Source organism: Massilia oculi, assembly GCF_017582745.1.
Lineage (GTDB): Bacteria > Pseudomonadota > Gammaproteobacteria > Burkholderiales > Burkholderiaceae_D > Telluria > Telluria oculi_A.
The window spans coordinates 171,223-228,893 of sequence record NZ_JAFVIM010000003.1 but is presented as its reverse complement, the minus strand read 5'-3'; the positions used below and the strand labels follow the sequence as shown (position 1 = coordinate 228,893).

The 57,671-nt window shown below is 66.9% G+C and carries 46 protein-coding genes and 2 tRNA genes (2 of these 48 only partly in view); 28 read left to right on the top strand and 20 right to left on the bottom strand.

Annotated features, from left to right (window positions below):
* The 6 genes in view from J3U95_RS05195 to wrbA are tightly spaced (at most 13 nt apart) and all read right to left on the bottom strand, a layout consistent with a single transcriptional unit that may run on beyond the window.
* Positions 1-943 carry the 5' portion of a lipocalin-like domain-containing protein gene (locus J3U95_RS05195; RefSeq protein WP_208277572.1) on the bottom strand. Its footprint begins 125 nt before the window's first position, so 943 of the gene's 1,068 nt are visible here — the first part of the coding sequence; the start codon lies at positions 941-943; its stop codon lies off the left edge, out of view.
* Positions 943-3,492: an FtsX-like permease family protein gene (locus J3U95_RS05190; protein WP_208277571.1), complete on the bottom strand. Its 2,550-nt coding sequence runs from the start codon at positions 3,490-3,492 to the stop codon at positions 943-945. The genes J3U95_RS05195 and J3U95_RS05190 overlap by 1 nt, the downstream gene beginning before the upstream one ends.
* Entirely contained in the window at positions 3,480-3,908 is a 429-nt protein-coding gene (locus J3U95_RS05185) for a DUF4124 domain-containing protein (RefSeq protein WP_208277570.1), read from the bottom strand. Before J3U95_RS05185 ends, J3U95_RS05190 begins: the two co-directional genes overlap by 13 nt.
* 13 nt (positions 3,909-3,921) lie before the next feature.
* Positions 3,922-5,343, bottom strand: a complete 1,422-nt coding sequence (locus tag J3U95_RS05180) for an FAD-binding oxidoreductase (RefSeq protein ID WP_208277569.1) — start codon at positions 5,341-5,343, stop codon at positions 3,922-3,924.
* On the bottom strand, positions 5,336-5,737 hold the full coding sequence (locus J3U95_RS05175) for a DUF2069 domain-containing protein (RefSeq protein WP_208277568.1): 402 nt from the start codon (positions 5,735-5,737) through the stop codon (positions 5,336-5,338). The genes J3U95_RS05180 and J3U95_RS05175 overlap by 8 nt, the downstream gene beginning before the upstream one ends.
* Positions 5,737-6,348, bottom strand: a complete 612-nt coding sequence (gene wrbA, locus J3U95_RS05170; protein WP_208277567.1) for an NAD(P)H:quinone oxidoreductase — start codon at positions 6,346-6,348, stop codon at positions 5,737-5,739. The genes J3U95_RS05175 and wrbA overlap by 1 nt, the downstream gene beginning before the upstream one ends.
* A 71-nt stretch (positions 6,349-6,419) precedes the next feature.
* Between wrbA and J3U95_RS05165 the strand changes: the two genes are divergently transcribed.
* Together J3U95_RS05165 and J3U95_RS05160 are read left to right on the top strand one after the other, a co-directional pair.
* Positions 6,420-7,829, top strand: a complete 1,410-nt coding sequence (locus tag J3U95_RS05165) for a YihY family inner membrane protein (protein ID WP_208277566.1) — start codon at positions 6,420-6,422, stop codon at positions 7,827-7,829.
* A gap of 159 nt (positions 7,830-7,988) precedes the next feature.
* Positions 7,989-8,990, top strand: coding sequence for a cytochrome-c peroxidase (locus J3U95_RS05160; RefSeq protein WP_229519661.1), 1,002 nt, complete (start codon positions 7,989-7,991; stop codon positions 8,988-8,990).
* On the opposite strand, the gene J3U95_RS05155 is transcribed toward J3U95_RS05160, so the two are convergent.
* Together J3U95_RS05155 and J3U95_RS05150 are read right to left on the bottom strand one after the other, a co-directional pair.
* Positions 8,975-9,802, bottom strand: a complete 828-nt coding sequence (locus tag J3U95_RS05155) for an alpha/beta fold hydrolase (RefSeq protein WP_208277564.1) — start codon at positions 9,800-9,802, stop codon at positions 8,975-8,977. The two genes, J3U95_RS05160 and J3U95_RS05155, sit on opposite strands and share 16 nt — an antisense overlap.
* A 2-nt stretch (positions 9,803-9,804) precedes the next feature.
* A complete protein-coding gene (locus J3U95_RS05150) occupies positions 9,805-11,115 on the bottom strand; it encodes an O-acetylhomoserine aminocarboxypropyltransferase (protein WP_208277563.1) in 1,311 nt (436 codons plus the stop codon).
* Positions 11,116-11,317: 202 nt separating this feature from the next.
* Between J3U95_RS05150 and J3U95_RS05145 the strand changes: the two genes are divergently transcribed.
* Positions 11,318-11,770, top strand: a complete 453-nt coding sequence (locus J3U95_RS05145; RefSeq protein WP_109343652.1) for a CBS domain-containing protein — start codon at positions 11,318-11,320, stop codon at positions 11,768-11,770.
* A gap of 51 nt (positions 11,771-11,821) precedes the next feature.
* On the opposite strand, the gene J3U95_RS05140 is transcribed toward J3U95_RS05145, so the two are convergent.
* Positions 11,822-14,068 (bottom strand): GGDEF/EAL domain-containing response regulator, encoded by a 2,247-nt coding sequence (locus J3U95_RS05140; RefSeq protein WP_208277562.1) that lies wholly within the window; start codon positions 14,066-14,068, stop codon positions 11,822-11,824.
* A gap of 202 nt (positions 14,069-14,270) precedes the next feature.
* Here J3U95_RS05140 and aroC point away from each other — a divergent pair, with 202 nt between their 5' ends.
* Complete coding sequence (aroC, locus tag J3U95_RS05135) at positions 14,271-15,365, top strand: chorismate synthase (RefSeq protein ID WP_123071712.1); 1,095 nt, start codon at positions 14,271-14,273, stop codon at positions 15,363-15,365.
* A gap of 54 nt (positions 15,366-15,419) precedes the next feature.
* Here aroC and J3U95_RS05130 read toward each other — a convergent pair whose 3' ends face one another.
* Together J3U95_RS05130 and J3U95_RS05125 are read right to left on the bottom strand one after the other, a co-directional pair.
* Entirely contained in the window at positions 15,420-16,937 is a 1,518-nt protein-coding gene (locus J3U95_RS05130) for an HDOD domain-containing protein (RefSeq protein WP_208277561.1), read from the bottom strand.
* A complete protein-coding gene (locus J3U95_RS05125; RefSeq protein ID WP_229519648.1) occupies positions 16,934-18,688 on the bottom strand; it encodes a putative bifunctional diguanylate cyclase/phosphodiesterase in 1,755 nt (584 codons plus the stop codon). The genes J3U95_RS05130 and J3U95_RS05125 overlap by 4 nt, the downstream gene beginning before the upstream one ends.
* A 335-nt stretch (positions 18,689-19,023) precedes the next feature.
* Between J3U95_RS05125 and J3U95_RS05120 the strand changes: the two genes are divergently transcribed.
* The 4 genes from J3U95_RS05120 to J3U95_RS05105 all read left to right on the top strand — a co-directional run bounded on the left by J3U95_RS05120 (position 19,024) and on the right by J3U95_RS05105 (position 22,382).
* The gene (locus J3U95_RS05120; protein ID WP_208277559.1) at positions 19,024-20,709 is read left to right on the top strand and encodes an isovaleryl-CoA dehydrogenase; all 1,686 of its coding nucleotides are present in this window, start codon (positions 19,024-19,026) and stop codon (positions 20,707-20,709) included.
* A gap of 95 nt (positions 20,710-20,804) precedes the next feature.
* Positions 20,805-21,455 (top strand): uracil phosphoribosyltransferase, encoded by a 651-nt coding sequence (gene upp / locus J3U95_RS05115; RefSeq protein ID WP_208277558.1) that lies wholly within the window; start codon positions 20,805-20,807, stop codon positions 21,453-21,455.
* A gap of 9 nt (positions 21,456-21,464) precedes the next feature.
* Positions 21,465-21,836, top strand: a complete 372-nt coding sequence (locus J3U95_RS05110; RefSeq protein WP_208277557.1) for an Hpt domain-containing protein — start codon at positions 21,465-21,467, stop codon at positions 21,834-21,836.
* A 342-nt stretch (positions 21,837-22,178) separates the two neighbouring features.
* Positions 22,179-22,382: a cold-shock protein gene (locus tag J3U95_RS05105; protein WP_005670341.1), complete on the top strand. Its 204-nt coding sequence runs from the start codon at positions 22,179-22,181 to the stop codon at positions 22,380-22,382.
* Positions 22,383-22,482: 100 nt separating this feature from the next.
* On the opposite strand, the gene J3U95_RS05100 is transcribed toward J3U95_RS05105, so the two are convergent.
* Positions 22,483-23,388, bottom strand: coding sequence for a LysR family transcriptional regulator (locus J3U95_RS05100; RefSeq protein ID WP_208277556.1), 906 nt, complete (start codon positions 23,386-23,388; stop codon positions 22,483-22,485).
* Positions 23,389-23,560: 172 nt separating this feature from the next.
* On the opposite strand from J3U95_RS05100, the gene aceB reads away from it, so the two are divergent.
* A complete protein-coding gene (gene aceB / locus J3U95_RS05095; RefSeq protein ID WP_208277555.1) occupies positions 23,561-25,150 on the top strand; it encodes a malate synthase A in 1,590 nt (529 codons plus the stop codon).
* Positions 25,151-25,192: 42 nt separating this feature from the next.
* On the opposite strand, the gene gloB is transcribed toward aceB, so the two are convergent.
* Positions 25,193-26,005, bottom strand: coding sequence for a hydroxyacylglutathione hydrolase (gene gloB, locus J3U95_RS05090; RefSeq protein WP_208277554.1), 813 nt, complete (start codon positions 26,003-26,005; stop codon positions 25,193-25,195).
* Positions 26,006-26,043: 38 nt separating this feature from the next.
* Here gloB and J3U95_RS05085 point away from each other — a divergent pair, with 38 nt between their 5' ends.
* From J3U95_RS05085 to J3U95_RS05065, 5 genes are all read left to right on the top strand, one after another.
* Complete coding sequence (locus tag J3U95_RS05085) at positions 26,044-26,832, top strand: class I SAM-dependent methyltransferase (RefSeq protein WP_208277553.1); 789 nt, start codon at positions 26,044-26,046, stop codon at positions 26,830-26,832.
* On the top strand, positions 26,810-27,277 hold the full coding sequence (gene rnhA / locus J3U95_RS05080) for a ribonuclease HI (RefSeq protein WP_208277552.1): 468 nt from the start codon (positions 26,810-26,812) through the stop codon (positions 27,275-27,277). Before J3U95_RS05085 ends, rnhA begins: the two co-directional genes overlap by 23 nt.
* Before the next feature lie 73 nt (positions 27,278-27,350).
* Complete coding sequence (gene dnaQ / locus J3U95_RS05075) at positions 27,351-28,058, top strand: DNA polymerase III subunit epsilon (protein ID WP_208277551.1); 708 nt, start codon at positions 27,351-27,353, stop codon at positions 28,056-28,058.
* Positions 28,059-28,095: 37 nt separating this feature from the next.
* Positions 28,096-28,170, top strand: a tRNA-Val gene (locus J3U95_RS05070).
* 162 nt (positions 28,171-28,332) lie between these two features.
* Positions 28,333-28,407, top strand: a tRNA-Val gene (locus J3U95_RS05065).
* A gap of 76 nt (positions 28,408-28,483) precedes the next feature.
* Here J3U95_RS05065 and J3U95_RS05060 read toward each other — a convergent pair.
* Positions 28,484-29,113, bottom strand: coding sequence for an SAM-dependent methyltransferase (locus J3U95_RS05060; RefSeq protein ID WP_229519647.1), 630 nt, complete (start codon positions 29,111-29,113; stop codon positions 28,484-28,486).
* A 132-nt stretch (positions 29,114-29,245) separates the two neighbouring features.
* On the opposite strand from J3U95_RS05060, the gene J3U95_RS05055 reads away from it, so the two are divergent.
* Entirely contained in the window at positions 29,246-31,240 is a 1,995-nt protein-coding gene (locus J3U95_RS05055; RefSeq protein WP_208277550.1) for a hybrid sensor histidine kinase/response regulator, read from the top strand.
* Positions 31,241-31,317: 77 nt separating this feature from the next.
* On the opposite strand, the gene J3U95_RS05050 is transcribed toward J3U95_RS05055, so the two are convergent.
* The gene (locus J3U95_RS05050) at positions 31,318-33,333 is read right to left on the bottom strand and encodes a tetratricopeptide repeat-containing diguanylate cyclase (RefSeq protein ID WP_229519646.1); all 2,016 of its coding nucleotides are present in this window, start codon (positions 33,331-33,333) and stop codon (positions 31,318-31,320) included.
* Positions 33,334-33,409: 76 nt separating this feature from the next.
* Entirely contained in the window at positions 33,410-33,592 is a 183-nt protein-coding gene (locus J3U95_RS05045; RefSeq protein WP_208277549.1) for a hypothetical protein, read from the bottom strand.
* A gap of 113 nt (positions 33,593-33,705) precedes the next feature.
* Between J3U95_RS05045 and bcaP the strand changes: the two genes are divergently transcribed.
* From bcaP to cphA (J3U95_RS05020), 5 genes are all read left to right on the top strand, one after another.
* Positions 33,706-35,106: a branched-chain amino acid transporter BcaP gene (gene bcaP, locus J3U95_RS05040; RefSeq protein ID WP_370662042.1), complete on the top strand. Its 1,401-nt coding sequence runs from the start codon at positions 33,706-33,708 to the stop codon at positions 35,104-35,106.
* A 129-nt stretch (positions 35,107-35,235) separates the two neighbouring features.
* Positions 35,236-35,853, top strand: coding sequence for an isochorismatase family protein (locus J3U95_RS05035; RefSeq protein WP_208277548.1), 618 nt, complete (start codon positions 35,236-35,238; stop codon positions 35,851-35,853).
* A 96-nt stretch (positions 35,854-35,949) separates the two neighbouring features.
* The gene (locus tag J3U95_RS05030; protein ID WP_208277547.1) at positions 35,950-37,719 is read left to right on the top strand and encodes a thiamine pyrophosphate-requiring protein; all 1,770 of its coding nucleotides are present in this window, start codon (positions 35,950-35,952) and stop codon (positions 37,717-37,719) included.
* Positions 37,720-37,886: 167 nt separating this feature from the next.
* Positions 37,887-39,332: an iron-containing redox enzyme family protein gene (locus tag J3U95_RS05025; protein ID WP_229519645.1), complete on the top strand. Its 1,446-nt coding sequence runs from the start codon at positions 37,887-37,889 to the stop codon at positions 39,330-39,332.
* A gap of 89 nt (positions 39,333-39,421) precedes the next feature.
* Complete coding sequence (gene cphA / locus J3U95_RS05020) at positions 39,422-42,055, top strand: cyanophycin synthetase (protein ID WP_208277545.1); 2,634 nt, start codon at positions 39,422-39,424, stop codon at positions 42,053-42,055.
* A gap of 570 nt (positions 42,056-42,625) precedes the next feature.
* Here the strand turns inward: cphA (J3U95_RS05020) and cphA (J3U95_RS05015) are convergent.
* Genes cphA (J3U95_RS05015) through J3U95_RS05005 form a run of 3 tightly spaced genes read right to left on the bottom strand, consistent with a single transcriptional unit; the run spans position 42,626 to position 46,997 of the window.
* Entirely contained in the window at positions 42,626-45,214 is a 2,589-nt protein-coding gene (gene cphA, locus J3U95_RS05015) for a cyanophycin synthetase (protein WP_208277544.1), read from the bottom strand.
* A complete protein-coding gene (locus tag J3U95_RS05010) occupies positions 45,211-46,089 on the bottom strand; it encodes a cyanophycinase (RefSeq protein ID WP_208277543.1) in 879 nt (292 codons plus the stop codon). Before J3U95_RS05010 ends, cphA (J3U95_RS05015) begins: the two co-directional genes overlap by 4 nt.
* A complete protein-coding gene (locus J3U95_RS05005) occupies positions 46,086-46,997 on the bottom strand; it encodes an isoaspartyl peptidase/L-asparaginase (protein ID WP_208277542.1) in 912 nt (303 codons plus the stop codon). Before J3U95_RS05005 ends, J3U95_RS05010 begins: the two co-directional genes overlap by 4 nt.
* Positions 46,998-47,181: 184 nt before the next feature.
* Here J3U95_RS05005 and J3U95_RS05000 point away from each other — a divergent pair, with 184 nt between their 5' ends.
* The 5 genes from J3U95_RS05000 to J3U95_RS04980 all read left to right on the top strand — a co-directional run bounded on the left by J3U95_RS05000 (position 47,182) and on the right by J3U95_RS04980 (position 54,172).
* Positions 47,182-48,447 carry an Hsp70 family protein gene (locus tag J3U95_RS05000; RefSeq protein ID WP_208277541.1) on the top strand — a complete coding sequence of 422 codons (1,266 nt, stop codon included), beginning with the start codon at positions 47,182-47,184 and terminating at the stop codon, positions 48,445-48,447.
* A 40-nt stretch (positions 48,448-48,487) separates the two neighbouring features.
* Positions 48,488-49,165 (top strand): 3'-5' exonuclease, encoded by a 678-nt coding sequence (locus J3U95_RS04995; RefSeq protein ID WP_208277540.1) that lies wholly within the window; start codon positions 48,488-48,490, stop codon positions 49,163-49,165.
* Positions 49,166-49,303: 138 nt separating this feature from the next.
* Positions 49,304-50,728: a tetratricopeptide repeat protein gene (locus J3U95_RS04990; protein WP_208277539.1), complete on the top strand. Its 1,425-nt coding sequence runs from the start codon at positions 49,304-49,306 to the stop codon at positions 50,726-50,728.
* A 213-nt stretch (positions 50,729-50,941) separates the two neighbouring features.
* Positions 50,942-53,110, top strand: coding sequence for a prolyl oligopeptidase family serine peptidase (locus J3U95_RS04985; protein WP_208277538.1), 2,169 nt, complete (start codon positions 50,942-50,944; stop codon positions 53,108-53,110).
* A 459-nt stretch (positions 53,111-53,569) separates the two neighbouring features.
* Positions 53,570-54,172: a hypothetical protein gene (locus J3U95_RS04980; protein WP_208277537.1), complete on the top strand. Its 603-nt coding sequence runs from the start codon at positions 53,570-53,572 to the stop codon at positions 54,170-54,172.
* Between the two features lie 96 nt (positions 54,173-54,268).
* Here J3U95_RS04980 and J3U95_RS04975 read toward each other — a convergent pair whose 3' ends face one another.
* Complete coding sequence (locus tag J3U95_RS04975) at positions 54,269-54,844, bottom strand: helix-turn-helix domain-containing protein (protein ID WP_208277536.1); 576 nt, start codon at positions 54,842-54,844, stop codon at positions 54,269-54,271.
* Positions 54,845-55,066: 222 nt separating this feature from the next.
* Between J3U95_RS04975 and J3U95_RS04970 the strand changes: the two genes are divergently transcribed.
* The 3 genes from J3U95_RS04970 to J3U95_RS04960 form a co-directional block, all read left to right on the top strand.
* A complete protein-coding gene (locus J3U95_RS04970) occupies positions 55,067-56,269 on the top strand; it encodes a glycine C-acetyltransferase (protein ID WP_208277535.1) in 1,203 nt (400 codons plus the stop codon).
* Positions 56,270-56,296: 27 nt separating this feature from the next.
* Positions 56,297-57,259, top strand: coding sequence for an NAD-dependent epimerase/dehydratase family protein (locus J3U95_RS04965; protein ID WP_208277534.1), 963 nt, complete (start codon positions 56,297-56,299; stop codon positions 57,257-57,259).
* Positions 57,260-57,348: 89 nt separating this feature from the next.
* Positions 57,349-57,671 carry the start of an L-serine ammonia-lyase gene (locus J3U95_RS04960; protein WP_208277533.1) on the top strand. The gene runs 1,066 nt beyond the window's last position, so 323 of the gene's 1,389 nt are visible here — the first part of the coding sequence; its start codon is at positions 57,349-57,351; the stop codon falls past the right edge of the window.

Genomic DNA, 57,671 nt, shown 5'->3' with positions numbered 1-57,671 from the left:
GTTCCTGGTCTTGCTGCAGCGGCACCACCTGCCAGCTTTCGGTCCCCGTGGTGATCGTGGTCGCGATCGGATACGTGGCGCCGGTGCGCGGCGATTTCCAGTGCGTCTGCGGCGCGAATGCGATCTGCCCGGGCGCGTAGTGCACCACCTTGCCGGCCTTGTCGCGCCGGGTGGCGTGCGCCCATAGTTTACCACCTTGGCGGTCGCGGATCTGGAAAGCCATCAGGGCGCCGCCGTCGTCGAGGTTGGCGCCGACCCAATCCCAGCCCACGGCGTCCGGCTGCAGCGCCTCGCTCGACCATTCGTGGTCGAGCCATGCGCTGCCGCTCACCTGGGTGGCCGCCATGCCGGCGCGGCCGACCGTGCCGGATACTTCCAGGTGCGGTTCGCTGTAGTAGTAGCTCGCGTGCTGGGCGCTGGGGCCCTTGCGCGAATAGCCGCCCTGGCCCTGAACCAGCACCGGCTGCGTCGGCTTCAGGCGCAGTTCGAGCGTCAGCTGGTTGGAGCGGATGGTGACGCGGTAGACGCCGTTGGCGTCGCGGACCATGCGCCAGTCGTCCAGTTTCAGGTCGGTGTTGCCGGGCCGCGCCCAGGCCATGCTGAAGCCTTCGCGCGCGCTGCGCTCGTCGTGCACCAGGCGGCCGACCTGCGGATCGGACAGGGCCGCGTGACCGATCACCAGCTGGCGCGGCGCGAAGTGACTCGGATTGGCGTTGTCGGCGCCGGTGCGGCTGCGAAAGAAGGTCACCTGGAAGCCGAGCGGGCGCTGGTCCGGCGTCTCGACCCAGCCGGTGACGTACCACCACTCGGTGCGAAATTCCGGATGGGCGCCGTAGTCGCGCGGGAACGACAGGCCGGCGCCGGGGGTGACCGGCGCATACACGGGCGCCGCGGCATGGGCAGACAGCGACAACAACACCAGCAGGCACAAAATAAAACGCATTACCAATCCTCTCTGACCGCGCGTACCGGGCCGCCGGACAATGCCTGGCGACCCGAGACGAGCGCGGTAGCAACCGATGCAATGACCAGCACCGCGGCCACGCTGCCGAGCAGGGGCCAGGGCAGGTGCAAGCCCATGGTCCAGTGGAAGGACTGCGGGTTGATCACGTACACCAGGATCAGGCTGATCACCAGCCCGAACGCGAAACCGGCGACGACGCCGAGGCTTGTCAGCAGCCCGCCTTCGAAGGCGAGCAGCTGCAAGACCTGGCGCCGGGTGACGCCGACGTGGCGCAGCATACCGAATTCTCGCGCCCTTGCCAAAGTCTGGGCCGAAAAACTCGCCGCGATGCCCGACAGGCCGATGGCGATCGCGATCGCCTCGAGCAGATAAGTGACGGCGAAGCTGCGGTCGAAAATCTTGAGGCTCGTGGCGCGGATGTCGCCGGGCCGCAGCAGGTTCAGCGAAGCGCCGAACGGCAGCGCGCGCAGGCTGCCTGCAAGCAGAGAGGCGTCCACGCCGCGCGCGGTCCACAGGGCGGCGTCGGTGACCTCTCGCTCGCCCGTCAGCCGCCGGTAGTCCTCCAGCTGGATCACGACCGAGCCGCCCTGGTTGGCGTAGTCGCGCCAGGCGCCGGCGACGAAGAACTCCACCTGCGCGCCGCCCAGGGGCAGGGCCAGGTGCTGGCCGACGCGGGCGCCGTACAGGTCGAGCATCGCTTCCGACACCCAGGCCGGGCGGGCGCCGGAGGGGATCGGAGCGCTCTCTCCGACCAGGTACAGCAGGCGTGCCGGATCGCTGGCGTCGATGTCGCGGGCGATGACGACGATCGGCGGCCGTTCGGGCGACAGTGACACGCGCCGGGTGCGCAGGAACTGGACCTTTTCGACGCCGGGCAGGCTGGCCAGCGCGGCCTGCTGCTCGCCGCTCAGGTAGCCGGTGCCGCCGGCATCGACCGTGCGTACGTACAGGTCGGCCGGCAGGATGTGGCCCATCCAGTCGTCCACCGAGACCCGGAAGCTCGACACCATGATCCCCATCGCCACCATCAGGCTGAAGCTGGCCAGGATGCCGCCCAGGGCGATCGAGGCCTGGCCCGGCGCATTGGCCAGGCGCGCCAGCGACAGCGCGAGCACCGCCGGACTGCGCTTGCTCCGCCCGAGGACGGCTTCGAGCGTGCGGAAGGTCAGCGCCGCGAAGCGCGGCATCAGGCCGATCCCGCCGACCAGCAGCAAGGCGATCGCGAGGTAGCCGAACAGCGGCAGCTCGAACACCGGCGGCGCGAAGGAGAATGCTGCGGCCAGCGCCAGGCACACGAAGGAGGGCCAGACCCGCGCCAGGCGCGCGAGCGGCGCTTCGTCCGCGCCGGACTTGATGGCCACCGCCGGCCGTGCGCGCGCCGCTTCCCATGCCGGCGCCAGGCAACCCAGCAGCGCCACGCCCAGGCCCAGCGCGAAGAACACGATGGCGGCGCCGGGCGTGAACGCGACCTGCGGCTTGACGCCGGGGAAGTAGCCGGCGCCGAGGTCGCCGCCAAAGAAATGCAGTGCGGCGGCAGCCAGCCCGTAGCCGGCGCCGATGCCGAGCAGCGCCCCGAGCACGCCCAGGCTGCCCCCTTCGAGCAGCACCTGGCGCAGCAACTGTCCCCGTTCGAGGCCCAGCACCCGCAGCAGCGCGAACTGGCTGCGCCGGCGCATCACCGACAGCGCCTGCGTCGAAAACACGAGGAAGGCGCCGGTGAACAGCGCCACCAGCGCCAGCACCGTCAGGTTGACGCGGTAGGCGCGGCTCATGTTCGCGGTGCGGCTTTCCTGGTCCGCGTCGTTCGGCTGGCCAACCGTGAAGCGGCCCGGCCAGGTTTTATCCAGTCGGGCGGCGAGATCGCGCTGGAAGGCGGCGCGGTCGACGCCGTCGCGCAACTTGAGGTCGACCCGTGACAGCTGGCCCAGCCGGTTGAGGCGCCACTGGGCGGCGCCGATGTCCATCACCGCCAGGCGCTGGCCGGCGCGGGCGCGCAGGATCGGTCCGGCCACGCGCAGGGCGACTTCGCCGGTGCCGGCGCGCAGCACCAGGGTGTCGCCGCGCCGTTTATTCAGCCAGGCCTCGGCCGCCGGCGACAGGAACAATGCGTCGTCGGCCAGGATGTCGAGCCGGCGGCCTTCGCCCGTCACGCCGAGCAGGTCGGGCGAGATGGCGCCGGCGCGAAACGGGTCGATGCCGACGATGCGCAGTGGACCGTCGGCCCCCGGCACGCCGGCCTGGACGTCGAGGATGGGCGAGGCCAGCGCCACTTCGGGATGTTCGGCCAGGAAGGGGTAGACGGATTCGTCGAACAGCGGCTCGCGGCCTTGTACCTGGATGTCGGCCTGGCCCGACAGGCTCTTGACGGCGGCCGAGAATTCGTTGAAGGCCGCCGCGTTGATCAGGTGGATGGCAAAGCCCATCGCCACCCCGACGGCGATCGCCGCGATGGCGACCAGCGCCCGCACCGGATGCGCGCGCCATTCTCCGAGCAGGAGCCAGCGCGACAGCTGGCTCAGGCCGGGCATTCCACCGCCAGCGTCTCGATCTGGCGCCGCACCTTGATCCGGGCCGCCTCCTTGGCGTCGCCGCGCGTGCGCGCCAGGTCTTCTTCGAGCCACTGGCGCTGCAGGCGCAGCTTGTCGCAGCGCTTGCGCAGGGCCAGCGCCGCGCGGCGGGCGCGATCGCGGTCGCGCTCCTCGCGCAGGGCCTGTTCGGCGCGCTGCTTGTCGATACCCAGGACCATGTCGCGCGCGCGGTCCAGGCGCGCCAGCGTCTCGGGATCGGGCGGGGGCGCGGCGCGCACGGGCAACTCGGCGCCGGCGCCAGGGCAGGGGCGGTCGGCGTAGGTCACGCGGCCGCCCTCATGGCATTTGTAGACAGCGCCCGCGGCCTGCGCCTGGCACAGGATGCAGGCCGTGACGATCGCAAATAAACGGTGCATGCGTGGCTCCCGGTCATAGTATCTTCCCGGGATTCATGATGCCGAGCGGGTCGAGCGCGGCTTTGATGGCACGCATCATGCCAAGTTCGACCGGCGACTTGTAGCGCGCCAGTTCTTCGCGCTTGAGCATGCCGATGCCGTGTTCGGCCGAGATCGAGCCGCCGAGATCCACGACCAGGTCGTGCACGATGCGATTGACGTCCGCCTGGTGTTCCAGGAAGGCCGCATGCGATTCCCCGGCCGGCGGCGCCACGTTGTAGTGCAGGTTGCCGTCGCCAAGATGGCCGAAGGTCACCGGCTGGCAGCCGGGAAACGCCTGCTGCAGCGCGGCGTCGGCGCGCGCGATGAAGTCGGGAATGCGCGACACCGCCAGCGAAATATCGTGCTTGATGTTCTTGCCGGCCGCCGCCTGCGCCAGCGGGATGTGTTCGCGCAGCCGCCACAAGTCCAGGGCCTGCTTGTTCGAGGTCGCCACCACGGCGTCGCGCGAAAGGCCTACCTCCAGCGCCTCGCCTATGCTCGATTCCAGCAGCCCGTGTGCATGCTCATCGGACTCATTGCTCGAAAGCTCGACCAGGGCGTATTGCGGATGCCGGTCCGCGAACGGCCGCGGCAGGTCGGGAAACTGCGCCGCGACCAGATCCATGCAGAACGATGACATCAGCTCGAATCCGGTCAGCGCCGCCCCGCAGCGCGCCTGCAGCAGGCCGAGCAGCTCGACGGCCTGGCGCGGCAAGTCGAGGGCGACGAGGGCGGTGAGGGCGGCGCGCGGCGCCGGATACAGTTTCAGCACCGCCGCCGTGATCACGCCCAGCGTGCCCTCGGCGCCGATGAAGAGCTCGCGCAGCGCATAGCCGGTATTGTCCTTGCGCAGGCCCCGCAAGCCGTCCCAGACCTCGCCCTGGGCATTGACGACTTCCAGGCCCAGGCACAGCTCGCGGGTATTGCCGTAGCGCAGGACAGCGGTGCCGCCGGCATTGGTCGACAGGTTGCCGCCGATCGTGCAACTGCCTTCGGCCGCCAGCGACAGCGGATACAGCATTCCGGCCTCGCCCGCCGCGGCCTGAACGTCGGCCAGGATGCAGCCGGCCTCTACCGTCATCGTGCGGTTCAGGGGATCGATGGCGCGGATGCGGTTCAGGCGCCGCAGCGACAGCACGATGGCCGCGCCCGAGGTGTCGGGAACGCTGCCCATGACCAGGCCGGTGCGGCCGCCTTGCGGGACGATGGGGACGCGCGCCGCGGCGCAGGCGGCGACGATGGCGGCCACTTGCGCGGTATCCAGGGGTAGCACCACCGCCAGGCCGCGTCCGCTGTAGCGGCCGCGCCAGTCCGCCATGAATGGCGCCATCGTCGCTTCATCGGTGATGACGTGGGCGCCGCCGACGATCGCACGGCAGCGCGCCAGCAGGTCATCGACATGCGCGTCAGCCATGCGGTACTTTGACCTTGTCCAGTAACTCCTTGGCCAGGCGCTGTGCTTCTTTCTTGTAGGGGCGCAGGTAGAGCAGGGCGCAGAAGTAATACACCACGACCAGGGCGATCTCGCCGATGGCCATCTGGCGCGAGGCCGCGCTCTGGTCGGCCCAGGCGCGCACCACGCCTTCGGCAAAATAGATCAGGATCAGCATCGACGACCATTGCAGGGTGTACAGGTCGCGTTTGATGACGCCGCGCAGCGGCAACAACAGGGGCAAAGCCTTCAGGGCCAGCAGCCAGCTACCGGGCTGCAGGGGCGCCACGTAGGCTTCCCAGGCGACCAGCCAGCCGATCAGCCAGATCAGGCTGGCGATCGCCCCCACGTGAAAGACTTTTTTTCCTGTTCCCATCAGCGGCTTCCCTGCAGTTTCAGGGCCGCCTCTGCCAGGCGGCGACCGAGCGCAATCGCCAGCGTACGCTCTTCTTCGGTGACGGGGCGCTTGCCATCGACGCCGGCCCAGTGGGTCGCGCCGTAGGGGCTGCCGCCGCTGGCGGTGTTCATCAATTCGGGATGGGTATAGGGCAGGCCCATCACCATCATCCCGTGGTGCAGCAAGGGGATCATCATCGACAGCAGGGTTGCCTCCTGGCCGCCGTGCAGGCTGCCGGTGGAGGCGAACACCACGGCCGGCTTGCCGGACAGCGACCCATTGACCCATTCGGTCGCGGTACCGTCGAGGAAGTATTTCATGCTCGCGGCCATATTGCCGAAGCGCGTAGGCGAGCCCAGCGCCAGGCCAGCGCATTCGCGCAGGTCGTCCAGTTCGACGTAGGGCGAGCCCTGGTCGGGAATCCCGGGCGCGGTCGCTTCGGCCACCGACGAGACCGGCGGCACGGTGCGCAGCCGGGCTTCGGCCCCCGGCACGCTGTCGATGCCCTGGGCAATCAGTTCGGCCAGCTTGCGCGTGGCGCCATGGCGCGAATAGTAGAGGACGAGGATGCTCAGTGGGGTCGTGTTCATCCTTGGTATTATAGTGCGGTTTGTTGAAATGACATGCCTGTGAAGATGACGAGAACGGTGAATCCAACACCATGCTGAACAAGACGCTGAACGAGAAGGTGAGCGGCTTGTCGCGTGCCGGCGGCGAGTTCGTCAATGGAAGCGCCGAGCGCAGCCTGACCTGGCCGGAAGCGCGCGACCTGGTGCGCTTCGCCGCGCGCCGCCTGCGCGAAGAGCGCCTGCCGCAGGTGGCGGGCAGCCTCACCTTTACCACGACGCTGGCGCTGGTGCCGCTGCTCACCATCGTGTTGGCCATTTTTACGATGTTCCCGGCCTTCGGCCAGGTGCGCGAGATGATCGACGCCTGGTTCGTGCAGAACCTGATGCCCAAGGCGATCGCCAGCACCATCAGCGGCAACCTGACCCAGTTCGCCGACAAGGCCAAGGGCCTGTCGGCCCTCGGCGCGGTCGCGCTGCTGTTCACCACGGCCGCCACGATGAGCCTGATCGAGCGCGTGTTCAACCAGATCTGGAGCGTGCGCCAGCCGCGCCCGCTGCCCCAGCGCCTGCTGGTCTACTGGGCCTTGCTGACCCTGGGCCCGCTGCTGTTCGGCCTGTCGATCAGCTTCACCTCGCAACTGGTGGACGTGACCGGCGGCCTGGAGCGCGATGCCTCCCTGCTCGGCACCCTGTTCTTCACCCTGGCCTCGGTGGCGGTCACCACCGCCGGCTATACCTTGCTGTACGTCGTGGTGCCGAACCGCAAGGTGGCCTGGCGCGATGCCTTCTGGGGCGCGCTGGCGGCGGCGCTCGCCTTCGAGATCGCCAAGCGCGGCTTCGGCCTGTTCATCCGCCAGTTCCCGACCTACGCCATCATCTATGGCGCACTGGCGGCGTTGCCTTTGTTCCTGGTCTGGATCTATGTGACCTGGATGATCACGCTGGTCGGCGCGGTATTGACGGCGGCGCTGCCGGTTGTCAAGCACGAGCGCTGGTGGTACCAGCCGGCGCCAGGTGGCGCCTTCGTCGACGCGATGTCGGTGCTCAAGGTCTTGTATGGCAGCGCCAGGCTGAGCGGCAATGCGCTGGTGGCCGGCAGCACGATCCGCGATCACACACGGATCGGCTACGACGAGATGGGACGCCTGCTGGAGCGCATGGTGGCCGAGGGCTGGGTCGGCCGGGTGCAGGACGAAGCCCCGGCACGGGTGGGCTGGCATTTCCACCGCCGCGGCAGCCAGGAGAACTGGGTGTTGCTGGCCGATCCGGCAAGCTTGCGCCTGGCCGACGTCTACCGGCTGTTCGTGTTCGATTGCGCGGCGGCGGAAAGCATGCAGCGCGAAGACGGTGTTGCGGACACGCCGCTGGCGCTGGACGTCGGCGACCTCGCGCGCCAGGTCGAGGAGGCGGTCGAGGCGGGGCTGGACCAGACGCTGGCGGCGCACTTCGGCGATCCCGAAGAAGCCGTGATGGCGGACATCGAGGCGCGCGCCACCAGCTGAGCTTGCCGGTCCGGCGGGCGCTTTCTTGACTCAGGCTATGTTTTGACGCGTTGGCCGGGCCGGCGATATTGCCTCCGGCGAGACTCACGCTTAGGCTGAAAACACTGTCCGGGAATCAATACCGGGCGTGTTTTCCAGCCAGGAGCGATGATGAAAACCATGCCAATTCCTTTCCTCGCCCAGCCGTTTGGCGCAATGACGGCCGCGCTGCTGCTCGCTACCTGCGCCGCATATGCCGCCGAGCCGATCTCGCCGATCGTGGCGGTAAAAGTGACCGACCCCGCCAGGGTCGACCTGGGCAAGAAGCTGTTCTTCGATCCGCGCCTGTCGCGCTCCGGCTTCATTTCGTGCAACTCGTGCCATAACCTGAGCATGGGCGGCTCGGACAATATCACCTCGTCGATCGGCGACCGCTGGCAGAAGGGGCCGATCAATTCGCCGACGGTGCTCAACTCGCGCCTGAACCTGGCGCAGTTCTGGGACGGTCGCGCGAAAGACCTGAAGGAGCAGGCCGGCGGCCCGATCGCCAACCCCGGCGAGATGGCGTTCACGCACGACCTGGCGGTGGATATGCTGCGCTCCATTCCGCAATACGTGACCGAGTTCAAGGCCGTGTTCGGCCACGACAAGCTCACCATCGACGAAGTCACGTCCGCCATCGCCGCCTTCGAGGAAACGCTGGTCACGCCCAACGCGCGCTTCGACAAGTGGCTGCAGGGCGACAAGACGGCGATCAACCAGCAGGAACTGCGCGGCTATGAGTTGTTCAAGAGCAGCGGCTGCATCGCCTGCCACAACGGCCCCAATTTCGGCGGCGCCTCGTTCCAGAAGATGGGCCTGATCGAACCTTATAAGACGACCAACACGGCCGAAGGCCGCTTCGCCGTCACCAAACAGGACATCGACCGGTTCTACTTCAAGGTGCCGACCTTGCGCAACGTCGAGCTCACCTATCCCTACTTCCACGACGGCGCGGCCGACACCCTGGCCCAGGCGGTGGACACGATGGGCCGCCTGCAGCTGGGCCGGAAGTTCAGCGAGGCCGAGATCGCCGACGTGGTCGCCTTCCTGAAGACGCTGACCGGCGACCAGCCCCGGGTCGTGCTGCCGATCCTGCCGCCGTCGAGCGACGCGACCAGGAGGCCTCAGCCTTTCGACTGAACCTCGCGGGCATCCCTGGCGAAGCGAAGCAGGGCGTCGAGGACGGCGTCCGGCGCTTCGCTCATCATCGCGTGGCCGGCGTCCACCCCGATGACCCTGGCATGCTCGATCCGGCCGGTCAGCAACTGCGCCGAGCGCGGCGGCGTCATCATGTCCTTCTTGCCCTGCACGAACAGCGTCGGGCAGGCGACCGAGGCGGCCGCGGCTTCGCCGTTCGCATACGCATTGCAGGCCGCGAAATCCGTCAGCAACAGCTGGGGCGCGCCGCGCGCCGCCATGCGCTGCATCAGGCGCCGCGCCGTGTTGATCACCGAGGCGCCGGGGCCGGCGGTCGAGGGGCCGGGCAGCCAGGACGCATGCGACCAGGCGGCGACCATCTCGATGGCCGCGTCCTCTTCGGTACGCGCGGCTTCCAGCAGCGTGTCCGACACCCGCATCGGGTAGGTGGCGCCCAGCAGGGCCAGTCCGCCCACGCGCTGCGGCGCGAGGTGGGCCGCCTCCAGCGCGATGAGCGAGCCCATGCTGTGCCCGGCCAGCAGCGCGCGACCGGCGCCGGCCGCATCGAGCAAGGCGAGCACCCAGGCGGCCATGGCCTCGACCGTGGACAAGGGTGGGCCGCCGCTGCGGCCGTGTCCCGGCAGATCGGGCGCCAGCACGGCGTAGCCGCGGTGGGCGAGGGCGCGGCTTTGCAGGGCCCACACCGAATGGTCGTTTTGTGCGCCGTGGATCAGCACGATGACCGGCAGCGTGGGATCGAAGGCCTTGCCGCCGGTGTAGCAATACGCTTGATGCGAATGGACGGTCAGCAGCATCTTCACGCTCCCTTCGCGGCCAGCTTCAGGCCACGCTTGAGGTCGTCGATCAGGTCGTCCGGGTCTTCCAGCCCGACCGACAGGCGGAGCAGGCCCTCGGTGACGCCGCTGGCCGCCAGGTGCTCGGCCGGCACCCTGAAATGGGTGGTCGACGCGGGATGGATGACGAGCGACTTCGCGTCGCCCACGTTCGCCAGATGCGAGAACACCTGCAAACCGTCGGCGAAACGGCGGCCGGCCGCGCGGTCGCCTTTCAGCTCGAAGGTGAAGACGGCGCCGCAGCCTTTCGGCAGCAGGCGCTGCGCCAGCGCGTGGTCGGGGTGCGATTCCAGCTCCGGATAGGACACCGACGCCACCATCGGCTGGGCGGACAGGAACTCGACCACGCGCCGCGTATTGGCGACGTGGCGCTCCATGCGCAGGCCGAGCGTCTCGATGCCCTGCAGGATGGCGAAGGCATTGTGCGGGCTCATGCTTGCTCCGAAGTCGCGCAAGCCTTCGCGCCGCGCGCGCAGGGCGAAGGCGCCGACGGTCGATTCCTCGCTGAACACCATGCCATGGAAACCGTCATACGGCTCGCACAGGGTGGCGAAGCGCCCGCTGCGCTCGTGCGCCGCCTGCCAGTCGAAGGTGCCGCCGTCGACCAGCAGGCCGCCGATGGCGGTGCCGTGGCCGCACAGGAATTTGGTGGCCGAATGGAACAGCAGGTCGGCGCCCAGGTCGAAGGGGCGTTGCAGGTACGGTGTGGTGAAGGTCGCGTCGACCATCAGCGGCAGGTCGTGCGCGTGCGCGAGTCCCGCGATGGCCGGGATGTCGAGCACGTCGAGCCCCGGATTGCCCAGCGTTTCGCCGAACAGCAGCTTGGTCGATGGCGTGATCGCGGCGCGCCAGGCATCGAGGTCGCGCGGATCGACGAAAGTCGTCTCGACGCCGAACCTGCGCAGGGTATGGGCCAGCAGGTTGTGCGAGCCGCCGTACAGGGCGCGCGAGGCCACGATATGGTCGCCGGCGCCCACCAGCGTGCTCAACCCCAGGTGCATCGCCGCCTGGCCGCTGGCGGTGGCGATGCCGGCCACGCCGCCTTCGAGCGCCGCGATGCGCTCTTCCAGCACCGCATTGGTCGGATTCGAGATGCGCGAATACACATGGCCGGCCTGCTCCATATTGAACAGCGCCGCGCCGTGCCCGGAATCGCGGAAAGCGAACGAGGACGTGAAATGGATCGGCGTGGCGCGCGCGCCGGTGGTGGGATCGGGGGCGCTGCCCGCGTGCAGGGACAGGGTGTCGAAACCGGGAGGTCGGGGAGCGCTCATGCTGGACCCATGGTGAGTTAGGATGGCGCATCCTAGCAGTTATGGCTCTTTGCGCAATCTGCGCTGCACCATCGATGAACGTCGCGCGCACCATGATGCAGCGCAACGCTGGATTTTTTGGCGAGCATAGGCTACAGTCGGTGTTATGCCTTATACAAATTTATCCAGTATCAGCAATATTGACGAAGCGGGGGTGGCGAACATGAAAGTTTCGGAAATCCTGCAAGTGAAGGGCAATATCCTGTACACCGTGACGCCCGACCAGCCGCTGGTCGACGCGGTGACCACGATGTCCGAGAACGATATCGGTTCGCTGGTGGTGATGGAGTATGGCGACCTGGTTGGCATGCTGACCTTCCGCGAAGTGCTCAATGCGCTGCACGCGAACGGCGGCTCGGTCGGTTCCGGCACCGTGCGCCGCCACATGAACGACAGCCCGATCACCGTGACCCCGGACACCGAAGTCAACGAGGTGCGCCGCATCATGCTCGAGAAGCATGCGCGCTACCTGCCGGTGATGGATGCCCGCACCCTGCTGGGCGTGATCTCGTTCTACGACGTCGCGCGCGCCGTGCTGGAAGCGCAAAGCTTCGAGAATCGCATGCTCAAGGCGTATATCCGGGATTGGCCGGCCGAGCAGAACGCGCCGGACTAAGAGCCGCAAGGTTGGCGGCATCGCCGCCAACCCGACGGGGTAACGCCAGGGTCACGCCGCGCGCGTCATCGGATTCCCCGCCAGCCACTCCAGCAGCCCTTCCGGCGACAGCGGCCGCGCATACAGGAAGCCCTGCGCCAGCGGGCAGCCGAGCTGGCGCAGGATCTGCGCCTGCCGTTCGTCCTCGACCCCTTCGGCGATCACCGACAAGCCCAGGTTGCGGCCCAGCTGCACCACCATCTGCGCGATGCTGCTGCCGCGCGCCGATCCCGTGATCTCGGTGACGAAGGTGCGGTCGATCTTGAGCCGGTCCACCTGCAGGCGCTGCAGATGCGAGAGCGACGAGAAGCCGGTGCCGAAATCGTCGATCGCGATCGACACGCCGGTGCGCTTGACCTGGGCCAGCTTCTCGACCAGCAGCGCCGGTTCTTCCATCGCCATCGATTCCGTGATTTCCAGCTCGATGTAGTCGGGCGGCGCGCCAGTGTCGGCCAGCGCGCGCCGCAGCATGTCGACGAAGTGCGGATGCCGGAACTGCACCTGCGAGACGTTCACCGACATCGTGAAGTCGCGGTGGCCCGCCGCGCGCAGGCGCATCAGTTCGGCGCAAGCCTGGCGCAGTACCCATTCGCCGATCTCGACGATCAGGCCCGAGTATTCGGCGATCGGGATGAAGCGGTCGGGCGGCACCAGGCGGCCGTCGTCCAGGCGCCAGCGCAGCAGCGCCTCGGCGCCGAACGGGCGATTGGTGGCCAGGTCGACCTGCGGTTGATAGTGCAGGAACAGCTGGCCGCGCTGGAAGCCGCTGCGCAGCGCGTGCATCATGCGCACCCGCTCACGGATCTCGACGCCCATGCTGCGCGAAAAATAGAAGTGGCCGGCGCGCTGCTGCGACTTGGCGCGCTTGAGCGCAATGTCGGCATCCTTGAGGGCGTCGGCGCCGCTGCCGTCGTGCTCGAGCAGTCGCACCAGGCCGAGCGTGCTTGACACCAGCACGTCCTGGCCGTCGATGCGGAACGATTCGCGGAACAGGGCCTGGATCTGGGCCGGCTGCAGCGCGTCGGTCTCGCCCAGCAGGCAGAAGATGTCGCCGCCGATGCGGCCGATCTCCAGGCCAGGGGCCAGGCGCGATTTCAGGCGCTGGCCGACCGCCACTAGCAGCAGGTCGCCGAAATGGTGGCCGAGGGCGTCGTTGGTTTCGGCAAAGTGGTCGAGATCGACCAGGGCCAGCACCGAACCGGCGCGGCGCGGATTGGCCAGGGCGGCGTCGAGCAGTTCGATCATGCGGGTGCGGTTCGGCAGGCCGGTGAGCGGATCGTGGAAGGCCGACTTGTTCAGGCTGGTGACCAGTTCGCAGTTGTCGAGGCATACCGCGACCATGCCGCAGAACACCTTCAGCAGGCGCCGCTCCACCTCGTCGATCGGACGCTCGAGCGGGATGCAGGCCACGAAATCGCGTCCCGCCTTCCCCGGGAAGTACATATTCAGCAGGCCGTCCTCGGCGCCGCACTGGCGCTGGAGCAGGGTGCGCCCGGCGGCGACCGCGAAATGGCCGCTCAATTCACGGCCGTCGAGGTTGCGGCAGGCGCCGGCGGCGGCCACCGCGCGCAGGGTCTCGGGGCGGCCATGGCCACTGTCGCGGGTGCACAGCACGCCCTCGGGCGGCTGGCCGACCAGACGCCCGGCCTGGGCCAGGATGCCCGCCGCCACGTCGCGCACGCCGTGCAGGGCCATCAGCTCGGCGCAGGCCGCGACGATGCGCTCCATGCCGATGCGGTTGGCCTCGAGCGCGCGGATCTGCTGGTAGGAACGGATCGCGGCCGCCACCGTCGTATACAGCTTGGTGCGGGTCAGCTCGGACTTGGTGCGGTAGTCGTTGATGTCGTAGCCGCGGATGGCTTCCATCTCGGGCGCATAGCCGGGCTGGCCGGTGCGCAGGATGATGCGCACGTCGTGCAGGCCCAGCTCGTCGCGGATGCGGCGCACCAGCAGCAGGCCGGCGTCGGCGCGTTCCATCACCACGTCCAGCAGGACGACGGCGATATCCGGTTGATGCGCCAGCAGCTCGAAGGCTTCGCCGGCGGAATAAGCGTGCAGGAAGACCAGCGGGCGGCCCTGCATCTCGACGTTGCCGAGAGCGAAGGTAGTGGTCGAATGCACATCGGCATCGTCATCGACCACCAGGATCCGCCATGCTGGACTCGGGGATGCGGCGGCGGCGGCTTCGTCGGCAAAGACGAGGTCGTCAATAACGCTGTCATCCTTCAGTGGTCCCGAGGGCGTAATCGATGCTGGCATGTGCTACGTCTCCAGGTTGGCTCGGCATGGATAACTTCAGTATATATGCAATTGTAAAAAGGCAAGGGTACGATCCGGCTCGCCGGTGAAAAATATATCCTGATGGAAACATATTTGCGACAGTCGCTCGTGCGATGTTCGTTTCTGCTTGCCAGACGGCCTGTTAAAATGGTAATTCGATCAATCCGAATTCATCACTCCCATGTCCGGCAATACATTTGGCAAGCTGTTTTCCGTCACCACCTTCGGCGAATCGCATGGTCCCGCGATCGGCTGCGTCATCGACGGCTGCCCGCCCGGCATGACCCTCTCCGAGGCCGACATCCAGCCCGAGCTCGACCGCCGCAAGCCCGGCACCTCGCGCCACGTCACCCAGCGCCAGGAGGCTGACCGGGTCGAGATCCTGTCCGGGGTCTACCAGGGCGTCACCACCGGCACCCCGATCGCGCTCCTGATCCGCAACGAGGACCAGCGCAGCAAGGACTACGGCAATATCGCCGAAAGCTTCCGCCCGGGCCATGCCGACTACACCTATTGGCATAAATACGGCGTGCGCGACCCGCGCGGCGGCGGCCGTTCGTCGGCGCGCCTGACCGCGCCGGTGGTCGGCGCCGGCGCCGTCGCCAAGAAGTGGCTGCGCGAGAAGTACGGCACCGAGCTCATGGGTTATATGAGCGCGCTGGGCGATATCGCCGTGCCGTTCGAGGGCTGGGAACACGTGCACGCCAATCCCTTCTTCGCCGCCACCGGCGACGCGGCCCTGCTGCAGCGCATGGAGGAGGCGATGGACCAGCTGCGCCGCGACGGCGACTCGATCGGCGCGCGCATCGACGTGGTGGCGCGCGGCGTGCCGGTCGGCCTGGGCCAGCCGATCTACGACAAGCTCGACGCCGACATCGCCTACGCGATGATGGGGATCAACGCGGTCAAGGGCGTGGAAATCGGCGCCGGCTTCGCCTCGGTAGCGCAGCGCGGCTCGGAGCATGGCGACGAGCTGACCCTCGAAGGCTTCGTCGGCAACCATGCGGGCGGGGTGCTGGGCGGGATCTCGACCGGCCAGGACATCACGGTGTCGCTCGCGATCAAGCCGACGTCCTCGATCCGCGTGCCGCGCCGCTCGATCGACAAGGCCGGCAATCCGGCCACGGTCGAGACCTTCGGCCGCCACGATCCCTGCGTGGGCATCCGCGCGACGCCGATCGCGGAAGCGATGCTGGCGCTGGTGCTGATCGATCATGCCCTGATGAACCGGGCGCAGTGCGGCGACGTGCAGGTCGCCACGCCAAAATTGAAATGAGTTGGGGGTGGGTTGGTCGGCTTCGCAGTCCAACCCCGCCATGTCGCGGCCGCGTCAGACGCGCGTCACGATCGCTTCCATCTGATGCCGCCGCTCGACCGTGCGCACCACCAGCGCGCGCAGGTCGTTCAGCAGCGAGAACTCGGTCTGGCTCAGGATCACCTGCGGGAAGCTGTCGTCCCAGTCGCCATAGATGAAGCCCGCCGGCTGCCCGTGGGCGCACAGCGGAATGATCACGAAGCAGCGCGCCTCGGCCAGCGTGCCTTTCCACCAGCCCGGCAGCTTGGTCGCGAACTTGGTGTCGTGCGCGTTCTCGATGAAGATCACGCGGTCGCTTCCCAGCGCCGCGTGGAACACGTCCGGCTCGTAGACGTCGTCGAACGCCAGGTTCGGCAGCATCGCCTTGACGTCCTCGCCCAGTCCCAGGCGCGCCGAATAGCGGCCTTCGCGCCGATTGCGAAGAAAAGCGAACGAGCGCGTGAACGACAGGCCCTTGTGCATGGTCTCGAGCGCCATCGAGATCATCTGGCCGGCGGTGGCGCTGGCGCCGGCGTCGCGCATGTCGGCCACGCCGCTCATCAGGATCTTGTTGCCGGCAATACGCTTCCTGGTGGCCGCGGCCTGTTGCGCACGTTTTTCGGCCGGCTTGGACAGCGGCGCGATCGACAGGTCGGACGCGGCTTCCACCTTGGCCTTGTCGATCGAGGCCAGGATGCCGCTCGCCGGCAGGCCCAGCATCGGCGCGAAGCTTTCGGCCAGTTGCGCGACCTTCTCGGCGCCGGCCGCGTCGTCGGCCCACAGGGCGTCGGCGGCCTGGGTCGACATGCTGCCCAGCGCGGCCAGCCAGTCCTCGTGGGCGAAGCCCTCGAAGCGCTCGCCCGGCTCGACCCGGCGCATGCCGGCCACCAGGTTGCGCGGCAGGCCCCAGTGGGAGGCGGTGGCGCGGCCGACTTCTTCCAGCGACAGGCCGAGCACCTCGTGGGCCGCGCTTTCTTCGCGGCCTTCGCCGGCGGCCTCGCGCATCCTGGCCCAGCGCTCCGGCATGTAGAATGTCAGCATCATGCGGCCCAGCGAGTGCAGGATCGAGCACACCACGGCTTCTTCCGGGTCGCGCGAGCGGGCGTCGGCCGCCAGCTGCTGCGCCACCATCCCGGCCAGCACCGCCTTTTCCATCTCGACGTGGGCGGCCTCGGTATCCGGGCTGCTGCGGTTCAGTTCCTCGATCAGCTTGAGGCCCAGCGCCAGGTGGCCGATCGACTCGGTGCCCAGCACCAGCACCGCCTTGGAGATGGTGTTGACGTGCTGGCCGAAGGCCGCATACATGCTGCTGTTGGCCAGGCGCAGCACCTTCTGCGTCAGCACCGGATCGGACAGCACCGTCTGCGTCATCGAGAAGTCGCGCTCGTCCTCGCCGCGCATCGAAGCCAGGATGGCGTTGATGGCCTTGGTGAAGCCCGGCATGTCGCCCTGGCGCCGGATGCGCTCCCACAGCAGGGCGAGGGTGGCTTGCGACTTCGCCGAGTATGGGATGGCGGCCGGCGCAGTGGCCGTGATGCTGGCTTGTGTGGTCATGATTTTCCTGTCCGGTGGTCGACCGGCAGAAGCGCGGTATAGAGATTTTCCTTGAGCGCCGTGACGGCCACGTTGGCCGGCATCGGCTTGCCCGTCAGGTAGCCCTGGACGTAATGGCAGCCCTGGTCGTCCAGCCAGGCCAGCTGCTCCTCGGTCTCGACGCCTTCGGCCACCACCGACAGGGAGAGGTGGCCGGCCAGGTCGAGTATCGCGCTGCAGATGGCCGCGTCCTTGGTCGACGCCGGCAAGTCCTTCACGAAGGCGCGGTCGATCTTGAGCACCGAGATCGGGAATCGCTTGAGGTAGGCCAGCGACGAGTAGCCGGTGCCGAAATCGTCGATCGCGATGCGCGCATGGCGCTCCACCATGCGGGCCAGGATGTCTTCGGCATGCGCCGGGTCGATCATCAGAGTGCCCTCGGTGATCTCGAGCACCAGCTGGCGGCCGTCGAGGCCGGACAGCGCCAGCGCGTCGTCCAGCACGGTCAGGAAACGGTCGCTGCGGAACTGGCGCGGGCTGATGTTCACCGAGATGTAGAGCTCGCGCCCCGCCACTTCCTGGAACTGGCGAACCTGCATGCAGGCCGCCTTCAGGGCCCAGGCCCCGAGCAGGTTGATCAGGCCGTTGTTCTCGGCGATCGGGATGAAGCGCACCGGCGGCACCATGCCCAGGGTCGGATGCTTCCAGCGCATCAGGGTCTCGAAGCCCTCGATGACGCGGCTGCGGGCGTTCATGATCGGCTGGTAGTAGAGCAGGAATTCGCCCTCGCGCACCGCATTGAACATGGCCGCTTCGAGCGAGATGTCGTGTTGCGGCGGGCCCTGGTCGCCGGGGCTGTAGACCACGGCGCGGCCCTTGCCGGTTTCCTTGGCGCGCGACAGGGCGGCGTCGGCCAGCGTCACCAGGCGCACTTCGTCTTCGGCGTGGTCCGGATAGACCGCCACGCCGATCGAGGCGCCCAGGTAGATCGTGTGGCCGCCGGCCTCGAAGGGCGACTGCAGGGTGGCCATCAGGCGGCCCGTGACGAGCTTGATCTGCGGCTCGGTGAAGGTCCCCGGCAGCACCGCCACGAACTCGTCGCCGCCCACCCGGGCCAGGGTGTCGCTGTCGCGCAGGGTGCGGCGCAGGCGCACGGCGGCCATCTGCAGGACGGTGTCGCCCAGCGGGTGGCCCAGGCCGTCGTTGACCTTCTTGAAGCCGTCCAGGCCGATGGCGGCGACCGAGAAGCCGTGGCCCGAGCGGCGCGCATTGGCGATCACCATCCGGATCCGGTCCGACAGCAGCACCCGGTTGGGCAGCTCGGTCAGGGCGTCGTGGGTCGCCATGTGGCGCAGGCGTTCTTCGGTCGCATGCTGGACCGACATGTCGCGGCCGATCACCAGCAGCGGCGCCTCGTCGCCGGTGGCCAGGCGCGCAATGCGTAACTCGAACCAGATGTCGCGCTCGCCGGAGCGGAACCGGGTCTCGACCAGCACCGCCTCGTGGCCGGCGGCGGCGCCGGCCAGCGCGTTGCGCAGTGCAGTCTGGTCGATCTCGTGCACCAGCGACACCAGCGAGCACCCGGCCTCGAATCCCGACAAGCGCCGTGCGCGCGTGCCGGCCGCATGGATCGCGCCGTCGGGCGCGACGCGGAACACGGCGTCGCCGGCCGTCTCCAGCAAGCCGTCGAGCAGCGCCGCGGGCAGCACCGCCGCCTGCACGGGAGCGGCGGCCGGCTGGGGCGGGGGCACGGCGGAGGAACTGGTGTGCATGTTGTCCAGGAGCTTTCTTGCTTTATTGTTGCGGCACGTGCACGTCATGCCAATGTCACATGTGAATCCGTGCAAGTCTACCAAACCAGAGATGACTCTATCACTGAAAAATTCCGCAAAGCATTAGAAAGCACAAGTCATGCGTGATTTCATCCTTTGTTGAAGCTGAGCAGCCTGCTTGCCCGGTAAGCATGTTGGCGCTACCCTTCTTGTCGGACGGTCAAGATTGTCACGCTATATTGTCGCTTATTCTTGATTGTAACGACATAATTAACTGCAATTATGATGCCGCAATGCAACATTTTACCATGGCAGAGGGGCATGGAGGAGACACGATGGACAGATTCGCCACCCACGAGGTCTTGAACCAGGCGCCGGCATTCACCGGCATCAACCTGTACGCCTGCGATCCGGCGCTGCAGGAAGCGTTGGCGCGCGAGGGCGGCGGCTGGGCGGCGGCGCAGCTCGAGGCGCTCGGAGAGCAGCTCGGCAGCGCCGAGGTGCAGGAGCTGGCGCGCCTGGCCAACGTCCATGGCCCGCTGCTCGCGAGCTTCGACCGCGCCGGCCGCCGCATCGACGAGCCCGAATTCCATCCCGCCTGGCATGCCCTGATGACCATGATGATCGGCGCCGGCGCCCATAGCGCGCCCTGGAGCGATCCGCGCCCCGGCGCCCAGGTGGCGCGGGCGGCGCAATACCTGCTGTTCGGCCAGGCCGAGAACGGCGCCCAATGCCCGGTGACGATGACCTATGCCGCGGTTCCGGCCTTGCGCCGCGCGCCTGGACTGGCGGAGATATGGCTGCCCAGGATCCTGTCGCGCGACTACGATCCCCGGCCCTTGCCGGTGGCGCACAAGCGCGGCGCCCTGGTCGGCATGGGCATGACCGAGAAGCAGGGCGGTTCCGACGTGCGCGCCAATACCACGCGCGCCACGCCGCTGGGAGCGGACGAGTTGCGGCAAGAGGGCGCGGCGGGCGAGGGCGCCTGGCGCATCGTCGGCCACAAATGGTTTTATTCGGTGCCGCAGGCCGATGCCCACCTGGTGCTGGCGCAGTGCGACGAGTCGGGCGAGGGCGCGGGCGGCCTCGGTTGCTTCCTGGTGCCGCGTTTCCTCGCCGATGGCCGGCGCAACGCGGTGCGGGTGCAGCGCCTGAAGGACAAGCTGGGCAACCGCTCGAACGCCTCGTCCGAGGTCGAATTTTGCGGCGCGCTCGGCTGGCTGATCGGCGAGCCGGGGCGCGGCATCCCGACCATCCTCGAGATGGGCAGCCATACCCGCCTCGATTGCGTGCTGGGCAGCGCCGGCATCATGCGCGCCGCGCTGTGCCATGCGCTGCACCACGCGCGCGGGCGCATGGCCTTCGGCCGTCCGCTGGCCGAGCAACCCCTGATGCGCAACGTGCTGGCCGACCTGGCGCTGGAATCCGAGGCCGCCACCGCCTTCGCCCTGCGCCTGGCGCGCTGCTTCGACGAGGGGCAAGACCCGGCCCAGGCGCTGCTGGGGCGCATCCTGACGGCGGCCGGCAAGTACTGGATCTGCAAGCGCGGTCCCGGCTTCGGGGCCGAGGCGATGGAAGTCATGGGCGGCAACGGCTATGTCGAGGACGGCCCCTTGGCGCGCCTGTACCGCGAGCTGCCGGTCAATTCGATCTGGGAAGGATCGGGCAATGTGATGTGCCTGGACCTGCTGCGCGCGCTCGGCAAATCGCCGGAAGACGCGCGCGCGGCGCTGGCGGCCGAGCTGGCGCCCGCGGCGGGGCTGGACGAGCGCTTCGCCGACCACGTGGCGGTGCTGCTGGACGGCCTGGCGGCGCGCATGCACGACGAAGCCGGCGCGCGGGTACTGGCCGAGCAGGTCGTGGTGGCGGTGCAGGCCGCGCTCCTGCTGCGCCATTCCCCGCCTTACGTTGGCGAGGCATTCTTGCTAACGCGCATAGTGCAGCCGGTGGGCGGGGCCTACGGACGGTTGCCCGCCGCTGTCGACCTGGAAGCGATCCTGGCGCGCGCCCTCGTGTCATGAAGTGCATTTTTTTCACGTGCAGACCGGGACAAACGGACGCGTGGCTGGGATAATGCGCGCTTGCATGCTTCATACAGAATCTTTTGAATCCCGCCATGAAACAAGACCCGCGCTTCCCGAACCTCTACATCCTGAACCACCCGCTGATCCAGCACAAGCTGTCGCATATGCGCGAGCACGATACGTCGACCCGCACCTTCCGCGAACTGCTGCGCGAGATCACGCTGCTGATGGGATACGAGATCACGCGCGACCTGCCGCTGACGACGCGCTCGATCAAGACCCCGCTGGTGACCATCGATGCGCCGGTGATCGCAGGCAAGAAGCTGGCCGTGGTCCCGATCCTGCGCGCCGGCATCGGGATGAGCGACGGCCTGCTGGAGCTGGTGCCGTCGGCGCGCGTCGGCCACATCGGCGTGTTCCGCGACCCGGAAACCCACGAGCCGGTCGAGTACATGGTGCGCCTGCCGGATACCGTCGACCGCACCTTCATCCTGTGCGACCCGATGGTTGCCACCGGTAACTCGGCGGTGCATGCGATCGACGTGCTCAAGAAGCGCGGCGTGCCGGACGAGCAGATCCTGTTCCTGGCCCTGGTGGCGGCGCCGGAAGGCGTGCAGGTATTCCAGGACGCGCATCCGAACGTCAAGCTGTATGTCGCCTCGCTCGACTCGCACCTGGACGATCATGCCTACATCATCCCGGGCCTAGGCGATGCGGGCGACCGCATCTTCGGCACCAAGTAAGGGGCGCCGATGGCAACCGTGCAGCCGGCCGACCAGCAGTTCTTCGCGCGCCTCGCCGAACTCAACGAGAAGTTCGCGGCGCGCCTGCCATCGACCCTGGAGCGCTTGGCGGCGCTGTCGCAACAACTCGAGCGCGCCGGCGAGCCGGCCTTCGACGTCGCGCCGGCGGCCGGCGACGTGCAGGCCATGCTGCACACGCTGGCCGGCTCGGCTGCCACCTTCGGCTTTCGCGGACTGGGCCACCATGCGCGCCTGCTGGAGCAGCGGCTACGGGTGCTGCGTGCCTTCGATGTGGTGGCCGCCACGGAGTGGCAAGCCTGGCGCGCGGAACTCGACGAATACATCCGCGTCGCGCATCGCGATCCAAAGTCTCTTGCCTGAGCCCTCCCCAGGGCGCCCACTCGCGCGTGGCGCTACGCAAGCGGCATGCGCAAACTCGCGGCAGAGCGGAATTTGATTCATCGCAAACATTTGGCCGGGTCTTACGCCTATATTTTCCCTCGTACGGGATAAAAACGCGCGCCGTCCTATTTATTGAATTTGAGAATCGTTGCGGCCAGGCGGTTTTTTTATTTAACGAAGAGGGTGCGCGTCGGTTTTATTCGGTATAATACGGGATCGTTGGGTTCGAGGTAGTAGTGCAGTCTGTCTGTCATTTCTTTCTTGCTTCTTCAAACGATCTGAAACGGGCGCAAGCCCAACTAACCGAAATAGGAAATTGTAATGGCAACTGGCATCGTTAAATGGTTCAATGACTCGAAGGGCTTCGGCTTCATCACCCCTGATGAAGGCGGCGAAGATCTGTTCGCGCACTTCTCGGCTATCCAGAGCACCGGCTTCAAGTCGCTGCAGGAAAACCAGCGCGTTTCGTTCGACGTGACCACCGGCCCTAAGGGCAAGCAAGCCTCGAACATCCAGCCTCTGTAATAGCCTAAGGGCTTTACGAGACGAAAATCCCCGGAATTGCCGGGGATTTTTTTTGCCTGTACATCTCCGGCTTGCGCCCCGCCCGGACCGCGCGGCGGCGTCAGGAATGCCGCCAGTAATCCGGCGCGGCGTAGCTGCGGCGCAGGAAATCCACGAAGGCGCGGATGCGCAGCGGCAGGTGGCGGCGCTGGGCGAACACGGCGTGGACGTCGTTGCCGGGCGCCGCGAAGTCGTCCAGTACGGTCACCAGTTCGCCGCTCGCGATCTGGCCTCCTACTTCCCACATCGAGCGCCAGGCCAGGCCCTTGCCGGCCAGCGCCCAGGCATGCAGCACGGCGCCGTCGTTGCAGACCATATTGCCGCCCACTTTCAGGGTCACCTGCTTGCCGTCGTCCATGAAGGTCCAGCCGCGCTGGCTGCCTTCGCTGCTGATTGGCAGGCAGTTGTGGCGCGCCAGATCGGCCAGCTGGCGCGGCCGGCCGTGGCGCTTGAGATAGGCGGGCGAGGCCACCACCACGCGCCGGTTGTCGGCCAGCTTGACGCCGACCAGGTTCGAGTCGTCGAGGCTGGCGATGCGGATGGCCACGTCCACGCCTTCGGCCACCAGGTCGATGATGCGGTCGGACAGGTTCAGGTTGATGGTCACGTCGCGGTGCTCGGCCAGGAAGGAGGGCAGCAGCGGCGCCACGTGCTGGCGGCCGAAGCCGGCCGGCGCCGACACCGTCAGGTGGCCCGAGGCGCGCATGCTGTGTTCGGAAATGGCCGACTCGGCATCGCCCACCTCGGCCAGGATGCGCTGGCAATCCTCGAGGAAGGCGCTGCCCTCGTCGGTCAGCACCAGGCGCCGCGTCGTGCGCTGCAGCAGCTTGACCCCGAGCCGTGCCTCGAGCGCGTCGAGGCGGCGGCCGATCATGGCCGGCGCGATGCCTTCGGCGCGCGCCGCGGCGGACAGGCTGCCGCGCGCGACGACCTCGACGAAGGTCGCCATCTGGGTGAATTTGCCCATATTGTTTACCCGTTCCCGCCCTTTATTTGATACAAAAACGCACGGATGCTGTGAGATTTTGTATGGTTTAGCGCTATTGAAGTGAATATACTTGATGCAAAGACAAACGCCAAGAAGCGCCCGGATCGGGCGCCGGCGTCGCACGCATTCTTCATTCACTTCAGGAGGCAATATGTCCCTCACCATCCCTGCCGGCATGCAGATCACGGGCGAGATCAAGCCCGGCTACGAGAACATCCTGGTCCCGGAGGCGCTCGCGCTCGTGGCGCAACTGGCGCGCGCTGTTGCCCCGCGGCGCCAGGAATTGCTGGCCGCGCGCGCGGAGCGGGCGCGGCGCCTGGACGCCGGCGAACGTCCGGACTTCCTGCCCCAGACCGCCCACATCCGCGACGGCGACTGGCGGATCGCGCCGATCCCGCCGGCGCTGGCCTGCCGGCGCGTGGAAATCACCGGTCCGGTCGAGCGCAAGATGGTCATCAACGCGCTCAATTCGGGCGCCGACAGCTATATGACCGACTTCGAGGATTCGAACACGCCGAACTGGGACAACCAGATCCAGGGCCAGGTCAACCTGTTCGATGCGGTCCGCAAGACTATTTCGCTGGAGCAGAACGGCAAGTCTTATCAGCTGGGTGACAAGGTGGCGACCCTGATCGTGCGTCCGCGCGGCTGGCACCTGGACGAAAAACACGTGCTGGTCGACGGCCAGCGCGTCTCGGGCGGCATCGTCGATTTCGCGCTGTTCATGTTCCATAACGCGAAGGAATTGCTGGCGCGCGGCGCCGGCCCGTATTTCTACCTGCCGAAGCTGGAATCGCATCTGGAAGCGCGCCTGTGGAACGACGTGTTCGTGATGACCCAGGACGCGCTTGGACTGCCGCAGGGCACGATCAAGGCCACGGTGCTGATTGAGACCATTCTCGCCGCCTTCGAGATGGACGAGATCCTGTACGAGCTGCGAGAGCACAGCGCCGGCCTGAACGCCGGCCGCTGGGACTACATCTTCTCGTGCATCAAGAAGTTCAAGCATGACCGCGACTTCTGCCTGGCCGACCGCGCCAAGGTGACGATGACGGCGCCGTTCATGCGCGCCTATGCGCTGCTGCTGCTCAAGACCTGCCACCGGCGCGGCGCGCCGGCCATTGGCGGCATGTCGGCCCTCATTCCGATCAAGAACGATCCCGAGAAAAACGAGATCGCGATGGGCGGCGTGCGCACCGACAAGGCGCGCGATGCCACGGACGGCTATGACGGCGGCTGGGTCGCGCACCCCGGCCTGGTCGGGCTGGCGATGGAAGAGTTCACCAAGGTGCTGGGCGACAAGCCCAACCAGTTCGAGAAGCAGCGTCCCGACGTCGAGGTGACGGCCGCGCAATTGCTTGACTTCCAGCCCGAGACGCCGATCACCGAGGCGGGCCTGCGCTACAACATCAATGTCGGCATCCACTACCTGGGCGCCTGGCTGGCCGGAAATGGCTGCGTGCCGATCCACAACCTGATGGAAGACGCGGCGACGGCCGAGATCAGCCGCTCGCAGGTGTGGCAGTGGATCCGCTCACCGAAGGGTGTGCTGGAGGACGGCCGCAAGGTCACGGCGGACATGGTTCGGGAGATGATTCCCGAGGAACTGGAAAAGGTGAAGGTGGTGGCGGCGGACGGAACGCATGCGAGCTACGAACGCGCCGCCGTCATCTTCGAGGAGATGTCGACGTCGGATGACTTCGCCGAATTCCTGACCCTGCCGTTGTACGAGGAGATTTGATGGACATGCGGTTGGCGGCATGGCCGCCAACCTTGCGATCAATCAGAACGTATTCTTCCACTCGCGCAGCGCCGCGAAGGCGTCGACCGGCGCTGCGCCCGGCGCCAGGCGTCCGGCCTCGACCAGGCTTTGCACGATGCGCGCCTCGCCATGGCGCAGGAAGGGATTGGTGGCCCGCTCGAGGCCGATCGTCGACGGAATGGTCGGCTGCCCGGCCTCGCGTTTTGCGCCATCGTCCCGCACGCGCGCATCCAGCGCGGCATTGCCCGGTTCCACCGCCCCGGCGAAACGCAGATTCGACAGCGTGTACTCGTGCGCGCAATACACCAGTGTGTCGTCCGGCAGCGCAGTGAACTTCCCGAGCGACTCCATCATCTGCTGCGGCGTGCCTTCGAACAGCCGCCCGCAGCCGGCGCCGAACAGCGTGTCGCCGCAAAACAGCCAGCTGGCGCCCGGGCTCCGCAGCACGTAGGCAATGTGTCCCAGCGTGTGCCCCGGCACGTCCAGCACGTCCAGCGCGAGATCCAGCCCCGGTACGTCGATGCGCTCGCCCTCCCCGAGCGGATGCGTGACCAGCGCGATGCCGTCGTTGCGCGGCCCGAACACGGGCACGTCCCAGTCCTGGAGCAAGCCCGGCACACCCCCGATATGGTCAGCATGATGATGGGTGAGTAGAATGGCGGTCAGGCGCAGCTTGTGCGCGGCGAGGGCGGCCTTGACCGGCGCGGCGTCGCCCGGGTCCACGATGGCTGCGTTGCTGCCGTCGTGAATGAGCCAAAGATAATTGTCTTTAAAGGCTGGAACCGTCAATACGGAGAGATTCGCGGAGAGGTTCGTGCGCAGCGGAGTCGTCATGATAGAAATAACCTTCCAAAGAAGGTCAACGAGGTGGCATGGATAGCGTATCCGAAAAATCCATTATAGCGCTCGACAACTGGCTGCAATCGCCGGCGGGCGCCTACGTGCGCGCGTTCGAGCAAGCCTGCCTGGACGAGCTCACGGTGGACATCTTCGGCTTCAATGCGCTGCAGATCGGCGTGCCCCAGCTCGATGCGCTGGCGGCCAGCCGCATGCCCAATAAATGGCAGGCGGCCACGCGCACCTCGCATGCGGACGAACTGGCGTTTGCCGCGGGCGGCAAGCAGATCGCGGTCGCGGTCGACTTCGAGGAACTGCCGTTCGCCACCGGCAGCATCGACCTCGTGGTGCTGCCGCACGTGCTGGAATTCGCGGCGGAGCCGCACCAGGTCTTGCGCGAAGTCGAGCGGGTCTTGATTCCGGAAGGGCAGGTGATCATCTGCGGCTTCAATCCAGCCAGCCTGTGGGGCATGCGCCAGGGCTTCCGGCGCGTCACGCGCAGCGACTACCTGCCCGAGTCCGGCGAATTCATTTCTTTGCCGCGTCTGAAAGACTGGCTAAAATTGCTGAACCTGGGCGTGACACGCAGCCATTTCGGCTGCTACGCCCCACCGTGCCGGACGGCCCACTGGCTCAGCCGCTTCTCGATGATGGAATCGGCGGGCGCGCGCTGGTGGCCGTATCTCGGCGCGGTCTACGTGGTGCATGCGATCAAGCGGGTCAAGGGCATGCACATCATCGGTCCCGCATGGAACAAGAAAGCGAGCAAGCGGCCGGCGGCAGTGCCGGCAGCGAACAGGAATGAGCGAACAACAAGCGAATGAAGCAAGCGCGACGCAGGTCGAGATTTATACCGACGGCGCGTGCAAGGGCAATCCAGGCACGGGCGGCTGGGGGGCGCTCTTGGTCTCGAATGGCCACGAGAAAGAAATCTTCGGCGGCGAGCCGAACACCACCAATAACCGCATGGAATTGCGCGCCGTGATCGAGGCGCTCGGCGTCCTGAACCGTCCCTGCAAGGTCGTGCTGCACACCGATAGCCAGTACGTGCAGAAGGGGATCTCGGAATGGATCCACGGCTGGAAGGCGCGCGGCTGGAAGACGGCAGCGAAGGAGCCGGTCAAGAACGACGACCTGTGGAAGGCGCTCGACCAGGCGCAGCAGCAGCACGCTGTCGAATGGCGCTGGGTACGCGGCCACAACGGCCATCCTGGCAACGAGCGGGCCGACGTGCTGGCCAATCGCGGCGCCGCCTCGGTGCGGCGCTGAACGCTTGACCGCCGGAAGGCGAGGGCGGGCTTTGCTATACTTTGGTCCGCTTTAATTTATCTTGTAGAACACCATGCGCCAGATCGTCCTCGATACCGAAACCACCGGCCTGAATCCTCGCACGGGCGACCGCGTCATCGAGGTTGGCTGCGTTGAAATCTTCAATCGGAAGCTCACAGGGAATAACTTCCACCGCTATATCAATCCCGAACGCGAATCGGATGAAGCGGCGCTCGCGGTCCACGGCCTGACCACGGAGTTCTTGAGCGACAAGCCGAAGTTCCACGAGATCGCCGAGGAGTTGCGCGAGTTCGTGCAGGGCGCCGAGGTCATCATCCATAACGCGCCGTTCGACCTGGGCTTCCTGAACCACGAATTCACCCGCATCGGCCTGCCGCCTTTCGTCGAGCACTGCAGCGGCGTGATCGACACCCTGGTCCACGCCAAGGAACTTCATCCGGGCAAACGCAATTCGCTGGACGCGCTGTGCGACCGCTACGAGATCTCGAACGCGCACCGCAAGCTGCACGGCGCGCTGCTCGACTCGGAACTGCTGGCCGACGTCTACCTGGCCATGACGCGCGGCCAGAACTCGCTGACGATGGACGTCGAAGTCGAGAGCGCAAACCTGGGCGAGGCGCTCGAGGTGGTGCCGCTGGGCGAGATCATCGTGGTAGCGGCAAGCGGCGACGAACTCGCGGCGCACGACGAGGTGCTGGCCGGCCTCGACAAGAACGTGAAAGGCAGCTGCGTGTGGAGGAATTATTCCCCGCAGGGGTGACGGATGAGTGATTCTGTGCCATAATACTCCTCGCTTCGGGAGGTTAGCTCAGGGGTAGAGCACTGCATTCACACTGCAGGGGTCGCAAGTTCGAAACTTGCACTTCCCACCAGAATTCACAAGGCCAGCAGCAATGCTGGCCTTTTGTTTTCGGCAAGCGCGGCAGGTATCGCCGCCCGGCCGTGTTTCTTTCGAGATCACGGCACCGGTACAAATAAGTTGGTCAATTGCCATTTGGAATAATCAAGACTCTATGGCATAATACGGCCTCGTTGGGAGGTTAGCTCAGGGGTAGAGCACTGCATTCACACTGCAGGGGTCGCAAGTTCGAAACTTGCACTTCCCACCAACAGGATTTCTTCGAAACGCCCGCATATTGCGGGCGTTTTGCTTTCAGGCGCCGTCTTCACTGCCGGTGGGACATATCAAGGCTGCGCTGCACGCTCCTGATTGAGCTCCTGCTTGAGTTCCTCCGTGATCGTCCACGCATACAGGGTCTTGTCGCGCACCCGCACGATTCTCTCCGGCGGCCACTGGGCGCCCATGTGAAAATCGTGCGACACGACCCGCGCGCCGACCCGCAACTGCCGCCACAGCTGCGGCATCAGCTGCAGGTTGACCTCGAACAACAGGTACAGCATGACCACGGTGGCCGGGCTGAAATCGCTGCGGAACAGGTCGGCCTGGCGAAAGCGCACGCGGTCCTGCACCCCGGCCGCGCGCGCGTTGGCAGTCGCTTCCCGGATCCGTTCCGGATCGAGATCGATGCCCACGCCGCGCGCACCATGCTTGCGGGCGGCCGAGATCACGATGCGGCCGTCGCCGCAGCCGAGGTCGTACACGACGTCATTGCGTCCGACCTGCGCCATCGACAGCATGCGGTCGACGATGTCCTGCGGCGTCGTCACATACGGCACCTTGGGCAAGGGCTGCTGCGCGAGCGCGGACGGGATCGTCGCCGGGGCCAGCGCCAGGCCGGCCAGCGCGGCGGCGCCGTGCAGCAGGGCGCGGCGCTCAGGCACGATGGATGGGGCGGTCGTTCGTTCGGCGGACAAGGTGGTTCCTTCTGCATTTTGCGTTGTACAGGCCGTGCAAGCGTACCCGATATCGCCGGTCAGGTCGTGTACACTGGCCCCGAGCGGCATGCCGCATGCCGACGAGAACACAATAAGAACGGAACAACACCGATGGCGAACGGGTATTACGAACCTCTGCTGGTCTTCGTGTCGATCCTGGTGGCCATCCTGGCCTCGTACACGGCGCTCAGCCTGGCGATGCGGGTGCGCCAGGCCCAGGGACGCGCGGCATACTTCTGGATCGCCGGCGGTTCGCTGGCGATGGGCAGCGGCATCTGGGCCATGCACTTCATCGGCATGCTCGCCTTCCGCCTGCCGATGCCGGTCGGCTACGATCCCCTGATCACCTTCGCCTCCTGGCTGCTGCCGGTGGTCGCGTCAAGCCTGGCGCTGTGGCATGTGCGGCACCGGGATTTCCGGCGCCGCCAGCTGGCCTGGAGCGCCGTCCTGATGGGCGCGGGCATCAACGCCATGCACTACACCGGCATGGCCGGCATGCGCATGGACCCCGCCATCAGCTACACCCCCTGGCTGTTCGCGCTGTCGGTCGCGATCGCGATTGGCGCCTCGGCGCTGGCGCTGCAGCTCGGCCTGCGCCTGCACGAGGATGGCAGGGAGGGCGGCCGCGCGCGGCGCGCCGCGCAGCTCGCAGCCAGCGTCATCATGGGCGGCGCCATCACCGGCATGCACTATACGGGCATGGCCGCCGCCCACTTCGAGGCCGGCAGCGTGTGCCGCGCGGCGCTCGGCGGCGTCGACCAGGATCAGCTGGCGGCACTGGTGACGGTGGCCACCGTGGCCCTGCTCAGCATCGCGCTGCTGGCCACCATCTTCGATGCGCGTCTGGAGGCGCGCAACCGCACGATCGCCGAATCGCTGCGGGCGGCGGCCGAGCGCCAGCAACTGTATCTCGACGAGCAGCGCGCCCGGGTCGAGGCCGAGAACGTCAGCCAGATGAAGGACGAGTTTCTCGCCACCTTGTCACACGAGCTGCGCACGCCGCTCAACGCCATGCTGGGCTGGTCGCAACTGCTGCTGCAGGGCCAGCGCGACGGCGCCATGCTGCGCCGCGGCCTGGAAACCATCGAGCGCAATGCGCGCGCCCAGTCGCAACTGATCGAAGACATGCTCGACATGAGCCGCCTGCTGGCCGGCAAGGTGCGGATCGACGCGGCCCCGATTCAGCCGCAGGACTTCGTCAACGCGGCGCTCGAGACGGCGCGTCCGGCGGCGCTTGCGCGCAGCATCGTCCTGAACGCCAGCATCGACCACGGCGCCGGCCCCGTGCGCGGCGACCTGGCGCGCATGCAGCAGGTGATGTCGAACCTGATTTCGAACGCCATCAAGTTCACCGAGCCGGGCGGCGTGGTAACGGTCACGCTGCGGATGGATGGAGAAGGAAGCGAGCGCGCGGTGGCGATCGACGTGACCGACACCGGCGCCGGCATCGCGCCGGAATTTTTGCCCTATGTGTTCGACCGCTTCCGCCAGGCCGATTCCTCGTCGGCGCGGCGCCATGGCGGCCTGGGACTGGGCCTGGCGATCGCGCGCCAGCTGGTCGAGCTGCAGGGCGGCGCGATCAGCGTCGCCAGCCGCGGCGAAGGGCAGGGCGCCACCTTTACCCTGCACCTGCCGCTGGCGGCGCCCGGCGCGGTGCCGGCGGCGCGGATCGAGCCCTTCGCCGGCCTGCCGCTGGCGCCGCCCGAGATGGCCGGCATGACGGTGCTGGTGATCGACGACGAACTCGATTCGCTGGAGCTGGTGCAGCAAGTGCTGGCGGCCAGCGACGCCACGATCCTCACCGCGACCGGCGCGCCCGAGGCGCTGCGCCTGGTCGAGGCGCGCCGGCCCGACCTCGTCATCAGCGACATCGGCATGCCGCTGGTCGATGGCTTTGAAATGATCCGCCGCATACGGTCGATGCCGGATCGCGAGACGGCGGGCGTACCGGCCATCGCCCTGACCGCCTTCTCGCGGCGCGAAGACCAGCAGCGTGCGCTGGAAGCGGGATTCGACGACTACCTGGCCAAGCCGGTGGCCCCGGCGACCCTGCTGCAGACGGTGGCGGCGATCGTCGCCCGCCGCAACCTGCTGCGTTCGCTGTAACGTCCCGCTACCTGCCGGGTTCGCCGTAGCGTGGGCGGCTATGCCGCCCACGCGTTCAACCCACGCCTGCGCCCTCGTTATCCCGCCAGGCCCGGCAACACCAGGTCGAGCTCCAGCCCGCCTTCCGGACGGCGCAGGCCGGCCACGATATAGCCGCGGTTGCGCCCCGCTTCCTTGCCCTTGTAGAGCGCGCGGTCGGCCAGCGCGATCGCCTGTTCCCAGTCGGGCTGGATCGTGGCGTCCGGCCTGGCCCCGTCGCCGTCCGGCGCGAACGGCAGCGAGACCGCGCCGGCGGTGGCGCTGACCCTGAGCGCGGTGCCGTCTTCCAGCATGATCGGCGTCGCGGCGATCGCGTCGAGGATACGGCCTACCAGCAGCGGACGCTGCTCCTGGGTCACGCCCTGGGAATACACGAGGAATTCCTCGCCGCCCCAGCGCAGCACCATGTCCGATTCGCGCATCGCCGCGCGCAGGCGCTTGCCGACCTCGACCAGCACCGCATCGCCCGCCGCGTGGCCATGTTCGTCGTTGATGCGCTTGAAGTGGTCGATGTCGAGCAGGGTGAAGCAGTCGGCCGAGCCCAGGCGCGGCGCCGCCTCGCCGGTGCGGCTGCGCATGCGGTCGAGGAAGGAGCGCCGGTTGAACAGGCCGGTGAGCGGGTCGTGGGCCGAGCGGTATGCCAGCTCGTCGTTCAGTTCGGCCAGGCGGCGGCCGGTCAGCACCGACTTGCGGTACATCCACAGCACGCCGGCGCACATGAAGAGCGCCAGCGAGGCGCCCAGCGAGGCGGCGGTCTGGAGCAGGCTGCGGTGGCGCAGCTCGGCGTCCTTGACGGCATTCTCCTGGCGCAGGGCATCGATCTGGGCCGCGCGCTCGCGCGCCTTGAATTGTTCCTGCAGCGCCGAGATCGCCTTGTTGCGGTCATTGAGCGCCAGCTCCTGCATCACGGTTTCGCGTTCGCGCGTGGTGGCCAGCGCTTCGCGGAAGCGGCCGGCGGTTTCCAGCGCCTGGCTCTTCTCGGCCAGCAAGCGGCCGACGGTCGACATGGCGCCGGCCTTGCGCATCGCGGCGATCACCGCGTCCACGTGCTGCATGCCGTCGCGCTGGCGGCCTTGGCCGAACAGGGCGAACCCGAGGTTGGCCTTCGCCATCTGCAGGCTGATCCGGTCTTCGCTGCGCTCGGCCGGCGCCAGCGCGGCGCGCGCCGCTTCCTCGGCCTCCTGGTAGCGGCCCGCCTTCAGGTGGGCGTTGGCGATATTTCCCAGCACATTCGCTTCGAGCGCGATCAGTTCGTGCGCATGGGCCAGTTCGAGCGCGCGCCCGAAGGCTTGCTGGGCTGCCACCAGCTCGCCCTGCGCCACCAGCGCCCGGCCCTCGAAGAAGTGGGCTGCCGCCTCGGTGCGCGGCGGCAGCCGGATCGGGCCGGTGCGGATCTCGCGCAGCGTCTCGAGCGCCCGGGCCGGATCGCGTGCGTTGACGTACATGCGCGCCATTGCCAGTCGGATATCGGCTTCGCGCGGGCTCCACAGGCCGGGATGGCGCCTCACCATCTCCAGCGCACGCAGGAAATGGCGCAGCGCGCGGTCGTACTGGCCGACCGCGCTGTAGGCCATGCCATGTAGCGCTTCGGCGGTGGCCATGAACTCGAGGCTGTCGAGGTTGCGGTAACGGGCGCCGAGGGTGGCGAGCTGGCCCAGGGCCTTGGCCGGATCGTTGTTCTCGATCAGGCGCAGCACACGCGCCAGGCTGGCCAGCGCGAGATTAAGCGGATCGCGTTCGGCCTTGGCCAGGCCGATGATAAGCTCGTTGGTCTCGAAGGCTTCGCGAAAGTTCCCCCCATCGGCCTGTATCCGTCGCAACAGGCGCAAGTAGTGGATGCGCACCAGATAGGGCGCGCCAGCAATCAGCTTTGGACCCTCCTGCACCAGGATGGTGCGCGCCTGCGCATTGTTTTGCTCGGCCAGGGCCGCGATCTCGTCCAGCCGCGCCTCCGGCTGCAGGGCCGCCGTCGCCGGGCCGGCAAGCGAGGCCAGCAGCGCGCCGATCGCGATCAGCGGCGTGAATCTGGTCGGGCATCCATTGGGAACAGTCATGGTGGCGGGGGCAAGGGCGGAGAAGCGGGGGAGGGCAGGGTGGTCCGGCCCATTATCGAATGTTGATTTGTGGAAATCAAGCACAGCCGCCCGGGCTGCGATGTTTACGCAACGGCGGGGTTTCAGTAGCAGAAATTGCCTGCCGGCACGTAAATTGCAGAAGATTTGTCGGATTGCTTTGATTCGCAACAGCATTCTGGTTATATTTGCACGTCTGCAAAAAGTTGACGGTTTGCAGGTGCAGCAACAGCGGTTTCATGTCAGGCATGCCGGCCCAACAGGCAGGATCTCGAGAGCGTGCCCGCACGACCTGCGGGCACGGCGCAATGACAAGACGCGAGACCACATACCTATTTGATTGGAGAACACGTAGTGAGTATTTTTAGAACCAAGAATCTGGATGCCATGCTGGCGGCCAGCGCCAAGCCGGGCGGACTCAAAAAGGTGCTCGGCCCGACCGACCTGATCCTGCTCGGTATTGGCGCCATCGTCGGCACCGGTATTTTCGTGCTCACCGGCACGGGCGCCGTCACCGCCGGACCTGCGCTGACCCTCTCCTTCATCGTGGCCGCCATGGCCTGCTGCTTCGCCGCCCTGTGCTACGCCGAGTTCGCCTCGACCGTTCCGGTTGCTGGTTCGATCTATACCTATAGCTACGCCACCCTGGGCGAATTCGTCGCCTGGATGATCGGCTGGGACCTGCTGCTCGAGTACGGCCTGGCCACCTCGACCGTCGCGGTCGGCTGGTCCGGCTATTTCCAGTCGCTGATGTCGGGCTTTGGCCTGGTGCTGCCGGACGCGCTGACCGCCGCCCCCGGCGCCCGTCCCGGCGTCGACACCCTGTTCAACCTGCCGGCCTTCCTGATCATGATCGCGCTGACCGCGATGCTGTCGCTGGGCATGCGCGAATCGGCGCGCGTCAACAACGTCATGGTCATCATCAAGACCGGCGTCGTGCTGCTGTTCATCGCCGTCGGCGTCGGCCACGTCCGTCCGGAGAACTGGGAACCGTTCATGCCATACGGCATGGGCGGCGTGATGAGCGCCGCCGCGCTGGTGTTCTTCGCCTTCATCGGCTTCGACGCCGTCACCTCGGCCGCCGAGGAAGTCAAGAATCCGAAGCGTGACCTGCCGATCGGCATCATCGGTTCGCTGGTGGTCTGCACCATCCTCTACGTCGTGGTCGCCGCGATCATGACCGGCATCGTGCCGCACCTGGACTTCAAGGGCGTCGATCACCCGGTCTCGCTGGCGCTGCAGGTGGCGGGCGAAAACTGGGTCGCCGGCTTCGTCGACCTGGCCGCGATCCTGGGCATGAGCACCGTGATCCTGGTGATGGCCTATGGCCAGACCCGCATCCTGTTCGCCATGTCGCGCGACGGCCTGCTGCCGGCCAAGCTGTCGAAGGTGCATCCGAAATACGGCACCCCGTTCTTCGCCACCTGGCTGGTGGGCATCATCTTCGGCCTGATCGCCGCCGTGGTGCCGCTGAACGTGCTGGCCGAGCTGGTCAACATCGGCACCCTGGCCGCATTCACCCTGGTCTCGATCGCCGTCATCGTGCTGCGCAAGAAGCGTCCGGACCTGCCGCGCGCCTTCCGCTGCCCTGGCGTGCCGGTGATCCCGGGCCTGGCGATCGTGTTCTGCCTGGCGCTGATGTCGTTCCTGAGCTGGCATACCTGGCTGGCGTTCGCCATCTGGCTGGCGATCGGCGCTGCCGTCTACTTCGGCTATGCACGCCAGCGTTCGCTGCTGAACAAGCCGCAGCAATAAGCAATCTTCAACTGCAGTCCTCGCGGCGGGCCCTTCGGGTCTGCCGCGCGCCCTTCGGCCGGCGACGGCGCTTCATGTTAATCTGCCATCTTTGACGCAGCGTGTGCGTCCTTGAAACGGAGATGTCTCATGAGCGCCATCGTGCTCGGCCAGGGCGATGCCCTCCTGATCGTCGACCTCCAGGTCGACTTCCTTCCCGGCGGCAACCTGGGCGTCCCTCATGGCGATCAGGTGATCGCGCCGATCAACCGCCTGATCGGCCTGTACCGTGCCCGTGCGCTGCCGATCTACGCCTCGCGCGACTGGCATCCCGAACTGCATTGCTCCTTCGCCGCCCAGGGTGGGCCGTGGCCGCCGCATTGCGTGGCCGGGACCGAAGGCGCGGGTTTTTCGTCCGAGCTGAACCTGCCGGACGACGTCATCGTCGTGTCCAAGGCCGATACCGTCGAGGTGGACGCATATTCCGCCTTCAATGGCACCGGGCTGGGGCAGGCCATGCGTGCGCGCGGCATCCGCCGCGTGGCGGTGTGCGGCCTGGCCACCGACTACTGCGTGCTCAATACGGTGCTCGACGGGCTCGAGGAAAAGATCGAGATCCTGATCGTGGCCGAGGCCGCGCGTGCGGTCGACGTCCATCCTGGCGATGGAGACCGCGCCATGACCCGCATGCTGCGTGCGGGCGCGGAGCCGGTGCGGCTGTCGGGCGATGGGCTGGTGGCCGACGTGGAGCTCGGCGCGCGCCTTTGACGCCAGCGCGATTGCGCCGCTGTGGACGCTGGCGCACGGTGTTCCCTGGAGTGTGGTCCTAGCATCGCCTTTCCATCTTTGCGAAAGGGCACCGGCATGACCAGCACCGTAGGGGATTTCCTGCTCGATCGTCTCGGGCAATGGGGCGTGCACCGCGTCTATGGCTATCCGGGCGACGGCATCAACGGCATCCTGGCCGCCTTCGGACGCCAGGACGCGATCGAATTCGTCCAGTGCCGGCACGAAGAGATGTCGGCCTTCATGGCCTGCGGCCACGCCAAGTTCACGAACGAGGTAGGGGTGTGCCTGGCGACCTCCGGTCCCGGCGCCATCCACCTGCTCAATGGCCTGTACGACGCCAAGCTCGATCACCAACCGGTGGTGGCCATCGTCGGCCAGCAGCAGCGCTCCGCGCTCGGCGCCCACTACCAGCAGGAAGTCGACCTGGTCACGCTGTTCAAGGACGTGGCCGGCGAGTTCGTGCAGATGGCGACCGACGCTTCCCAGGTGCGCCACCTGGTCGACCGCGCGCTGCGCATCGCCCAGGCGCGGCGCTGCGTCACTTGCATCATCATCCCGAACGATTTGCAGGAAGAAGAGGCGGTGCCGCATCCGCCGCGTGAACACGGCAACACCTTCTCCGGCGTCGGCGCCGCGCTCGAAGCGGCGGTGCCGCCGCTCGATGCCCTGCGCGGAGCAGCCGACATCCTCAATGCAGGGGAGAAGGTGGCGATCCTGGCCGGCGCCGGGGCCCACGGCGCGCTGGACGAGCTGGTCGAAGTCGCCGAGCTGCTCGGCGCCGGCATCGCCAAGGCCTTGCTGGGCAAGGCCGTGGTGCCGGACGACCTGCCGTTCTGCACCGGCACCATCGGCATGATCGGCACCCAGGCCAGCGACGCGATGATGAAGGAGTGCGACACGCTCCTGATGATCGGCTCCAGCTTCCCGTATGCCGAATTCCTGCCGCAGGAGGGATCGGCGAAGGCGGTGCAGATCGACGTCGACGCGACCATGCTCGGCCTGCGCTATCCGATGGACGTGAACCTGGCGGGCGACGCCCGCGCGACCCTGCGCGCCCTGGTTCCGCTGTTGCGGCGCAAGGAAGGACGCGGCTGGCGCGCGCGCATCGAGGCCAACGTGGCCGAAAGCTGGCGTGTGCTCGACGAGCGGGCGCGCCAGCCGGGTAAGCCGATCAATCCACAGCGCGCCTTCAGCGAGCTGTCGCCGCGCCTGCCGGAGGACGTCATCCTGACCGGGGACTCGGGATCGGTCTCGGCCTGGTATGCGCTGCACCTGCGCCTGCGGCGCGGAATGATGGCGTCGCTGTCGGGCGGCCTGGCGACCATGGGTTCTGCCGTGCCTTACGCGATGGCGGCCAAGATGGCGCATCCGGGACGGCCGGTGATCGCCCTGGCCGGCGACGGCGCCATGCAGATGAACGGCATGAACGGCCTGATCACGATCGCGCGCCACTGGCGCGACTGGGCCAATCCCACATTGGTGGTGCTGGTGCTGAACAACCGCGACCTCAATTTCGTGAGCTGGGAACAGCGCGGCATGCAGGGCGAGCCGAAATACGAGGCGTCGCAGCAGTTGCCGGATTTCTCGTATGCCGACTATGCCCGCATGCTGGGCCTGGACGGCGTGCGGGTCGAGGATCCGGAAGCGCTGGGCGCGGCCTGGGACCAGGCCCTGGCGGCCGGCCGGCCCTTCGTGCTCGAAGTGCTGGCCGATCCGAATATTCCGCCATTCCCGCCGCATATCGTCGATGCCCAGGAAAAGCAGATCGAAGAGGCCAGGCGCAAGGGCGACCCGGACGCTGGGGACGTCGCGCGGGGCGTGCGCCAGCAGGGCAGCGGCGCCTGAGTTAAATCGTGATCGAAGTGGCAAGCAATTGCTGCGCTGCGAGATATAATTTTGTAATCCCTCTCTTACATACTCGCAGCGCGCCTACCGATTTTCGCAACATGGTCCAGCTTGGATAATGTCGGTAATCGTCCATAGGACACTTCACGATGCGAGACATGACACCAATGTTGTTAGCCGACGCACCACGCGTCGCGGCCGCGCCCCTTGCCACCGCAGAAGGCGCGAAGGACCTGTATTTTTCGCTGTACGCCGATCCATCAGCGATGCCCGAACAGGCCAGGGATTTCGTGGCCGCGCAGATCGCGGTCGCGCGCGAGCTGCCGTCCGATCTGCCGTCGAACCTGGGCCAGTTGCAGGCCTGGATCGAACAGCGCACCGAGATCGTCGGCCAGCAGTACCGCGACTACCTCGCCGCGCGCAAGAACGGCGCGCCGCGCCGCTATTTCTCGTGCCGCGCGCACGCGCTGTACTTCATCAAGGGCGTGGCCCCGACCAAGCTGGTCGACGGCGCCTGGCTCTATGGCCTGACGCGCCAGTGGGACGACGTCGCCTTCCACCCGCTGATCAAGACCTATCTCGAAGAGCTGGGCGACGGCCTGCCGGACAAGAACCATGTGACGCTGTACCGCAAGCTGCTGGCCACCCACGGCTGCGAGAGCTGGGAAGACCTGGGCGACGACCACTTCCTGCAAGGCGCGCTGCAGCTGGCGCTGGGCCACCACGCCGAGCACTTCCTGCCCGAAGTCGTCGGCTACAACCTGGGCTACGAACAGCTGCCGCTGCACCTGTTGATCACGTCCTACGAGCTCAATGAACTGGGCATCGACCCGTATTACTTCACGCTGCACGTGACGGTCGATAACGCCGCCAGCGGTCATGCGCGCAAGGCGGTGCAGGCGGTGCAAGACCTGATGCCGAAGGTCGGCGACCGCGACGCCTTCTGGCAGCGCGTGGTCGACGGCTACCGCCTGAACGAACTGGGCGCCAGCACGACCTCGGTGATCGGCGAATTCGACCTGCAGTCGGAACTGGTCGGCATCCTGGCCGCCAAGAGCGGCGTGGGCAAGAACATGCATTCGGATTACTGCCGCGTCGCCGGCCGTTCGGTCAACGACTGGCTGACGGATCCGGCGCAGATCCCGGCCTTCCTGGCGGCGCTCGAAGGCGCCGGCTGGATCAAGCGCGGCGAGGACGTCGAGCATAGCCGCTTCTGGCGCCTGGTCGAAGGCGAGCGGGCCGAGATGTTCGGCGTGTTCAACGCCTACGAATTGCAGGTGCTGCGCGACTGGATCACCTCCACCGCCGACGGCAAGCCGGCCAGCGCCCAGCGCGTGCTCACCGCGCGCGCGCGCCAGCGTACCCTCGACCAGCTGGGGCAGGGCGCGGAACGTGGCAATGCGCATCCGGTGCGCGGCCTGATCCGCCGCCACGCCAACCTGGACGATGCCGACGCCGATAACGAGCTGCGCCTGCTGGAGCAGCAGGTGGCCGCGGCCAACGGCAAGCAGGAGGCGATGCAGCTGCTGGGCCGCCTGCTGTCGCCGGAGATCCATCATACGGCGGTGGGCCTGATGGCCACCCGCATGTACACGCAACTGTTCGACGCCTGAATCGACTGCACTGCGACAAGCGGCCGGTATGCGATAGAGAGCGCGTGCCGGCCGTGGCTACAAATAAGACTATTACAAGGGAATCACACGTGCAAATCCTCGAACAACGCTTCCTGCGCGGACCGAACGTCCACGCCGACTCGCCATGCCTGCTGTCGGTGGTCGACCTGCAAGACCTGTACGGCAAGTCCACCAAGGACCTGCCCGGCTTCAACCACGCGCTGCTCGAGCTGCTGCCGTCGCTGCATGGCGAGCGCCTGCCCGCCGGCCAGCCCGGCGGCTTCGCGCAGCGCCTGCGCGAGGGCACCTACCTGGGCCGCGTGATCGAGCACGTGATGCTGGAGCTGCAAACCCTGGCCGGCGCGCCAGCGGCCTTCGGCCGCACGCGGCCGGTGAACGGCCATCCTGGCCAATTCCGCATCGTCTGCGCCTACAGTTGCGAAAAGCTGGCCGAGCCGGCCTTCGACCTGGCGCTCGACCTCGTGACGGCACTGGCCCACGGCGAAGGTTTCGAGCTGGCGCCGCGCCTGGAAGAGCTGCGCGAGATCGCCGGACGTTATGCGATCGGCACCAGCACCGCCGCCGTGATCGCGGCGGCGCAGGAGCGCGGCATCCCGGTGCAGCGCATCACCGACGACGCCAATCTGTTCCTGCTCGGCTGGGGAGTCAGGCAAAAGCGGCTGCAGGCCACCACCACCGGCGACACCAGTTTCATCGCGGTCAAGATCGCCAGCGACAAGCAGCTGACCAAGGCCCTGCTGAAGGAAGCCGGCGTGCCGGTGCCCGAGGGCGACGTGGTCACCACCGTGGAATCGGCCCAGCGCGTGGCGCGCCGCCTGAACGGGCCGGTGACCCTGAAGCCGCTCGACGGCAACCAGGGCAAGGGCGTGACGGTCGACTGCACCACGCCGGACGACGTCGCGCGCGCCTTCGAGTTCGCGCGCCAGTACGGGCGCCGCATCATCGTCGAGCGCCATGTGAAGGGCCGCGATTATCGCGTGCTGGTCGCCGGCGGACGCGTGGCCGCGGCTTCGCGCCGCCGTCCCGCGCATGTGGTGGGCGACGGCGTCAAGACCATCCGCGAGCTGGTCGAGATCGAGAACGCCGATCCGGCGCGCGGCGCCGGCCATGCGACGATCCTGACCCGGATCGCCCTCGACGACCATGCCGCCGACATGCTGTCGCGCCAGGGGTTCGAGTTCGACAGCGTGCTGCCGGTCGGCGTGGTGGCCGAGTTGCGCGGCAACGCGAACCTGTCGACCGGCGGCACCGCCGAAGACGTGACCGACCTGCTGCCGGATTCGACGCGCCTGCTGTGCGTGCGCGCAGCAGCCAAGATCGGCCTGGACGTGGCCGGCATCGACATCGTGTGCGAAGACATTGGCCAGCCGCTGGCGGCGCAGCGCGGCGCCGTCATCGAAGTCAATGCGGCGCCCGGCATCCGCATGCACCAGTATCCGAGCGCGGGAGAAGCGCGCGACGCCGGCGAGGCGATCGTCGACGGCCTGATGGGCGCGTCGACCGGCCGCATTCCCGTGATCGCGCTGACCGGCACCAACGGCAAGACCACCACCACCTTGCTGGTCGCGCATGCGGCGCGCATGGCGGGCCGGGTGACCGGCGTGACCACCACCGAGGGCGTCTTCATCGACGGCAAGCAGGTGGTCAAGGGCGACTGCACCGGCTACTGGTCGGCGCGCACGGTGCTGCACGCGCCGGAAGTGGAGATCGCGGTGCTGGAAACGGCGCGCGGCGGCATCCTCAAGCGCGGCCTGGCCTACGACCGCTGCGACGTGGCGGTGGTGCTGAACATCGCGGCTGACCACCTGGGCCTGGACGGCGTCGACACGGTCGAGGACCTGGCGCAGGTGAAGGCGGTGGTCGCGCAATCGGCGTCGAAGGCGGTGGTGCTCAACGCCGAGGACGCGCTGTGCGTGCAGATGGCGCGCCGCGTGAAACCCGGCGCCGAAGTATTGTTCTTCTCGATGGACGCCGAGAACCCGGTGCTGCTCAAGCACCTGGAAGACGGCGGCCGCGGCGCCTACCTGCAGGATGGCGCGGTGGTGATCGCCGACGGCCATATCCAGCAGGCGGTGATCAAGGTCGAGAGCATGCCGGTGGCCTTCGGCGGCCTGGCCCGCTTCAACATCGCCAATGCGCTGGCGGCGGCAGCGGCCTTGATGGCAGCCGGCTTCAGCCACCTGCAGATCGCCGCCGGCCTGTCGACGTTCGTGTCGAACGGCCGCACCAACCCGCTGCGCACGAATATGTTCGACGTGCGCGGCGTGACGGTGATCGTCGACTACGCCCACAATCCCGCCGCCTACGCCGCCATGGCCGACATGGCGCGCGGCATGCTGCCAGGTCAACTGGTCGGCATCGTGACCGCCCCCGGCGACCGCCGCGACAGCGACCTGCGCGAGGTAGGCAAAGTATGCGGCGCCCGTTTCGACGAGCTGGTAGTCTACGAATCCCAAAGCCGCGGCCGCGCCGTTGGCGACGCGGTCGACCTGATCCTGAGCGGCGCCGAAGAAGCCGTGGGCCTGTCGGACACCCTGCACCGCGAACTCGAAGTAGGCAACGCCATCCGCCTGGGCCTGAGCCTGTGCGAGCCTGGCGACGTCCTGGTCTTCGCCTGCGGCTCGTCGCTCCAAGTCTTCGTCGACGCCATCCGCGCCACCGACCCCGAAAGCGCCGACCTGATCGCCGCCCAAACCACCTGACCCCAGCCCCCCTCAATGAGGGTCAGAGTAAAATTGTTGGGCAATTTCCCAAATTTGCCCAACAATCAATGAGGGTCAGAGTCGAATTATTGGCCAATAACCTGGCGGATAACCAGGGTCGGAGTCGAATTAACGGCTCAGCCGTAAATGTTGTCAAACAATTCGACACTGACCCTAATTATTTTTCTCAATTCGACACTGACCCTAATTATTTTTCTCAATTCGACACTGACCCTAATTATTTTTTCTTCCTCAGCATTCATTTTTTGCGCCAAGCCGATAAGTGGCTCGGAATGCGCTTATTCGTCTTCACGTCGTCCTAGCAAACGATAATCCGCAGCAAAATCGCGGTCCTGAATTAATTAGGGTCAGAGTCGAATTATCGAGCAATTGCCCAAATTCGCCGATCAATTAAATAGGGTCGGAGTCGACTTATTGCCCAATTGCTTCACGGATAATTAGGGTCAGAGTCGATTTAACGGCTCATCAGCAAAAGTTGTCAAACAATTCGACTCTGACCCTAATTGGAAGAAGGGAAGGAAAGGGAAACGGCCCGTGAGGGCCGTTGGGTTAGATCGTGGTGGCTTCGATGCGGCGGGCGAGGTCGGGGCGGGTGGGGCGGAGGGCTTCGGTCAGCTCGGAGATCGAGGAGCCGCAGCCGAAGACCAGCACGTCGCCGGGACGGCACATCGACAGGCCGAGGCGGATGGCGCGGTGGACGTCCAGTTCCACTTGCAGCTGCTCGGCGTCGATCTTGCCCAGGCGGGCGCCGCGCGCCAGTAGGGTGGCGGTCTCGCCGGCGGGGCGGCCGCGGTTCTCGGTTTCGTAGATCACCAGCTCGTCGAAGCCGGCGGCGCAGGTGCGGCCGACGTCGACCAGGTCGGCGTCGCGGCGGTCGCCCGGGGCGGCCACCACCCCGACCAGGCGCCCCGGCGTCATCGCGCGCGCCATTTCGGCCATGGCGGCGTAGGCCGCGCAGTTGTGGGCGTAGTCGACCACCACCGTCACGCCGTCCACGTCGAACAGGTTCGAACGCAGCGGATTGTGCTTGCTGTCGGAGACGAAGCCGCGCAGGCCGTCCGCGATTTCGTGGTTGGCGAAGCCGCAGGCGGTCAGGGCCGCCGCCGCAGCCATCGCGTTGGCGATGTTGTAGCGCGCGCGGCCGCCCAGCGAAGAGGGCATCTCGTGCACGTCCATCAGCGCCTCGTGGCGCAGGCCGCTCGCGATCACGATCGTCGAATCCTGCAGGTAGACCCCACGCCCGCCGTGCTCCACGTGGCGCAGCAGCACCGGATCCTCGGCGTCCAGCGCGAAATAGATGATTTCCACGCCGTCCGCCAGCTCGGCCCCCATCTGCACGCAGTACGTGTCCTCGGCGTTGAGCACCACCGCGCGCGAGGCGCGCTTGGCCACCACCGCCTTCACCTTGGCCAGGTCGTCGATGGTGTCGATGCCGTCCAGCCCCAGGTGGTCGGCCGAGACGTTCAGCACCACCGCCACGTCGCAGCGGTCATAGGCCAGGCCGCGCTTGAGGATGCCGCCGCGCGCCGTCTCCAGCACCGCGAAGTCGACGTCCGGCGCGCCCAGCACGCTGCGCGCCGAATGGTAGCCGGTGCAGTCGCCTTCATAGGCCTGTTCGCCGTTAAGGTAGACGCCGCTGGTGGTGGTCACGCCGGTGCGCAGGCCCGCCATGCGCACCGTGTGCTCGATCAAGAGGCTGGTGGTGGTCTTGCCGTTGGTGCCGGTCACCGCAACCACCGGGATGCGTCCGTTGCAACCGCCGAACAGCGCCTCGACGATGGCGTCGCCCGCGTCGCGCGGCGTGCCGCGGCTCGGGTACTGGTGCATGCGGATGCCCGGCGCCGCGTTGACCTCGATGATGCCGCCACGCTGGGCGCGCAGCGGCAGCGCGATGTCTTCGCAGATGATGTCGATGCCGGCCACGTCCAGGCCGATGGTGCGCGCGGCGCGGATGCAAATGTCGCGGGTTTCTTCCGGCAGCAGGTCGGTGACGTCTTCTGCGGTGCCGCCGGTCGACAGGTTGGCGTTGCCGCGCAGGTCGGCGCTCACGCCATCGGCCAACACGGTGTCGAGATCATGACCCTGCCGGGCCAGCGTCTCGTCGGCCAGCGCGTCTAGCGGAATCCTGGTGAGGATGTTGGTGTGGCCGTCGCCGCGCGCCGGGTTGCGGTTCTCGATCTCCACCAGTTGGCGGATGGTCGACTTGCCGTCTCCCGTCACGTGCGGGGGACGGCGCCACGAGGCAGCCGCGATCTTGCCGCCCGTGACCAGCACGCGGTAGTCGCGGCCGCGCAGGTATTCCTCGACGATCACGCGCCGACCGTGCTTGCGCGCGAACTCGAAGGCGCGAGCGACAGAGTCCGCGCCTACGCAGTCGACGGTCACGCCCTTGCCCTGGTTGGCGTCGAGCGGCTTGACCGCCACCGGCCGGCCGAGACGGCGCGCGATGCGCTGGGCCGCTTCCACGGTGGTGACGACGTCGCCTTCCGGCACCGGCACGCCGGCCCCGTCCAGCAGCGCCTTGGTCAACTGCTTGTCGCTGGCGATGCCCACCGCGATGGCGTTGGTGGCGCCGGTGATCGTCGCCTGCAGCCGTTTCTGGCGGCTGCCCCAGCCCAGCTGGAACAGGTTCGCGGATTCGGTCAGGCGCAGGGCCGGGATGCCGCGCCGCAGGGCGGCGTTGACGACGGCGCCGGTGCTGGTGCCGATCGCATGGTGCTCGGCGACGTCGCGCAATTCGGCGACGGCGGCATCGAGGTCGAAAGCCTGGTCGTGCGCCAGCGCGTCGAGCAGGGCGATCGCGGTACGCAGCGCTTCCTCGGCCACTTGTTCGATCGCATAGCCGCATACCAACCGGCGACGCTCGGGCTGCCCCGCGACCGGCAGGGTGGCGCCGTGCTCACCCGGCGCGCCGGCCAGGCGCTGCAATTCCATGACGACCGGCTCGAGCGCGTCGACCAGCAGCGCGTCGTCCGCCAGGCGCACCGCGGCCTCGAGCGGCAGCGCCGGCAGCAGTTCGAGCAGACGCGCCGAAAAGCCGCGGCCCTTGGCGCCGACATTGTCCACCAGCGCCATCAGGCAGGGATTGGCGGCGTACAGATTGGGCCCGCGCAGCAGGCGTTTTTCCTTGATTCTCATGACAATGTGGTCCGTTTGGTGACGTTTTCGAGGAAGTCCAGCAGTTGGGGCGGCACGCGCTTGCCAGTCTGCTCCTCTCCATCGGGCAGTGAATATTTGCTCCCGGCCGGCAGCAGGTGCAGGCGCACGTCGATCAGCTCGGGGGTGGCGCGGTCCTTGATCTCGGCCACGTTGGTGCTCATCGAACGGCCGTCGACCACGGTCACCGCGCCTTCGCCCAGCACCTCGATGCCGACCCCGCGCTCGATGATCAGCGCCGTGTCCTCGTCGATGCCGATCCCCTGCAGGTACGGATTCTGGGCTACCACCGACAACAGGCGCGACAGGCGCTGGCGTTCCGAGAAGTGCTGGTCGACCACCACGCGGTGCAGGAAGCCAAGGCCTGCGCCCAGGCTCACCGAGCCTTTCTCGGGCAGCAGGTCGGTGCGGCCTTGCGCCAGCATGTGGCCCGACATGGCCGAGGCCCCGGCGCTGGTGCCGCCGATGGTGGCGCCGCGCACCTTGAGGGCGTTGTGCATCTCGGCGTCCATTGCGGTGCCGCCGATCAGGGCCAGCAGGCGTTTCTGGTCGCCGCCGGTCATGAAGATGCCGGTGGCCTCGGCCACCTTGCGCACGAATTCTTCGCTGTTGGCGTCTTCGCGGCTGGTGATCTCGAGGTGCGCGCGTTCCTTCACGCCCAGCGTGCCGAACACCCCGTCGTAGATCTGCCACATCTCGTCGGCGATCTGGCTGGCCGCCGTGATCACCACGATGCGCGCGCTGGCGCCGCCGGAGAGTTCAACGAAGCGCGACAGGATTTCCATATCGTGCTTGCGGTCTTCGCCGCCGCCGATGATGACCAGGTGGCCGTTCTTCTGTTGCGTTTGTCCGCTCATCGTTGCACCATCTTCGAGTAAGGCATTTCGCCGTTGCTGCAGGCGCCGGCTTCGAGACGGCTGACGGCGATCAGCCCGACCTTGATCTCCGGCGCGAACAGATCAATGCCGCGCTGCAGGGCCTGGTCGAGCGGCATGCCGTCTTCGATCCAGCCGTAGACCGTGCGCGCCAGCAGGTGGCGCACGATGTGTTCGCCGATGCCGCTCGCCGCCACCGCGCCCGCGGGGCCGGCGTAGAAGCCGCTGCCGATGATCGGGGTGTCGCCGACGCGCCCGAGCAGCGACGGCGCCGAGCCGCCGGTGGAGCAGGCCACCGCGAAGTGGCCGTCGGCGCCGCGCACCACGGCGCCCACGGTGTCGCAGGCCACGCCCTCGGGCAGGTTCACTGGGGTGTTGTAATTCCAGAAGCGGTCGAACAGCCGGCTGTTCAGGCCCGGCATGGCCGGCACCGAGCCGGCCAGCTGCGTCATGATCTTGCGATGTTCGGCGCGCTGACGCTCTGACACCGGGGCGCTCTCCGGCATGCCGATCGCGCGCGCGAAGCGCGCGGCGCCGTCGCCGGCCAGCATCCAGTGCGGCGTGTCGGCGACCGCGCGCGCCAGCTGCACCGGGTTCCTCACCGATTGCGCGCAGGCGATCGCGCCAAGGCGGCCGCGGGTGTCCATGATCGCGGCATCCATTTCGACGGTGGCGCCGTCGAGGCCCAGCACCGAACCGCTGCCGGCGTTGAAGCGGCCATCGTCTTCGAGGGCGGTTACTGCGCCGACGGCGGCGTCCAGCGCATCGCCATTGACTTCCAGCTGCGCCAATGCGCGGCGCGCGGCGAGAACGCAGCCATCTTCGTTCTCGCGCGACGCGCCGGCGCCGCCATGTACCACGACGGCGCCAGCTTGTTGAGGCTTGCTCATCTCGTCCAATCCTTTTGCATTATTGTTATCGTCATTGGTCGCGCAGCTCTGTGTGCGACCAGCAGACATTATGCAAAAGCAACCGTCTGAACCATATCGGTAGCGCCGCCGTGTGTATGTAAGAGGCCGCTTACAGGGACATCCAAATCTGGTAACATACCGCCCCTTCGATATAAAGGTTCCTATGGCGCACGCTTGCGGCGTTGACTTCGGCACGTCAAACTCCACTGTCGGCTGGCTCCGCTCCGGCACGACCCACTCCGCCCCCACGGCGCTCCTGACGCTCGAGGATGGCAAGCCGACCTTGCCATCGGTGGTGTTCTTCAATGCCGACGACGAGCGGGTCAGCTATGGCCGCGCGGCGCTGGGCGAATACCTCGAAGGTTACGAGGGCCGCCTGATGCGCTCGCTCAAGAGCCTGCTCGGCACCAGCCTGATCGACGGCCAGACCGAGGTCGCCGGCCGCGCGCTGCCGTTCCGCACGCTGCTGTCGCAGTTCATCGGCGAAGTGAAGCGCCGCGCCGAAAGCGAGGCCGGCGTGCCGTTCGAGCGCGCGGTGTTCGGCCGTCCGGTCTTCTTCATCGACGACGACCCGCAGGCCGACCAGCTGGCGGAAGACACGCTGCGCGAAGTCGCACGCGCGGTCGGTTTCAGGGAGATCGGCTTCCAGTACGAGCCGATCGCCGCCGCCTTCGACTACGAGGCGCGGATCGACCGCGAGGAACTGGTCCTGATCGCCGACATCGGCGGCGGCACCTCGGACTTCTCGCTGCTGCGGCTCGGCCCGCAGCGCGCCGGCCGCAGCGACCGGCGCGACGACATCCTGGCCAACGGGGGCGTGCACATCGGCGGCACCGATTTCGACAAGTACCTGAGCCTGGCCAGTGTGATGCCGCTGCTCGGCTACGGCAGCAACCTGCGCTCGGGCGCGGCGATCCCGTCCAGTTATTACTTCAATCTGGCGACCTGGCACACGATCAACCAGGCCTACACGCGCAAGAGCGTGACGCAGCTGGCCGACCTGGCGCGCGATGCGGCCGAGCCGAGCAAGATCGCCCGCTTGCAGAACCTGATCGACGAGCGCGCCGGCCACTGGCTGGCGATCCAGGTGGAGGGCGCCAAGATCGCGCTGTCCGGCGCCGACATGGTGCGCCTGGAGCTCGATCGCCTGTCGCCGCCCGAGACGCTCGACGTCGCCCGCGCGCAGTTCGAGGCTGCCATTGCCGGCCTGGTCGACCAGGTGGCGACCACGGTGAGTAAACTGTTCGCGGATGCCGGCGTGAAGCCGGAAGACGTGGATACGGTATTCTTCACAGGTGGCTCGAGCGGCGTCGGCCTGCTGCGCGAGCGCATCGGCGCCATGGTGCCGGGCGCGCGCCGCGTGGAGGGCGACCTGTTCGGCAGCATCGGCACCGGCCTGGCGCTGGACGCGCTGCGCAGGTTCGGTTGAGATTCGCCGGCATCGTGCCGGCACAGTACAGGAAAGAGCGATGAGTGTTTACGATCGACCGCTGGTGATGCTCGACTTCGAGACCACCGGCCTGTCGCCCGAGATGGGCGACCGCATCACCGAAGTGGCGGCGCTGCGCATCGTCGGCGGCGAAGTGAAGGAGCGCTATGTCTCGCTGGTGAACTGCGGCGTGCGGATCCCGTCCTTCATCACCCAGCTGACCGGGATCACGCAAGCGATGGTCGACGGTGCCCCGCCGGCGCACCAGGTGGTGCCCGAACTGCTCGACTTCATCGGCGGCGACGTGCTGTCGGCCCACAATGCCAGCTTCGACGAGAAGTTTCTCAAGGCCGAAGGTGCGCGCTTCGGCCGCGCCACCTCGCATACCGGCCTGGTGTGTTCGCTGAAGCTGTCGCGCCGCCTGTTCCCGGGCCTGGCGAGCTACAAGCTGGGCCTGCTCTCGCGCCAGCTCGGCATCGAGTTCCGCGGCACCGCCCACCGGGCCGAGGCCGACGCCCAGGTGGCGGCCGACGTGCTGCTGCACGCCGCGCGCCACCTCGGCCGCGCCTGCGGCATAGAGCAGGTCGAGCCCGCGCTGCTGGTCTCGATCAACAAGGTCGCGGCCGCCAAGATTCCCGCCTTCCTCGACAAGTACGCGGCCACCGTGCGCGAACGCCGTATTGCTGCTGTCGCGGCGGCTGCCGCCATTCCGGCCTGAGGCTTCTGCGCCAACCGTGGCGGCGCGCGTGCGCCGCTGACGGTCCGATTGTGCGGTCGCAAATCCCCGATCCCTCGCTCTCCTTAAAATTTTAACAACGGGATTAAGAGCCTGACAGCGACCGCCGAGAGGATTTCGATGAGCGAGGATGCCGCCCGACAGGGCACCGCCACCTACGAGTGGTTCCACCGCGCCGCCAGCGGCGGCAATCCCTACGCCCAGTTCAACCTGGCCCAGCTGTACCTGCGGGGCGACGGCGTCGCGCGCGACGAGGCGAAAGCGGCGGCGTGGATGGCGCGCGCCGCCCAGCAGCGGCTGGCCTATGCCCAGAACCACCTGGGCGCCATGTACTACAACGGCCGCGGCGTGCGCCGCGACCACGCGCGCGCGGCCCACTGGTTCCGCTGCGCCGCCGAGCAGGGCGACCGCTCGGCCCAGCACAATCTCGGTCTCCTGTACCGCAAGGGCCGCGGCGTGCCCCACTCGCACCAGGCGGCGATCGGCTGGTTCTACCGGGCCGCCGAACAGGGCATGGCGCGCGCCCAGACCCAGCTCGCGCAAGGCTATCTGCACGGCCTGGGGGTCAACGTCAGCCACCCGTTGGCGATGGCCTGGTTCCGCAAGGCCGCGATGCAGGGCCACGTGCCGGCGCAGGTGCAGCTGGCGCAGATGTATGCGCGCGGGCAGGGCGTGGCGCCCAGTCCGGGCCAGGCCCTGTACTGGTTCCGCCACGCGGCCGGGGCGGGCGACCCCAGCGCCCAGCGCCAGCTCGGCCTGGCCTATGCCGAAGGCCGCGGCGCCAGTGCCGACCCGGCGCTGGCCATCCAGTGGCTCGAACGCGCGGCGGCCGGCGGCGAGCGCGAAGCGCTGTACGTGCTGGGCGGCCTGCTGTCCGGCGGCGGCATGGCGCGCGACAGCGCACGCGCGCTGCGCTGCTACATGCAGGCCGCCGCCCAGGGCCATGTGCAGGCCCAGTACCGGGTGGCGCGCATGCTGGCCGGCGGTTGCGGCGTGCAGCGCGATCCGGCGCGCGCCCTGGAGTTCTACCTGCAGGCCGCCGAGGGTGGCGCCGCCAATGCCCAGTTCGCGCTAGGCCTGCTCTACGCCAGGGGCCAGGGCGTGCCGCGCGATCCGGCCCAGGCCGCCGTCTGGTACCGGCGCGCCGCCCAGCAGGGCGACCCCAGTGCCCAGAACAATCTCGGCGCCATGTATGCCTGCGGAGAAGGCGTGCCGCGCGACGACATGCTGGCCGCCCACTGGTACCGCCTCGCGGCCCGGCAAGACCACGCGCCGGCCCAGCACAACCTGGGCGGGCTGTATGCGGCCGGGCGTGGCGTCGCCAAGAATCCCGTACGCGCCTGCATGTGGGCCTGGCTGGCGCGCCAGGGCCGCGGCCTCGATAAGGCGGCGCCGGCCGACGTCGCGCTGGCCGCCAGCACGGCGGCCAACGACTATACCGCGCTGTTGAGCCCGGCCGAACGGAGCCGGGCGCGGAACCTCGTGGAGCGCTGGCTGGCGTCGAAGACGAGTCCACGCCGGCTGCTGGGGCGTACCGGCGCATGAGCCTGTTCTGGTGTCGCGACGCCCTGCGCTGGCGTTCCGCCGGGTTTCAACGCGTGCTCGCCGTATCCCGGCATGCGTGTCACATGAAGTGTCAATACGGGTCCGGCCGCGGGCGGCGCAGCGGGCGGCCGCGCCATATTCAAGCATGTCATTTCGCGCTATGATGCCCTGCGGCCACAAGCCCACACCATCATTCAACAGCCCGAGAAGAATATGCACATGAGACTCGCCACGCTCGCCGCCGTCCTGGCCGCTGCTTTTGCCGCGCCAGCAATGGGGCAGAGCTGTTCGCCGGCCGGCCCTTCGCTGACCTATCCCGTGTCGAAGAAGGTCGACCAGACCGACAATTACCACGGCACCGTGGTGGCCGACCCCTATCGCTGGCTCGAGGACGCGAACAGCGCTGAAACTAAATCCTGGGTCGATGCGCAGAACAAGGTCACCCAAGCCTACCTGGCGCAGATCCCGCAGCGCGAAGCGATCCGCCAGCGGCTCACCCAGCTCTGGAATTACGAGCGCTACAGCGTGCCGGGCAAGGAAGGCGGCCGCTACTTCTACACGCGCAATGACGGCTTGCAGAACCAGGCCGTGCTGTACACCCTGAAGAACCTGAACGATCAGCCGCGCATGCTGCTCGACCCGAACACCCTGGCCGCCGACGGTACCGTCGCCCTGGCCGGCGCCGAGGTCAGCCCCGACGGCAAGCTGCTGGCCTACAGCATCGCGGCTTCGGGCTCCGACTGGAACGAGATCAAGGTGCGCGATATCGACACCGGCAAGGACCTGGCCGACCACATCAAGTGGGTTAAGTTCTCGAGCACCGCCTGGACCAAGGATGGGAAGGGCTTCTTCTACAGCCGCTACGACGAGCCGAAAGAAGCGACCAAGCTGGCCGACGTCAACTACTTCCAGAAGCTGTACTACCACCGCATCGGCACGCCGCAAAGCGCCGACACCCTGGTCTACGACCGCGCCGACCAGAAGGAATGGGGCTTCGGCGGCCAGACCACCGATGACGGCCGTTACCTGATCATCACGACCACCAAGGGCACCGCGCCAAAGTACCGCGTCTCGTATAAAGACTTGTCCAAGCCGGACGCCAAGGTGGTCGACCTGATCGACAACTTCGATGCCGGCTACGACTTCATCGACAACGTCGGCACCGTGTTCTACTTCAGCACCGACCGCAACGCGCCCAAGAAGCGCATCATCGCGATCGACGTGAGCAAGCCTGCCGAGAACAACTGGAAAGAGATCGTCGCCGAGAGCGCCGACACGCTGGCCAGCGCCGACATCATCGACAACCAGCTCGTGCTCGAATACCTGAAGGATGCGAAGAGCGTGGTGCGCGTGGTGTCGCTCGAAGGCAAGCCGGTGCGCGAGATCGCGCTGCCGGGCATCGGCACCGTCGGCGGCCTGTCGGGCAAGCGCAACGACACCGAGACCTTCTATTCGTTCGCCAGCTTTACCAATCCGACCACGATCTACCGCCTGAACCTCAAGAGCGGCGAGAGCACCGTGTTCCGCCAGCCGAAGGTCGCCTTCAACCCGGCCGACTACGAAACCCGCCAGCAGTTCTACACGAGCCGCGACGGCACCAAGGTGCCGATGTTCATCGTGTCGAAGAAGGGCCTCAAGCTGGACGGCTCGAACCCGACCTATCTGTACGGCTATGGCGGTTTCAATATCTCGCTGACCCCGAGCTTCTCGCCGGCCAACCTGGCCTGGATGGAAATGGGCGGCGTCTATGTGCTGGCCAACCTGCGCGGCGGCGGCGAATACGGCGAAGCCTGGCACCAGGCCGGCACCAAGCTGCAAAAGCAGAACGTGTTCGACGACTTCATCGGGGCAGCCGAATGGCTGATCGAGAACAAGGTCACCTCGCCGAAGAAACTGGCGATCGGCGGCGGCAGCAACGGCGGCCTGCTGGTCGGCGCGGCCACCACGCAGCGCCCGGACCTGTTCGCAGCGGCGATCCCGAGCGTGGGCGTGATGGACATGCTGCGCTTCCACAAGTTCACCATCGGCTGGGCCTGGACTTCGGACTACGGCTCGTCGGAAAATCCTGACGAGTTCAAGGCCCTGGTCAAGTACTCGCCGCTGCACAACCTGAAGGCGGGCACCTGCTATCCGGCAACCATGGTCACCACGGCCGACCACGACGACCGCGTGGTGCCGGCGCACAGCTTCAAGTATGCCGCCGCGGCCCAGGCCGCCCAGGCCGGCGCCGCGCCGATCCTGATCCGCATCGATACCAAGGCGGGACATGGCGCCGGCAAGCCGACCGGCAAGCAGATCGAGGAAGTCGCCGATCGCTGGGGCTTCCTGTCGCGCGAACTGCATATGCAGGATGCGACCAAGACCGTCGGTGGAGCGCACTGATCAGCTTGAGCGATTGAAGAACCGACGGGTTCCAATCAACGAGGCCGCTGGAGCGATCCAGCGGCCTTTTTAATTATGCGGCGGAGTTGGTATGTGTTGTATCCATTGCGGATAAGGGGATAATGGATTATCAAATGCCGCTACTTTCTTGGGCTTGACGGCATATTGCGGGTGCTCCCGGTATTATGTCGAAGGCGATTGTCCGATGCCCGGTATCAATGCAGGTATCGGCTCTGCCTTTCGACATAGATGCGGCACGTGATTGATTCTTATGGCGGTTCGCAGCTTCATGTTGCTCCTGCTTTCGATATAGGGAATTATGGAAGAGTTGAATGTAAATGTATTAAAGTTGTATTAGATTGCCTGTTGGTGTATATCGGAGAATTTTCGGTCGGCATGCGGTGATACATTCGCGGCGTACATGCGAATGTACATATTCCAACTTATAAAGGAGAAGCGATGTCTATTTCCGAGAATGTCCCCGAAGTCGTATTGAATGTCCTGGAGCTGCTTGTCTCCAAAAACCTGACCGGCATTCCACATCCGGCCGCCGGCACCGTCGACCTTTACGACGCACTGGTCCGGCCGCTGGCTGGCGGCGCAGCCTATGATGTCGACGCGCTGGTCCGCCCACTGGACGTCGCGCCAGCCTATGGCTACGATGCACTGGTCCGCCCGCTGAACCCGGTTCCGGCTTATGACTATGATGCCCTGGTCAGGCCACTGAACCCCCAGGAGGCGCCCGTCAATGGCACGCTGGCCGATGCCGGCGACATCGACGCCCTGCTCGGGAACCTGCTCGCGGCCCTGGGCGAGGCGAAGAGCCTGGAGATGGATCCAATCGAGCTGTCCGAAGCCTTTGCCACTTCGCTGTCGTCGGTGCCGGACGCGGTGTGGATCGCCCTGGTGGCGCATCTGGAATCGCTGCCGGACGCCGCCACTCCGGTGACCATGACGGAAGGATTCTTCGACGGCCTGGCGCAGTTCGCGGTGCCGCAAATCGACGTCGAAGCCGCGATCCAGCTGGTCGGCATCGGTGTTCTGGATGCCGTGGTGCTCTGAGCGCAAGCTGCAGTTCCTGCAAGGCCCCTGACTGATCCAGCGGCCTGACGGCGGGCAAGGGCGCCGCGCATGGCGGTTACCCTTGCCCCTTGGCGATCAGCGATGCACGACCACGAGCATGGCTTTCGCCTCGGTCTTGCCGATATTGCGGATCACGTGATTCTGGTCCGCCGGATAGCGCGCGGTCGCCCCGTGCCGCACCTTCCTCTTCTCATTCCCCACCTCCAGCTCGACCGTACCCGTGATCACCGTCAGGTGCTCGCCGGTCCCCGGGTCGTGGGCCTGCGAGGCCAGCTCTCCCCCAGGCGCCAGGGTCAGCTCATACCATTCATACTTGCCGGCCAGGTCCATCGGCCCCAGGATGCGCAGGGAATAGCCGGCATGGGCGCCGGGCAGGGTGGGGATCTCGTGGGCGTCGACCACCCGGATCAGGTCGCTAGTCCTCACCTCGGACGACAGCAGCTCGCCGATCTGCACACCCAGCGCATTGGCCAGGCGCCAGGTGATGGCGATGGTGGGATTGGCCTTCTCGCGCTCGATCTGGGACAGCATCGATTTCGATACCCCGGCGATGCGCGACAGGTCTTCCAGCGTCAGGCCGCGCGCCAGCCGCAGGCGTTGTAGCGTAGCGCCAACTTCTGGCGGGGCATTGTTTGTTAGAGTAGTACTCATTTTCCGTTGGGCGCCTGTTTGCGTATTGCCTAATGCGAATTGCTTATAAGTATATTGGAAGCCGCTTGCCAAGTTCATTGGCTGGGCGTAATATTCAATATATTGAATTTCTGTTCGAGATAGCGAACTAGTTCTCTACATCGAACGAACCAACGGTACAACATCCGCCGACCGCCGGTCAAGCCGCCGGTCTCGCCAATCACCAGGGAACAGGGGAACACCATGAGCGATCAAGCTTTCTACAGCAGCCTGCAGCAAAAACTCGCGACCTTGAAGGACGAGGGCCTGTTCAAGCCCGAGCGCGTGCTGGCCTCGCGCCAGGGCGCCGAAGTGGTGGCGCAGGATGGCCGTACCCTGATCAATATGTGCGCCAACAACTACCTGGGCCTGTCCGGCGACGTGGAGACCCAGAAGGCCGCCGCCGCTGCCCTGGAGAAGTACGGTTATGGCCTGTCGTCGGTGCGTTTCATCTGCGGCACCCAGACCGTGCACAAGGAACTCGAAAGTGCACTGTCGAACTTCCTGGGCACCGAAGACACCATCCTGTACGCGGCCGCCTTCGACGCCAATGGCGGCGTGTTCGAACCGCTGTTCGACGAGAATGACGCCATCATCTCGGACGCCCTGAACCACGCCTCGATCATCGATGGCGTGCGCCTGTGCAAGGCCGCGCGCTACCGCTATGCCAACAACGACATGGCCGACCTCGAGAAGCAGCTGATCGCGGCAACCGAAGCCGGCAAGCGCCACAAGATCATCGTCACCGACGGCGTGTTCTCGATGGACGGCACCATCGCCCAGCTGGACAAGATCGTCGAGCTGGCCGAGAAGTACGGCGCCCTGACCATGATCGACGAATCGCACGCCTCCGGCTTCATGGGCGCGACCGGCCGCGGCACCCACGAGCATTGCGGCGTGATCGGCAAGATCGACATCATCACCGGCACCCTGGGCAAGGCCCTGGGCGGCGCGATGGGCGGTTTCACGTCGGGGAAAAAAGAAGTCATTGAAACCCTGCGCCAGAAGTCGCGTCCCTACCTGTTCTCGAACACGCTGGCGCCGATGATCGCCGGCGCCTCGCTGGCGGTGCTGGAGCGCATCTCCAAGTCGACCGCGCTGCGCGACCGCCTGCACGAAAACACCGCCTACTTCCGCAAGGAGATCGAGCGCATCGGCTTCACCATCAAGCCGGGCACCCACCCGGTGGTGCCGGTGATGCTGTTCGAGGCGCCGGTCGCGCAGAAATTCGCGGCGCGCATGTTCGAACTGGGCGTGCTGCTGTCGGGCTTCTTCTACCCGGTGGTGCCGATGGGCCAGGCGCGCGTGCGCGTGCAACTGTCGGCGGCCCACACCCGCGAGCAGCTCGATTCCGTGCTGAAGGCCTTCGAACAAGCCGGCAAAGAGCTGGGCATCATCAAGAATTAAACTATATAGAAGCAAGGAATCGACAGCATGGAACGCATCCTCATCATCGGCGCCAACGGCCAGATCGGCAGTGAACTGGTCAGCGCATTGGCCGAAAAGCACGGCGCGCAGAACGTGATCGCCTCGGATATCGGCGACAAGAACCTGTACGGCGCCGCACGCTATACCGTGCTCAATGTGCTGGACAAGGACAGCCTCGCGCGCCTGGTGGCGGATGAAGGCATCACCCAGGTCTACCAGCTGGCCGCCATGCTGTCGGCCACCGGCGAGAAGGCGCCGCTGAAGGCCTGGAGCCTGAACATGGACGGCCTGCTGAACATCCTCGAGATCGCGCGCGAACGCGGTGAAGCGGGCAAGCCATTGAAGGTGTTCTGGCCGTCGTCGATCGCCGCCTTCGGCCCGACCACCCCGAGCGAGAACACGCCGCAGTTCACGATCATGGACCCGACGACGATCTACGGCATCAGCAAGCTGGCCGGCGAGCGCCTGTGCGAGTACTATCACAGCAAGTATGGCGTCGACGTGCGCAGCATCCGCTACCCGGGCATCATCTCGTATAAATCGCCTCCGGGCGGCGGCACCACCGACTACGCCATCGCGATCTTCCACGCGGCGCTGCGCGGCGAGACCTATGAGTGCTTCCTGGGGCCGGAAACGACCCTGCCGATGATCTACATGCCGGACGCGATCCGCGCCACCATCGAACTGATGGAAGCGCCAGCCGAACAGGTCGCGATCCGTTCGTCGTACAACGTGGCGGGCGTGTCGTTCAACCCGCGCGAACTGGCCGCCGCGATCTCGAAGGCGCTGCCGGCTTTCCGCATCGACTACAAGCCGGACAGCCGCCAGCAAATCGCCGACTCCTGGCCGAAGAGCCTCGACGACAGCCGCGCCACCACCGACTGGGGCTGGAAGTCGCGCATCGGTATCGACGAGATGGTCGATTCGATGCTGAAGAATATCGACGTCGGCCTGGGCGTGGCGGCATAAGCCGGCCACGACACCGGAACCTTCAACGGCCTGCCGCCTCGACGCGCCAGGCCGATTTCCATAATAAGAACTGACACTGTGAGACAAGCATGGACATGAGCGTTTTCGATTTATTCAAGATCGGCATTGGCCCGTCGAGTTCCCATACCGTGGGCCCGATGGTGGCGGCGCGCCGCTTCCTGCTCGAGAGCGGGATGCTGGAACAGGCGGTCGGCGTCGAGGCCCACCTGTATGGCTCGCTGGCGCTGACCGGCGTCGGCCACGCGACCGACAAGGCCGTGATCCTCGGCCTGATGGGCGAGACCCCGCAGGATGTCGACCCGGGCGCGGTCGAGGACAAGCTGGCGGAGGCGGAATTCGACGGCGTGCTACACCTGCTGGGCACGAAACCGGTGCCGTTCAGCGCCAAGAC

Bases quoted from the DNA above. Each gene is read 5' to 3' on its own strand.
- J3U95_RS05190 (WP_208277571.1), bottom strand. From the start codon at position 3,492: ATGCCCGGCCTGAGCCAGCTGTCGCGCTGGCTCCTGCTCGGAGAATGG.
- J3U95_RS05185 (WP_208277570.1), bottom strand. From the start codon at position 3,908: ATGCACCGTTTATTTGCGATCGTCACGGCCTGCATCCTGTGCCAGGCG.
- J3U95_RS05180 (WP_208277569.1), bottom strand. From the start codon at position 5,343: ATGGCTGACGCGCATGTCGATGACCTGCTGGCGCGCTGCCGTGCGATC.
- J3U95_RS05175 (WP_208277568.1), bottom strand. From the start codon at position 5,737: ATGGGAACAGGAAAAAAAGTCTTTCACGTGGGGGCGATCGCCAGCCTG.
- wrbA (WP_208277567.1), bottom strand. From the start codon at position 6,348: ATGAACACGACCCCACTGAGCATCCTCGTCCTCTACTATTCGCGCCAT.
- J3U95_RS05165 (WP_208277566.1), top strand. From the start codon at position 6,420: ATGCTGAACAAGACGCTGAACGAGAAGGTGAGCGGCTTGTCGCGTGCC.
- J3U95_RS05160 (WP_229519661.1), top strand. From the start codon at position 7,989: ATGCCAATTCCTTTCCTCGCCCAGCCGTTTGGCGCAATGACGGCCGCG.
- J3U95_RS05155 (WP_208277564.1), bottom strand. From the start codon at position 9,802: ATGCTGCTGACCGTCCATTCGCATCAAGCGTATTGCTACACCGGCGGC.
- J3U95_RS05150 (WP_208277563.1), bottom strand. From the start codon at position 11,115: ATGAGCGCTCCCCGACCTCCCGGTTTCGACACCCTGTCCCTGCACGCG.
- J3U95_RS05145 (WP_109343652.1), top strand. From the start codon at position 11,318: ATGAAAGTTTCGGAAATCCTGCAAGTGAAGGGCAATATCCTGTACACC.
- J3U95_RS05140 (WP_208277562.1), bottom strand. From the start codon at position 14,068: ATGCCAGCATCGATTACGCCCTCGGGACCACTGAAGGATGACAGCGTT.
- aroC (WP_123071712.1), top strand. From the start codon at position 14,271: ATGTCCGGCAATACATTTGGCAAGCTGTTTTCCGTCACCACCTTCGGC.
- J3U95_RS05130 (WP_208277561.1), bottom strand. From the start codon at position 16,937: ATGACCACACAAGCCAGCATCACGGCCACTGCGCCGGCCGCCATCCCA.
- J3U95_RS05125 (WP_229519648.1), bottom strand. From the start codon at position 18,688: ATGCACACCAGTTCCTCCGCCGTGCCCCCGCCCCAGCCGGCCGCCGCT.
- J3U95_RS05120 (WP_208277559.1), top strand. From the start codon at position 19,024: ATGGACAGATTCGCCACCCACGAGGTCTTGAACCAGGCGCCGGCATTC.
- upp (WP_208277558.1), top strand. From the start codon at position 20,805: ATGAAACAAGACCCGCGCTTCCCGAACCTCTACATCCTGAACCACCCG.
- J3U95_RS05110 (WP_208277557.1), top strand. From the start codon at position 21,465: ATGGCAACCGTGCAGCCGGCCGACCAGCAGTTCTTCGCGCGCCTCGCC.
- J3U95_RS05105 (WP_005670341.1), top strand. From the start codon at position 22,179: ATGGCAACTGGCATCGTTAAATGGTTCAATGACTCGAAGGGCTTCGGC.
- J3U95_RS05100 (WP_208277556.1), bottom strand. From the start codon at position 23,388: ATGGGCAAATTCACCCAGATGGCGACCTTCGTCGAGGTCGTCGCGCGC.
- aceB (WP_208277555.1), top strand. From the start codon at position 23,561: ATGTCCCTCACCATCCCTGCCGGCATGCAGATCACGGGCGAGATCAAG.
- gloB (WP_208277554.1), bottom strand. From the start codon at position 26,005: ATGACGACTCCGCTGCGCACGAACCTCTCCGCGAATCTCTCCGTATTG.
- J3U95_RS05085 (WP_208277553.1), top strand. From the start codon at position 26,044: ATGGATAGCGTATCCGAAAAATCCATTATAGCGCTCGACAACTGGCTG.
- rnhA (WP_208277552.1), top strand. From the start codon at position 26,810: ATGAGCGAACAACAAGCGAATGAAGCAAGCGCGACGCAGGTCGAGATT.
- dnaQ (WP_208277551.1), top strand. From the start codon at position 27,351: ATGCGCCAGATCGTCCTCGATACCGAAACCACCGGCCTGAATCCTCGC.
- J3U95_RS05055 (WP_208277550.1), top strand. From the start codon at position 29,246: ATGGCGAACGGGTATTACGAACCTCTGCTGGTCTTCGTGTCGATCCTG.
- J3U95_RS05050 (WP_229519646.1), bottom strand. From the start codon at position 33,333: ATGACTGTTCCCAATGGATGCCCGACCAGATTCACGCCGCTGATCGCG.
- J3U95_RS05045 (WP_208277549.1), bottom strand. From the start codon at position 33,592: ATGAAACCGCTGTTGCTGCACCTGCAAACCGTCAACTTTTTGCAGACG.
- J3U95_RS05035 (WP_208277548.1), top strand. From the start codon at position 35,236: ATGAGCGCCATCGTGCTCGGCCAGGGCGATGCCCTCCTGATCGTCGAC.
- J3U95_RS05030 (WP_208277547.1), top strand. From the start codon at position 35,950: ATGACCAGCACCGTAGGGGATTTCCTGCTCGATCGTCTCGGGCAATGG.
- J3U95_RS05025 (WP_229519645.1), top strand. From the start codon at position 37,887: ATGTTGTTAGCCGACGCACCACGCGTCGCGGCCGCGCCCCTTGCCACC.
- cphA (WP_208277544.1), bottom strand. From the start codon at position 45,214: ATGAGAATCAAGGAAAAACGCCTGCTGCGCGGGCCCAATCTGTACGCC.
- J3U95_RS05010 (WP_208277543.1), bottom strand. From the start codon at position 46,089: ATGAGCGGACAAACGCAACAGAAGAACGGCCACCTGGTCATCATCGGC.
- J3U95_RS05005 (WP_208277542.1), bottom strand. From the start codon at position 46,997: ATGAGCAAGCCTCAACAAGCTGGCGCCGTCGTGGTACATGGCGGCGCC.
- J3U95_RS05000 (WP_208277541.1), top strand. From the start codon at position 47,182: ATGGCGCACGCTTGCGGCGTTGACTTCGGCACGTCAAACTCCACTGTC.
- J3U95_RS04995 (WP_208277540.1), top strand. From the start codon at position 48,488: ATGAGTGTTTACGATCGACCGCTGGTGATGCTCGACTTCGAGACCACC.
- J3U95_RS04990 (WP_208277539.1), top strand. From the start codon at position 49,304: ATGAGCGAGGATGCCGCCCGACAGGGCACCGCCACCTACGAGTGGTTC.
- J3U95_RS04985 (WP_208277538.1), top strand. From the start codon at position 50,942: ATGCACATGAGACTCGCCACGCTCGCCGCCGTCCTGGCCGCTGCTTTT.
- J3U95_RS04980 (WP_208277537.1), top strand. From the start codon at position 53,570: ATGTCTATTTCCGAGAATGTCCCCGAAGTCGTATTGAATGTCCTGGAG.
- J3U95_RS04975 (WP_208277536.1), bottom strand. From the start codon at position 54,844: ATGAGTACTACTCTAACAAACAATGCCCCGCCAGAAGTTGGCGCTACG.
- J3U95_RS04970 (WP_208277535.1), top strand. From the start codon at position 55,067: ATGAGCGATCAAGCTTTCTACAGCAGCCTGCAGCAAAAACTCGCGACC.
- J3U95_RS04965 (WP_208277534.1), top strand. From the start codon at position 56,297: ATGGAACGCATCCTCATCATCGGCGCCAACGGCCAGATCGGCAGTGAA.